Raw genomic sequence first — 57,671 nt, 5'->3', positions numbered from 1 at the left:
GGTAGATCATCTGGCCTTCGACACGGTGGAGGACGGGCAATCCGTCGGCTCCCGCGGCATCGCTCTCGCTGCGGATGGCCCCGACGCCTTCCACCTGAACGTAGCGGAACCCGTAATACGTGAATTTCGGCCGCCAGCGCTCCTCGCCGTCGCCCTTTAGCACGTAGTTCCATTCATAAGGGGAGCCCGACCATTTCTGATTGGCCAGTCCATCCCCAGTCAGCAGCTCGGCGGGCGTCAGCTTGATTGCGGCGCCTCGCGGTCCGGAAACGGCAATCTCCGTCCAGCCGGAGAAGTTCCGGCCCAGATCGACGACGAACACGCCGGGCTTTGGCTCCGTCACGGAAACCGGAGACAGCTGCTCCATCACCTTGAGCGCGGGAGCCGACTGCGCGGCCATTTTTCCCGAAGGCGCTTTCACCTCCGCGGCTGAGTTCCATTCGCTGCCTTCTTCGTAGCCGGGCCGATCCCAGTCGTTCAGCTCACGTTGCGCGTCGTAATCCTCCCCGCCGTAGATGCAGGAGAATACGAGCGGACTTGCAGCCGTTCGCCAGGATCGGTCCGTGCCGATCGTCTCGGTCGTTCCATCGGCATAGTCGATGATCAGCTCGGCCAGGCATTTAGGGGCGCCGTAGGAATCTTTGAATTTCGTATAACGGCCGCCCATGACATGATAGAAGCCATTGCCGAGCGTGATCCCGGCGACGTTCTCTCCTTGTGACAGCGCATCGGTAATGTCGTAGACGGTGTACAGCACCGTTTTGTCGTATTCCGTCCAGCCGGGGTCCAGCTCGTAGTCGCCGACCTTGGCTCCGTTCAGGCGGAGCTCGTAGTGCCCCAGGCCGCTAATGTACGCCCGCGCCCGACGGATGGGCTTTCCGATCCGGAAGCTGCGCCGGAATCGGGGAAGCGGCCCGTCGTCCGCCTTGCCTTGCGCCGCTCCGATCCACTGTCCGCTCCAGTTTTCGGCGCGAAGCAAGCCCGTCTCCCACCAGGAGACGGGACTCATCGTTTGCCGGCCCTGTTCGTCCCATACTGTCACTTGCCAATAGTAGCGTCGCCGTGCCTCCAGCCCTGCGCCTTCGCAGGGGATCGCGGCATGGTTTCCGCCGATTCGCCGGCCGCTATCCCAGACGTCGGGCTGATCGCTGGCCAGCAGTTCCTCGGTTGTGGCGACCGCGATCCGATAAGCGGTTTGCAGACGTGAGTGCGTCTTGGACTGCGAGAAAGACCAGCCCAGCATGGGAGCGGTTGCATCCAACCCCAACGGACAGTTCCGTCCTTCCGTCCACATCGACTCGATTTGCAGCGCGTTCATTGTTGTTTTCCTCCCGAGGGATCGTATTCGGTCATTCCGCCGGCGGCGGAGGCAGCGGCTCGGACGTCGCGACCGTAATCGTGCGGAACTCTGGGAAAATATTGCACGTCCGATCCCCGTCCTGCGGCCGTCTGCTGGCTGTATAGAAGTGATACAGGATGCCGTTATGGCAGATCACGGAAGGTTTATGCGCGAAGATGGCGTCCAGTTCGCCTTCCGTGCCCGTCTCGATGATCGGTTCAGGATGTTTGTCCCAGTGAAGCAGATCGTCCGACAGGGCGATGCCTTCCTGCGCTTTCTTGTAATCGTAACCGAAAAAGTACATGACCCACCGGTCGCCGTCGCGGAGCACGCACGGGTCGCTGACGAAGCCGCTGTCCCATGCTCCGGGCGTCACTTGGAGAACGGGATTATGCTCGTAACGCTTCCAGCTTCGCAAATCGGTCGACAGGGCAACTCCCGTCTGTTCGATCCAGCGGCCGTGATCCTGATTTTTGGCGTTGTAGAACAGATAGAACGTGCCTTCGTGCTCGACCAGACACTCCTTGTACAGCCCTCCGCGCTCCCATTCCGCGCCTTCTTCCGGCACGAGAATCGGCTCCTCGAGCCGATGCCATGTCAGCAGGTTCTCGTCCTCCGTCCAGGCCAGCCCGATCTTCGCCGGACCGGCTTCGTAACCGTCGCCCGGATAGGAATGATACGTGAGCCAGTATTTACCCTGCCACTTTTTCAGCGTCGGAGCCCCATGCAAGTTGTTTTCCCGCAACATCCACGTTCCGGCGATGTTCCGTGAATCCCAGCGCGAACCGTCTTCCCTGTCCAGAATCGTCGCCAGTGGCTCCCAATGAAGCAGGTCGCCACTCGTCGCCAGCGCGGTCTGATAGCCCAGGCCGTCGAAGCCGACGTACATCATATAGAAGCGGTCGAGATGCCGGAAGACGAATGGACAATCGACCGCGTGACGGTCGAAGCTGCCGGGCTCTCCCGAGCCGACCAGCACGGGACGGCCGTATTTGCAAGGCGTTAAATAAGAGCGAATATTCAAGCGGATGTTCCCTCCTTGTCCTTCAGGCGTATGAAGTTTGCACCATCATAACATGGAAGGTTATCCGGATATTTAAGGCTTTTGATTAAGAATGATCGCTATACACCGCTTCGGACGGACTTCTAAGATAAGGGGTATGGGATGTGAATTCGAGAGGCAAGCGAGGGTGAACGATGAGCATAGAACGATTGAAAAGCCGGTTCCGCGACGCCGATCCGCGTTACGGACCTTTGCCTTTCTGGTGGTGGAGCGCGGAGGAAATCACGGAGGAGCGCATTCGCTGGCAGCTGCGGAAGTTCCGCGCCGGCGGCTTACGCAACATCGGCATAATCAACATCGCGCCGACCGGCCCCCAATACGGCAGCGTCGGCGATAATCCCGTCTACTTCAGCGAGCGCTGGTGGGAGATGTTCGAGGCGGCGCTGCGGGAAGCGGAGCGGCTCGGCATGTTCTTGTACTTCTACGATCAGATCGGCTTCTCCGGTTCGAACTTTCCGGCGCGTCTGGTGGCGGAGAATTCGGAGTTCGGCGGTTATCTGCTGCGCAGATTTTCCCCGGACGAACGGATGCCCGAAGGCGCGACGCCGCTGCTGCAAACCGAGGATTATCATTACGTCTCGGTACGGCAAGGCTTTAACTGGCTGGACCCCGCGGCTTGTGCCGCTCTGCTCGACAAAGTTCACGGCGAATTCGAGCGTCGGTTTCCGCACGATCTGGGAAGGACGATTGCAGGCAGCTTCCAGGACGAACTGCCGCCTCTGCCCTTATGGACGCCGCAGATCGCGGAGCTGTACGAAGCCCGTCACGGCGAGAGCCTGCTGCCGAAGCTTCCGGCGTTGTTCGACGATCTCCCGGAATCGGGGCAGGTGCGAAGGCAAGTGTACGAACTGGCGGCGGAATTGGCGGAGCGGGCCTTCTTCGTTCCGATCGCACAATGGCATGAGAAGCACGGCATGCTGCTGTGCTGCGATCAGGCGGGTTCGGCGAGAAAGGTGGATGTGCACGGCGCGCAGCGCCTTTATTTGGACTACCTCCGGACGCACCGCTGGTACAACGCTGCGGGCTGCGACATGGACGGAGAGATCAAGCCGCATTCGTCGATGGTTCATCTGCACGGCGGTAAGCGCGTCTTCCTGGAAGCGTTCCATACGAGCGGCTGGGGAGGAACGCTGGAAGAGACGCTGCATTGGCTCATTCCGTGGTTCCAGGCCGGAGTCACCTTGTACAGTCCGCATTCGGTTTATTACAGCACGCGGGGCGGCTGGTGGGAATGGGCGCCGCCCGACACCGGCTGGCGTCAGCCTTACTTCGAGCATTATTCGGTATTCGCCGATACGATCAGCCGTGTCTGTGCTCTGCTGAGCGAAGGCGCACATGTCGCGCCGGTCGCGGTGCATTACCCGTCTTATGCCGCCACCGGCTATATGTCGCTGGATGACGGGGCAAGCTCCGACCATCCGATGCTGGTCGCCAATAGAGTGCCCAACTCCGAGATGGAGCATCTTCGCCGGGTGTATGCCGACGTCGTCGGTTACAACGCCCGCAGGGATCAGCATAAGCTTGGGGCGCTCAGGGAAGCCCGATTCGATTTCGACGTCGTCGACGATTCGGCACTGGAAAAAAGCACGGCGGCAGACGGCAAGCTGCGCATCGCGGACGAGACGTTCGAAGTGCTGCTGCTGTGCGGGACGACGAGAATGGACGAGGCGGCCCGCGGCAAGGTAGAACGCTGGATTCGCGAGGGCGGATGGGTGATCGGCATCGAAGTGCCGGAAGACGATCCGGCGTTCGAGGGAGTCGTGCGGGTCGGGTCCGCTGCCGAAGCCGTTCGGCTTCTGAAGGAGCGTATTCTCCGCGTCGCGGAAGGGCCGGGAATGTCGCTTCACCGCCGGACGGAGGAGGCCGATATTTTCCTGCTGCTGCCGGGAGAAGGCGGGCTGTTGGAGATGCATCGACCGGCCGACGAGCGGTCGGCGCTGCCCGAGAGCGCCGTTTATCGGTTGCGTACGCCCGGCCGTCCCCAGCTCTGGGACCCGGTCAGCGGAGATATCGTTCCCGCTGCATATACGCGCGACGGCGAATGGGCGGAACTGGCCGTGAGCTTCGTTTCCTGGCCGGCCGCGCTGGTCGTCTGCCCGCGGGAGGAGGACGGGAACGGCGAGCCGTTCGTCGGGGTTACCGCTCCGGCGGTTTTGCCCTCCAACGCTGCGGCGATTCCCTCGAGAGCCGAAAGTCGTGAATTGTCCTCGAATGATTGGCGTATTATGGCGGTCCCGACGATGGACAATCGTTACGGCGATTTCGACCTTCACGGGGAACGGACGCAGGAGGCGCCGATCGAGCGCCGTCAGGTTCGGGTGATGCGGGAGACGGACGAATCCGAAGGAGAACGGGCCGGCTGGCAGCTTCCGGATCATGACGACGCTTCCTGGAACGTTCGTCTATGGAGCGAGGCCGATTACTGGGAGGCCTCCCCGGATGAGCGCTTCGAACCCGGAAAATGCACGCCTGTCGTCTACAGCCGCACCTTCGGAGACCACAAATTCAGATCGTGGGCCGGCCGGATGGGCCGCGTGCCGAGACGGTTTCTGAACCTGGGTGAAATCGAGAGAGGCTGGGACGTATGGGCCCGCACCTTCGTGCTTGCGCCTGCGGCCGGCCGCTATTGGATACGCGTCGAGAGCAACGCCGAGATCGCGGGCTGGCTAGGGGGCGAACCGATCCGCTGGCGGGGCGGCCCGGAGGAGCAGACCGCCTGGATCGATCTGGCCGCCGGCCCCAACGAATTGAAGCTGCGGGCGAAGGCCATCGTTACGGGACTGATTCGGGCCGGCGTGGAAGTGAACGCCGAGGCGCGGCCATCGCTGCCTAAATGGATTAAGACGACGACTCCCAATGCCGGCTCGCGTCTGACCAAGACGATCGAGCAGGAAAAGGGCGCAGGCGTGGAACGCGTCAGACTCGTTTTTGCCGCTCGAGGCCGGGCTGCGCTGTACGTGAACGGGACCAAGGTGACGGAGCACGGCGACTTTAATCCGTATATTCGGCAAGGCCAGGAAGAGGTCGATATCACATCCCTATGGCGGGAAGGAGCCAATGAAATTCGGTTCCAACTGCCCGAAGGCGTCGGCGAGGTGCTGGCGGACGGCGTTGTCGAGCTTGCCGACGGGAGGAACATGGAGTTCTGGACCGAGGAAGACTGGACGGACGAGAACGGCCAAGCCGCGGCGATTCTGCATGAGGCGGTGCTTCAGTTCGCCGAGACCGAGACGCTGTGGCTGTCTCCCCGTCCGCATCCGCTGCCGGATGTCGGCTGGCTCATGCCGGACTCCGTTCCTGCCGCCAAGCCGCTGCCATTCCAGCGGAATCCAGCGATAATCGGCCGCCCCGTATGGGTGCGGTTCCCGCTGCCCGTCGGCGCGACCGTCATGACCGTGGCGGCAGCCGGCTCGCTGAGAGTCTGGATTGCCGGCCGGGAGCGCGTCGTCCGCGATGGACAGATCGTCTTCCCGCCTCAGGAGGCGGGAACGATGGCCGCGATTCGGATCGAGCCGGCCGGACCGTGCTCCGACGCGGACGTCTTGCTCGCGCCGATCCGATTCCGTCTCTCGCCCACGCCGGGCAAGCTGGGCGATTGGCGGACGTCGCTTGCCCTGCCGCATCATAGTGGTGCGGTGGAATACGAACGGATCGTGGAACTTCGGGGAGACGGACGCGCGACGTTGGATTTGGGACATGTCCGGGGAACCGCCGAGGCGTGGCTGGACGGACGCCCGCTTGGGGTTCGGGCATGGCGGCCTTACCGCTTCGAACTGGGCGAGGCTCTGGAGGAAGGTGTGCATCGGCTGCGTATCCGCGTTACGAATACGCTGGGCGCGCACTACGAGATTGGAAGGCCGTCGCATAACGTGGGAGGCAGCACCGATCCGAAAGTTTCGTACTGGAACGGCAGCATCGATCCGGGCTGGCAGCCGCAGTTTGCCGCAGGGGGACTGTACGGGCCTGTCCGGATTTACGAAGAAACATCTTAAAATCGATCATCAGAGTTGTAAAATGAACAATTGAGCCGTTCGGGCGCGTATTGTAACCTCGAATTAAGGTAGCAATACGCGCCGATAAGGAGTGAATCGATTGAAACTGCAAACGGTAAAGGAACATGCTGCGACGAACAAATCGGGTCATTCGGTCAGCCTCCTGTGGAAGCGCTTTAGACAGCAAAAATACATGCAGCTTTTTGTATGGATGGGCTTGATTTCCCTATTCGTTTTTCACTACCTTCCGATGTTCGGCATTCTGATCGCATTCAAGAACTACAAGATCGCTTCCGGTATCTCCGGAATATTCACCAGCGAATGGGTCGGACTGAAATATTTCAAAGAGTTCGTAAACAGCTACAACTTCGAAACGATCGTCGCCAACACGCTCGGTATCAGCTTTCTGAAACTCATTTTCGCATTCCCGGTTCCGATTCTGCTGGCGCTTATGCTGAACGAGGTCAAGGACGGATTGTTCAAACGGGCGGTGCAGACGGCCAGCTATTTGCCCCACTTCATTTCCTGGGTCGTCGTGGCCGGGCTCGCTTCGGTGTTCCTGTCCGAGAATCGCGGTATTTTCAACAACCTGCTCTTGGGGCTGGGGCTGATCAGCGAACCGATCGCTTTCCTGTCCGACCCCGGCAGCTTCTGGGGAATGGCGGTAGGAACCGCAGTGTGGAAGGAATCTGGATGGTGGACGATCATCTTCCTGGCCGCCGTCAGCGGCATCTCTCCCTCATTGTACGAGGCGGCGCATATCGACGGAGCCGGCCGCTTACGCCGCATCTGGCATATTACGCTTCCCGGCATCAGGGGAACAACCATCGTTGTGCTTATTTTAGCGATCGGAAGCTTGCTCGGCGGCGGACTGGTCGGCTCTAATTTCGAACAAGCCTTCCTGCTCGGGAACGCGGTGAACGCGGACAAATCGGAAATTTTGCAGACGTATGCGTTTAAGGTGGGGCTGTCCCAGGGCCGTTACTCCTTCGCCACCGCCATCGATCTGCTGCAGGCCGTCATCTCCGTTATTCTGATTTTCGGCAGTAACTGGATTTCCAAGAAAACGACCAAGTCGGGCTTGTTCTAGACAGCGCGAAGAAGAAAGGAGGGGCTCGCTTGAGAAAAAGAACGTTCGAAGATTACTCCATAGATACGATCGTTTATGCTCTGCTGATCGTCATCTTTATCGTAACCGCTTATCCTTTCTATTATCTGTTCGTCATCTCTTTCAATAACGGATTGGATACCGGGCTGGGGGGAATCTACTTCTGGCCGAGGGATTTTACGCTGGCGAACTACGAGAAGATCATGGGCGATGCGAAATGGACGCTGGCCTTCTTCGTCACAGTGGCAAGGACGGGAGTCGGGACGCTGCTCGGAGTCGTCTTCACTTGCCTCGTGTCTTACGGATTGGCGCATAAAGGACTTGTTTTCAAAAAAGTCTACTTCTCCTTGTTCGTCATTGGCATGTACGTATCCGGAGGATTGATTCCTTTCTATATTATTCTGCGGCATTTGCATTTGCTGAACACGTTCTGGGTTTACGTAATTCCTTCGATGCTCAATATTTTCTTCTTGTTCATCGCCGTTTCCTTCTTCCGGGAAATTCCTTCGGAGCTGAGAGAAGCCGCGACGATCGACGGAGCGAACGACTTGAAAATTTTCCGTTCCGTTATTCTGCCGATCTCCAAGCCCCTAATGGCGACGATGGCGTTGTTCCTCGGCGTCGGACAATGGAATGCTTGGCTGGACTCGGCGTATTACGTGCAAAATGAGAACTTGAGAACGTTGACCTATCGTATGATCGAGGTAATCAACCGGGGCAACATTCCGACAGATGCGGTCAGTATCGAATACGCGGCCAACGCAGTAAGAGTGACGACCTACTCCCTGCAGGTGACGTCAATGGTGGTGGCCGTCGTGCCGATCATGCTCGTCTATCCTTTCCTGCAGAAGTACTTCGTCAAAGGCGCGATGATCGGTGCGGTAAAAGGTTGATTGACTGTCGGGTATCGGCTTGCGCGATAGCGGGAAAAGATTCTCTTATCGCCGCATGTTCATATACATCAATTTTACCAACAGGAGGGTTTACGCAATGAAAAAGAAAACCGGCAAAAGCTTGAAAACGCTGGGGTTACTCATGCTTATCGCTTCTCTACTCGCGGCCTGTTCTTCGGGCGGAAACAACAATGCCCAATCCTCGCCGAGTGCAAGCCCGTCGGCTCCCGCCGCGACGCAGACAGAGACCGGAAGCGAGGGGACGGTCCAAGACCTCGGGGAAATCACCTTGTTCGTCGATCACCCCTGGTGGCCGATGACCGAATGGAAGGGCAAGATTCCGGAGGAAATCTCCAAGAGGACCGGCGTCAAAGTCAACGTGCAGATCGCGGCCGACGCGCAGCAACTGCCGCTTATGATCGCGTCCGGAGCCGAAATGCCCGACATCGTCTACACGTATAACAACCATCAACCGATGTCCACGCCAGACATTTCGTATACCTGGGATGAACTGATCGAGAAGTATCAGTTGAAGGACTTCGACATATCTCCGACCGCCAGAGCCGTTAACGCGACGAAGGACGGCAGCTTATATACGATTCGCAACGGATTCATGACGTCGGAAGAACTCGCGGCTTGCGACAAGTGTCTGAATCCGGGCCAGGGATTGTCGGTGCGCGCCGATATTATGGAAGCGCTCGGCAATCCGAAGCTGGAAACGCTGGACGATTACCTGGCGATTCTCGGACAGGTCAAGGAAAAGTACCCGGATCTCATACCGGCGGTCATTACTCCGGGGGAAGCGGGAAGCTATCTGCGCATTCAATACGGGGTGCCTCGCTTCGGCTTCTACAACGCCGGCGGCGACCAAGCAAAATATTATATTAATCATCCGGAACAGGAAGCGTTCTATCTGTACGTGAACAAGCTCTATCGCGAAGGCTATATCGTTGCGGAAAACTTCACCTGGCAGGAACGTACGGAAGCGGAAAGTCAGATCCTGAACGGAAAGGCGTTCTCTCTGATCAACGCGTCGGGAGATTCGGAGACGCTTAACCCCCGTCTGGAGACGGACGGCAAAAATTTCCGAATGGCGCAAGTAATCAAAAATCTCGGTGCGAATCCGAAAGTTTACGCGAACAGCATCGGCTGGTCGGGCATGTACGTGCCGAAAACGGCTAAAAATACGGAAGCGGCGATCAAATTCATTCAATATATGTACAGCACCGAAGGGCAGCGCTTGGCTTCTTGGGGCATCGAAGGCGAGGACTGGACGATGCATGCGGACGGCTATCCGGTATTCAACTTCGATTCCAAGGATCAGGATAAACAAGTCCAGATGGGCGTCGTATGGTGGGGCATTCTGGCGGACAAGGGCGAAACCTCCAGTCTGCAGCGGTACGTTCCTGATTCCGCTTCGACCGAGGTTATGATGGAGTTGAAGAAAGTGACGGAAGTCGACTCTCTGTTCGGTAAAGTCGTGCCTTCCGCTGACTCGGAAGAGCAGGTCATTCAGGTCAATATCGACAACATGATCAAGAACGAAGAGATGAAAATTTATTTGGCTAAATCGGAGGAAGATGCCAAAGCCGCGTTCAAAGCGATGCTGGACAAAACGAAGAACATCGGAATCGAACGTTTGGAAGAATGGGCGACCAAAGAGTATAATGAAGCCAAAGCACTCATGAAATAATAGGAATTGATGAGCTTAGGACACACAGGGTAAGATTCTTCGGAGTCTTACCCGAATTGTCATTTTACACCGGGGAGCGATGAGTTCGTTTTGATTCGACACTTGAAGAGCGTCAGAATTGTTCATAAGATGATATTCGGCTATGTGCTGCTTGTGCTGCTGCCTGTCGTCCTGTCGGGCGCGTATTTGTATCATCAGTTCAATTCGAACGTCGTTAACGATTTCTCCCAGGCCAAGCAGCAATTGATCGTTCAGGCTTCGAACAGCTTGAAGGTCAGCTTGACCCAGGTGGAATCCATCCATTCCCTGTTTCAGCACAATTCTCAGATGTTAGAATATTTGAAAGGGCTTTATCAGACGCCCGGAGACTATGTCTATTATTTTCTGAAGGACATCCGGCCGATCTTTACGTTCGCCAACAATTCCAATCCGTTGATCAAATCCGTTCGGCTGTACAAGACAAAACCCGCCGCAATGGCCGTCGATAAGGAGATCAGCGACATTCGGGAGGAGGAGTCCCAGGCGGCAAGAGACGTTTCCCAGGCGCTGAAGATCAATCAGAAGCGGTGGATGACGCAATCGTCGGATTCGTCGGGCCTTCCGGAATTGGTGTTTTATCAAAATCTCTACAACGAAAATTACGCGGATCGTCTGGGTGTTCTAGAAATACGGGCCAACGACCGCATTATCGGCGATTTTCTGGAGGCTGTCGTTAGCGGCGACGGCATGGGAGCGATCGTCTTAAGGGAAAATGAAAGCGTATACGAAAAGCGGGGCGAAAATCTTGATGACGAGGCCTACCGTTGGATTTCGGAAAAAATCCGGGATCGGGCGGGGACGGAGCAGACGATATGGAGCGAGCGGGGTATTCTGGTGAATGCGATCGCCATTCCGGATTTGCAGTTGATGTTTTATTTTATGTCCTCTACGGATGAATTGTTCTCGGATCTGTCGAAGCAGACGAAAAATCTGGCCTGGATTATGGGAGGCTTGCTCCTGCTGCTCTCGGCCGTCTATTATGCGATCGCTTCGCTGCTGACCAGGCGGATTTTGAACTTGACGAAACATATGCGAAGGGTGAACGAGAACAACCTGGCACCGTTCGAGGATAAGGGCAACAAGGACGAGATCGGCTTTCTGATTCTCTCCTACAACTCCTTGATCCATAGAATCGACGAACTGCTCAATACCGTTCACAAAGCGGAATTGATGAAAAAAGAGGCCGACTACCTGGTGCTTCAGGCGCAAGTGAAGCCCCATTTTCTCTATAACACATTGGAATCCATTCGTATGCTGGCGGAGATCAACGACGATAACGAGGTCGTGGACGCGATCTATTCCTTGGGCAAGCTGCTGCGTTACAGTCTGTCTTCGCAGGAGAATGAGTCGACGCTTAAGAAGGAACTGGCTAACGTGACGCACTATCTGGACGTTCATAAGCCGCGCATGATGGATCTGCTGCAATACGACATTCAAGTTCGCACGGAGATCGGCGACATGCGCTGCCCCAGATTTATTCTGCAGCCCCTGCTGGAAAACTGCATCAACCACGGTATAGCGAAGAGGAGGGGCAAAGGCGAGATCCGCATCACGGTAGACCGGGAAGACGAATGGATTCGCATCGAAATCTCGGACAACGGAGCGGGGATTCCCGAAGAGAGACTCAAGATCATTCGGGACGTGCTGGATAACAAAGTCGATCGCGGGGTATTGCAGACCGAAGACTCGGGACTTGGACTCTATAACGTAAGCGAGAGAATAAAGGCATTTTACGGAGAGCGTTCCGGCCTGGAAATCGACAGCGCCGTCGGGCTGGGTACGACCTACATTCTGAGATTGGGAGTGAAAGGATGCTGAACCTGATGATCGTGGATGACGAACCGATTATCCATAAAGGACTCATCAATATTATTGAAAAAGGCAGTACCCCTTGCTCGGAAATCGTCTGCGCGTACGACGGTGTCGAGGCGCTGGAGAAAATGCGGGACTATAAGCCGGATCTGGTCATTACCGACATTCAAATGCCGGAGATGAACGGGCTCGAGCTGATTGCCGAAGCTAAAAACCGTGAATTGTGCAACCGCTTCATTCTGCTGACGGGCTTTGACCATACGGAGTATTTGAGGAAAGCGATTCGCTGCCAGGTCATCGATTACTTGCTGAAGCCGATCAACAAGGTCGAGCTGTACGATGTCCTGGCCAACGTTTCGATAGAGATCATGGGCACGGCTTCGACGCGTCCGTCCGCAAGGGAGAAGGATGCGGCGTTCGTCCGGCTTGAGAACAGCAGCCCATTGTCGCGAAACGTGGAGAAAATTATTCAATATATTCACAAAAATTACGCGCTGGAGCTGTCCTTGGATCAGATTGCCGAGCATGTTTACCTGCACCCGAACTATATCAGCTCCCTGTTTCGGAAGGAGACGGGGATCACGTTCATCCACTACGTACACCTATATCGGATTCAGAAGGCCAAGCAACTGATGGCGACCAAACAAGAGATGTCCTTCCACCAAATCGCGGAGAAGGTCGGTTACGAGAACGTGCGGCATTTCTTCAGCATCTTCAAGAAATATTGCGGCTTGACACCGGGGGAATATCGGTCCCGGCAGCATTAATATTCGTTCCTCGTGCAATGTCGCAGTCCCTGACCGTAAAACTGCTTGAGCCTGCGATCGATGTTGCGCAGACCGACTCCCGAGCCGGGCTGCACCGGCCCCTCACTTGCCCCGTATGAATGTCGTCTAACTCAGTCCCCTGTCTAGATAGGCAAGGTTTGCGATCAAGCCCCGAATCGAGTAAGCTAAGTGGCGTAAGCTCTTAGAAGAGGAAGGTGCGAAGCGTGAGCGCGGAAGAGGAGCTCATCCTGCAACCCGGAGAACGTCTGGACGATCTCTTGACTCATCAACTTAAAATTATCCAAAGCTCAGAAGTGTTCAGCTTCTCACTCGATGCGGTGCTGCTTGCCCGATTTGCCGGAGTGCCTCCGAGGGGGCGCATACTTGATCTGTGCACGGGGAACGGCGTTATTCCGATGCTGCTGACGACGAGGACGGCTGCGACGATCGACGGCGTCGAGATCCAGCCCCGCCTTGCAGACATGGCGAGCAGGAGCGTGAGGTTTAATCGCTTGAACGATCGGATACATATTATAGAAGGCGATCTGCGCGAGTGGAAGCCGGAGGGCGAACTGTACGATGCGGTCACGGTGAATCCGCCGTATTTGCCGGTGGCCAGCGGAGACCGCAAAGAAAATATTCATCAGGCGATGGCCCGGCATGAGATCGGATGCAAGCTGGAGGACGTCGTCGCGGCGTGCGCCAGGAGCGTAAAGGCCGGAGGAAAAGTTGCGATGGTCCACCGTCCGAGCCGGATGGCCGATATTATCGACCTGATGCGCCGTTACCGGATCGAGCCGAAGAGAATTCGTTTCGTACACCCCCGCAAGGATGCGGAGGCGAATATGATATTAATAGAAGGAACGCGCGACGGAAGGCCCGAAGTCCGTCTGCTGCCGCCGCTGATCGTCTATGAAGAGGACGGGGAGTATACGCAGGAGCTGTTGGCCGTATTTTACGGTCAAGCGGCAGAGCTGCCCGACTTCAAGCGAACGAACGGACGCACGCCGGCGGTCAAAAGAAATCGGGAGGGGGAGGAGAAACGGTCGTGAACAAAACAAAGGACAAGCGCGGAGAAAGTCCGGCAACGAGCCCAGTCTCTTCGGAGACGGCAACGGTTCAAAAAAGCTTCGCCGCGCGCGAGAAGCCGGGAACGCTGTATCTGGTAGCGACGCCGATCGGCAATCTGGAGGACATGACATTTCGCGCGATTCGCACGCTCAAGGAAGTACAGTTGATCGCGGCCGAGGATACGAGGCAGACGCGCAAGCTGCTGACGCACTTCGACATTCAGAATCGGCTTGTCAGCTACCATGAGCATAACCGGGAGGCCAGCGGGCCTGAGTTGATTCGGCTGCTTCTGGATGGGCAGCATGTCGCGCTTGTCAGCGACGCCGGAATTCCCGCAATCTCCGACCCGGGTGCGGATCTGGCGAGAGACGCCGCCGCTGCCGGCATTCCCGTCGTGCCGATTCCAGGCGCGAACGCCGCGTTGTCGGCGCTGATCGTCTCCGGTCTGCCGACCGATCGCTTCCTGTTCGTCGGTTTTCCGCCGCGCGATCGCAAGGGCGTGCACAAGCTGCTTGAAGGTTTGGAAGGCGAGAGCGGAACGCTGATCTTATACGAATCCCCTCATCGGCTGAAGAAAACCGTAGCGGCGATCGGCGAGAGATGGAGCAACCGAAAGATGGCCATCGTTCGCGAGCTGACGAAGAAGCACGAAGAGGTCGTCAGAGGCACTGTCGAGGCTTGTCTGGCGCACATCGAGCAGAACGCTCCGCTCGGGGAGTGTTGTATATTAATAGAAGGAACGCGTTCGGAAAACGGAAATCGGGAGACCAGCGGCGCCGAGCAAGCGGACGCATGGTGGACTTCCGTATCGCTCACGCAGCATGTCGCGCATTATGAGACGGCCGGACAAGCCCGCAAGGATGCGATGAAATCAGCGGCGGCGGATCGGGGAATATCGAAGCGGGACGTCTATCGGGCGCTGCTCGAAGAGAACGGAGACGAGTAGTGCCGCAAAGCAAAAAAAATTCCCTCCCGAGATCGACATCGGGAGGGGGCAAGGAGTATAAAAAGGTTGGAATTAACAATTATTAGAATACAAATTTTATTATAAACTATTTTCTCTAATTTGTCACAGGGGAAGGTAAATCCTTCAAACATTCTCTGCAAACAATTTTTCCTTTGAAGTAGGTGACGTTCTCCGCGTTGCCGCAGAAGATGCACGCCGGCTCATACTTTTTAAGCATGATGCGCTCGCCGTCCACATAAATTTCCAGCGCGTCTTTCTCTCCGATGCCAAGCGTGCGGCGCAGCTCGATCGGAATAACCACCCGTCCCAATTCATCGACTTTACGTACGATACCGGTAGATTTCATCATTTGGTAATACCCCTCTCGTAAGATTAAATAAGTACAAAACGAACGTGTAAATCTAGTTATGTCCGTTATCGCCAGTTTTCGACAAAGTTCTCTGTTTTCCGTACTCTATCGTACCAACCATTCCCAAAAAAGTCAACCTGAAAGCACTGAGGAATTGCTTAAAATCCTGAAATAAAGTCTGAGAATCCTCTCAGTTATGGCGATCTCTCAAAAATAGCGGAATTAGGCGAAGAGAAAATTAAAGGGAAACGATATTCGACAAAATTCGACTTTAATCGATTTTTTGACAAACACTTTGTCGAAAGCTGACAAATATGAGGTGATGTCCATGTTGACGAAATTACATGAGGAGAAGGTTTTCAAGGACCCTGTGCATCATTCCATCTACGTGCAGGATCTGACCGTCTGGAAGCTCATCAATACGCCGGAGTTCCAGCGACTCCGAAGAATCCGCCAACTAGGCACCTCCTATCTTACGTTTCATGGGGCGGAGCACAGCCGGTTTTCCCATTCGTTGGGTGTATATGAAATTACAAGAAAAGTAATTTCTCAGTTTGAGCGTAATGGATACGGCGACTGGCCGCAAGAGGAAAAATTACTCAGTCTTTGTGCTTCTTTGTTGCATGATGTCGGACATGGTCCGTTCTCCCACTCTTTGGAGCAAATATTCGGTACAGATCATGAAGAATGGACCTGCAACGTCGTCTTGGGAGACACGGAGATCAACCGCGTGCTGCGCGAGGTCGATCCCGAATTTCCGAACAAAGTCGCCGCGGTCATCCGCAAGAAGTACGAAAAGCCGATCGTCGTCAGTCTCGTATCGAGTCAGCTGGATGCCGACCGGATGGACTATCTGCTGCGCGATGCTTATTTTACGGGAGTGAACTACGGCACGTTCGATCTGGACCGTATTCTGCGCATGCTGCGTCCGTTCCAGGGAAAAATCGTCGTGAAGGACAGCGGAATGCATGCCGTCGAAGACTACCTGATGTCCAGATACCAGATGTATTGGCAGGTTTACTTCCATCCCGTCACCCGCAGCTCCGAAATTCTGCTGAGACAGATTTTCCGCAGGGCGAGCGAGCTCCTGTCGTCGGGATACGAGTTCTCTTTTATGCTGGCTCCGATTCGGTCTTTGCTGTCGGGCTCCGTTACGCTGGAACAATATATGAAGCTCGACGAAGCGATGGTGCAGACGGCGTTCGGCCAGTGGTCGGAAGAGAGGGACGAATTGCTGTCGGATCTGTGCCGGCGTTTCCTGAACCGTCAGCTGTACAAGTACGCTCCGCTGAACGGAGAATACAGGGAATGGCTCGAAGACGTCCGCAGCCAGTGGCGGAGCATCGGTCTCGATCCTTCCTATCATATGGAAGTCGATACCCCCGAAGATTCCCCCTATGACGTCTACAAGCCGGGAGCGCTTCCGGACGGCAAAGAGAAGCCTCCGATCCTGCTGCTGGACAAGCGCGACCAGCTGACGGAAATCTCGGTCCAATCCGATATTATTCGCTCCATTGCGGGCTTGCACCGGGGCAACTATTACATCTATTACCCAGAGGAGCGGCTATTGCCACACGCTCATCTGCTCAGTTCCGAAACGCGCGCCAGATTGTCTATATAATAGAAGAAAAGAGGATACGAATCGACATGCTTATCGACACCCATGCCCACCTCGACTCACGCAAGTTCGACAACGATCGAGAAGAAATGATTCAACGCGCGCTGGAAGCCGGCGTGGATACAATCGTCAACATCGGATTTAATCGGGAAACGATCCCGACGACGCTCGAGCTGGCGGAGAAATATCCGTTTATTTACGCCGTTGTAGGCTGGCATCCGACCGATGCGATCGACATGAAGCTGGAAGAAGATCTGGCCTGGATCGAACGGCTGTGCACCACCCATCCGAAAGTCGTCGCGATCGGCGAGATCGGGCTTGATTATTACTGGGACACTTCGCCGAAGGACGTTCAGCACACGGTGTTCCGGGAACAGATTCGGTTGGCTCGACGGATCGGCAAGCCGATCGTCATTCACAATCGGGACGCGCACGAGGATATTGTAAAATTGCTGAAAGAAGAGAAGGCTGCGGAGGTCGGAGGGATTATGCACTGCTTCTCCGGAAGCTGGGAGACGGCCAAAATGTGCCTGGATATGAATTTCCATATTTCCTTCGGCGGACCGGTCACTTTCAAGAACGCTCGCGTTCCGAAAGAGGTGTTGGAGAGGGTTCCGATGGATCGTTTGCTGATCGAAACCGATGCTCCATATTTGACGCCTCACCCCCATCGAGGGAAGAGAAATGAGTCCGCTTACGTGCGTCTGGTCGCTGAGACGGCGGCAGAGATTAAAGGCATTTCTTTGGAGGAACTTGCAGAAATTACAAGCGAAAATGCCTGCCGCTGTTTTGGGATAACGAGATAAACGGAAGAAACGGAAGAAAAACGGACTACTTCGAAGAAAAAACTGACTTTTGTTGCGATTATCGCGCAGGTTCCGATCGTTTTTCCTTAAAAATGGGCAAATTCGTCCAATCGGTCGTCTTTACACCGTTATCGCGCAGAGGTTATGATCTTCATCAGAAAGTTTGAATATGACATTCCTTTTCCAGTGCGCTTAATCTCCCGAACGGGAGAGTGGGGGACCCAACGCGGCGACGATCATGATGTGAGCGTCCAATGCGGTCCGAGCAATCTTGGGGTGAATACGGCAAGTGCCGGGACGGCGGCTCTATCTGAGTGACGCGTCGGGCATGCAGCCGTTAGGGCGACTCTCTTTGCCCGAATCCGACAGCTAACCCCGCAAGCGTGATAGAGAGAGGTCACCCTCGTGCCGCTACTTTACTTAGCTTAATTCCAATCATGCGGAAGCCACGAACAGATCCTCTGTCTCGATGGCTTTTTGTGTTGCCAGCACAACTGCCTGGGGTAACATGCTCTCATGTGAGTATTCTGAACTGGGGAAGGCGGCGCTTGATCGATCCGGCTGAAATCCGCGAAAATTTCGAGTCCGATCGCCAAGAGTCGTTAACCATTTTGGATTAGTCGCGTCTGACAATATTCATGCATTACAGTCGACGGCGGGGCTATGAAGGAGGAACGAGATATGGGCGCAATTCCTGTACAGGAAACCCATGATCCACGACCGACCGGCAAGCTTTTCGCACTGCGTTGGAAGCATGAGCATTTGCGTGCAGCGCTATTGGCCGCAATTCTCGTTTTTGCCATCACCGTCATGTTCGTATCGTTGCTGCAGAAGGCGGCGACCAAGAGCATCACGATTATCGACAACGGCGTTTCGAAGGTGATTTCCACGAAAACGTCGAACGTGCTCGGATTGCTTGAAGAACAGGACATCTATATCGGACCTAACGACCATCTCTCCTTGGCGGCCACGGATCTCTTGAAAGAGGGAAGCCGGCTCGTCATTGACCGGGCGGTAGGCGTCATGATCAAAGCGGATGGCAAACAGCAAGTCGCTTATTCGAGCGAAGATACGGTTAGGGGAGTCATTGAGTCGTTAAACATCAAGCTGGCCGAGCACGACCGCGTCGTTCCGGAGCTTGGCAGTCCCTTGCGGGAAGGAATGACCGTGTCGGTCGTCCGCGTGCGCAAAGAGGTTACAGAGACCCAGCGCCCGATCGCCTTCAAGGTTGTGGAGCAGAAGAGCGCGGAGCTTGAAGAAGGCAAGACGAAGGTCGTTACCGAAGGTCAAAAAGGCGTAGTCGTCTACAAAACCGAGAAGGTGTACGAGGACGGCAAGCTGATCAGCCAGGAAATGATCGAGAAGACGATTGCCAAGCCGGCCGTGCAGCAGGTCGTCGCGATCGGAACGAAGAAGAAGGCCGAAGTGGCTCTGGCGTCGTACAACGGACCGCCGACAGCCGCGGAAGCGAAGGTCGTCAAGCTGAACGGCAAGAGCGTCAAAGTGAAACGGATGCTGAGCAACGTAACGTTGACCGCGTATTCTGCGGACTTCGCCTCCACGGGCAAGAGCAAGGGGGACGAAGGCTACGGAGTTACCCGTTCGGGAACGACCGTGAAGGAAGGCCGTACGATCGCCGTCGACCCGAGAGTCATTCCTCTGGGCTGGTGGGTCTATATCGAAGGCATCGGCTTCCGCCGGGCGGAAGATACGGGCAGCGCCGTCAAGGGCAAGAAGATCGATATCTATTACGACAGCGAATCGTATGCCAACAAGTTCGGATTGAAGCGCGGGTATACGGTATACGTGATCGGGCCGGTCAAACCGTCCTCGGATTAGTCGCGCCGGTCGGCTGCGATGCAATAGAGCTTTACGTCGGGAAGAGCCCCTTGGGGTTTCTTCCCGATTTTTGCGTTGCGCGGGATGGAGAGGGCCGGCCATCCGGACTTGCCCTCTACCGAGATCTCGTATACGCTTGAAGGAATGCGCGAAGTAAAGGCGGAATGAAAACGAATGATTCGAGAAATGATTGTCGTGGAGGGCAAGGACGATACGACGGCGGTTAAGCGGGCCGTAGGCGCCGACACGATCGAGACCGGAGGCTCGGCGATCGGGGAAGACGTGCTCGTGCGGATCGAGCTTGCGCAAGCCCGCAGAGGGGTGATCGTGCTGACCGATCCGGACTCTCCGGGGGAACGCATCCGCAAGATCGTCTCCGAGCGCGTGCCGGGGTGCAAGCATGCCTTCCTGACGAAGGACGAGGCGCGGGGGCGCAGGGGCATCGGCGTGGAGCATGCGTCCGATGAGGCGATCCGCCGCGCGTTGGACCGGGTTCGCGGGCCGGAGACGGATACGGACGAGCCTGCGGAGATCGAATGGAACGACTTGCTCGAAGCCGGACTCATCGTTCATGCCGCGTCCGCAAGCCGCAGGGAGCGGATGGGAGAGATTCTGGGCATCGGCTACGCGAACGGCAAACAATTTTACAAGAGATGTCTCATGTTCCGGATTACGAAAGCCGAGTTTCAGGCGGCGCTGGAACAGTTGGAGCGGGAAGGACGATAATCAGCATGCACGACATCGCCACATCGAACCGGACGCGCGAAATTATTCGCAAGCACGGGTTTACATTCAAAAAGAGTCTCGGACAGAACTTCCTGATCGACGGGAATGTGCTCGACCGGATCATCGCCGCGGCGGAATTGGACGGAACCCGCGGAGCGCTGGAGGTCGGCCCGGGAATCGGCTCGCTGACGGAGAGGCTGGCCAAGGCCGCGGGCAAGGTCGCCGCGGTGGAGATCGACCGGCGTCTCATTCCGATCCTGAAGGACGTCATGGCTCCTTACGAGCACGTGAGCATCGTCCAGAGCGATATTCTGAAGACCGACTTGCACGCGCTCTGGCAGGAGCAATTCGCGGGCCTGGCCGGCGTCAGCGTCGTCGCCAACCTTCCGTATTACGTGACGACGCCGATTATCATGAAGCTGCTGGAGGACAAGCTGCCGATCGAGAACATCGTCGTTATGGTGCAGAAGGAAGTTGCCTTAAGAATGTCCGCCAAGCCGGGAGGCAAGGATTACGGCAGCTTGAGCATCGCCGTCCAATACTATTGCGAGCCCGAGCTGGTCTGCGTTGTGCCAGGCAAGGCATTCATCCCCGAGCCGAACGTGGACTCGGCGGTCATCAAGCTGAAGCGCCGTCCGGAGCCTGCCGTTCGCGTTGCGGACGAAGAGAAGTTCTTCCGCGTCGTTCAGACTTCGTTCGCGCAGCGGCGCAAGACGTTGGCGAACAATCTGTCCGCCTTCTCGGGCAAGGACCGCAAAGCCGAGCTGGGAGATCTGCTTCGGGGGATCGGCATTCAGCCGGAGCGGCGTGCGGAGACGCTGTCTCTGGAGGAGTTCGCCTCCGTGTGCGAAGCGCTGACCCGCAGCGACATGCTCGGATAAAAACGTCCCGTCGGCGCGAATCCCGTTCCCCCGGACGCGCACCCATCGTCTCATGACTCCATAGGATAGACGGAGAGGTGAGTGGCCCATGAAGCAGGGGGATCTAGTCGTACGGAAATCCTATGGCGGAGACGTGTTGTTCCGGGTCGCGGCGTTCGCCGCTCAGCAAGCCGTGCTCAGAGGGACGGATTATCGCTTGCTGGCGGATGCGCCGATCGAGGATCTTCAAACGGTACGAAACCCGGACGAGCTCGGAGGGACGCGCCAAGCGCGTATTAAAGCGAACGAATCGCTGCGCAAGATCAGCGAGGAACGAAGCCGCCAGTTCGGCCGCATCGGATTTATGGGAGCGCTGGACGACCGGAGACAGCCGTTCTTCGAAATGCCGGGCAAAGTGCTTCATCTGGACGGCGACCCGAATTATCTTAAGAAGAGCATGCAGGTATACGCGCAGCTGAAGGTGCCCGCGGAAGGCGTTCATTGCCATGAGTCGCAGATGCCGCACATGCTGCTGCGCATGCTTCCCCAAGTCCATCCGGATATCGTCGTCATCACAGGCCATGACGGCGTCCTGAAGCAGCGACAGGACCTGCAGCAGCTCAGCAGCTACAAGAACTCCTTGAACTTCGTGCACGCCGTGAACGTCGCCAGGGATTACGAGCGCAGTCGGGACTCTCTGGTCGTCGTCGCGGGCGCATGCCAATCCCACTTCGAGGCGCTGCTTCAGGCGGGAGCGAATTTCGCCAGCTCTCCCGGCCGCATCATGATCCATGCGCTCGATCCCGTCTATGTGGCCGTACGCGCGGCGTTCACGCCGTTCCGCGACACGATCAATATTACGGACGTCATCGCGCATACGATCAGCGGCAGGCAGGGCGTAGGGGGCATCGAGACGATGGGGCGTTACCGGATAGGCGTCCCGAATTTGAAAGCAGCCAATTCTGAACATAATGTGAACATTTTGTGACGAAAATTAAGGATCTTTTAAAAAAACCGGATAATCTCAAGGAAAATGACCGTTGACAGTAAATCCGCATCGTTGATATAATATTTTGATTCATTTGACACCTCCCCTGTTTTTAGATATAATTTACAGGGAAAGAGGTGGTAGTGGATCATGGCTAAAAACACGCTTCTCGATATCAAGCGAAGCCTGGAGCCTCACGTCGGTTCCAAAATCATGCTCCGCGCCAACGGTGGACGACGCAAAACCATCGAACGCACGGGGGTTCTGGAAGAAATCTACCCATCGGTTTTCATTGTCAAGCTGGACCAGGAGCAGCACACGTTCAAGCGGGTGTCGTACAGCTACGCCGATATTTTGACCGAATCCGTTGAAGTGATGCTGTGCAATGACGACGGTCAGGTTCGCATCAATTATTTGTCGCATTAGACGGTTGAATAGTACGGGCAGCACCGCGCCGATCCGAAGGCGCCGTGCTGCCCGTTTTGCATGCCTGCGGAACATCCGAGGCATTCTAATCGTGAACGTCCCAAGACATCGAGAGCAGGAGGCGTACGATGAGCAGAAGAAGAAGCGTCATGTCGGAGCAGTTCAAAGCGGAGTTGGCGAAGGACCTGGGCATCTACGACAAGGTTCAGCGAGAAGGATGGGGCGGCATCAGCACGAAGGACGCCGGCAATATGGTGAAACGCGCCATTCAGATCGCCGAGCAGGCGGCGTCCAGAGCGCCGAGATCCTGACGGCGGACAGGAACCAAGAGGGCGGATTCCCGCGGGTCGCGAGAATTCGACCTCTTTTCGCATTTGCGGGCATCCTTTGTTATAATGATGTAAAAGTTTTCGTGGTTGGGAGCAAGCCTACATACAGGTATCGTCCGGAAGTTGGTGAAGAACGTTGTCTAAAATTTATGAGAAAGCGCCGGCCAAAATCAACCTCGTGCTGGACGTGCTGCGCAAGCGGGAAGACGGCTTCCACGAAGTGGAGATGATCATGACGATGGTCGATCTGGCCGATCGTCTGGAGATGGAGGAGCTTCACCGCGATCAGATCGTGCTGTCGAGCCAGGCGGGGTTTATTCCCCTCGACGAGAAGAACCTGGCCTTCCAGGCGGCGAGGCTGATCAAGGAGCGGTACGGGGTCAGGCGCGGCGTATACATTCATCTGGACAAGCAGATTCCGGTGGCGGCCGGGCTGGCGGGCGGCAGCAGCGACGCGGCGGCGACGCTGAAAGGGCTGAACCGGCTGTGGAATCTGGAGCTGCCGACGGAGGAGCTCGAGGAGCTGGGCGCCGAGCTCGGCTCGGACGTCCCCTTCTGCATTCGCGGAGGCACCGCGCTGGCCAGAGGAAGAGGAGAGAAGCTGGAGACGGTGTCTCCCCCTCCGCAATGCTGGGTCATTCTGGCGAAGCCTCCGATCAACGTGTCCACGGCCGACGTGTACGGCAAGTTCCGCGTGAACGAGGTGAAGGAGCATCCTTCGATTCCGCGCATGCTGGACGCTCTGTCGCGGCAGTCGTTCCAGGATATGTGCGCCTCGCTGGGCAACGTGCTGGAGAACGTCACGCTGAATCGTTATCCGGAGGTCAGGCAGATCAAGGACTGCATGGTCAAATCGGGAGCCGACGGGGTGCTCATGTCCGGAAGCGGGCCGACCGTCTTCGGTCTCGTGTCCAAGGAAGTGAAGGTCGCACGCGTCTATAATGCGCTGCGCGGGTTCTGCAAAGAGGTATATGTGGTAAGAATGTTGACATAGTGAGAGACCGTTAGGCTCCATCTTTCGTTTCTGTTGAACAAAACCGTATAAAGGTGTTATGATACTGGTAAAATATTCGGATCTGGACGGGAGAGGGGAACGTGAAGAAATTGAAACGCAGCGCCAGGCTCGTAGAGATGACGCAGTATTTATTGGCCCGTCCCCATACGTTAATTTCCCTGACAGCATTCGCCGAACGGTATCAGTCGGCTAAATCCTCGATCAGCGAGGATCTGGCCATCATCAAAGAAGTGTTCGAGGACGAAGGAATCGGGGAACTGAACACGTTGGCCGGCGCGGCCGGCGGCGTCCGGTTCGTGCCGAAGTGCCGCAAGGACCAAGCGCTCGAGAGAATCGGATCGATCTGCCGCGAGCTCGAACAGCCGGATCGGCTGCTGCCGGGCGGTTATTTGTATATGACCGATTTGCTGGGTCAACCGGCGATGATGCAAGAGGTAGGCCGAATGTTCGCGACGGCGTTCGCGGACCGGAATATCGACGTGATTATGACCGTCGAGACGAAGGGGATTCCGCTGGCTCATGCCACCGCGCAGTACCTGAATCTGCCCGTCGTTATCGTGCGGCGGGATCATAAGGTGACGGAAGGCTCCGCGGTCAGCATCAACTACGTCTCGGGCTCGACGAAGCGCATTCAGACGATGTCGCTGGCGCGCCGGGCGCTTAAGGAAGAATCCAGGGTTCTCATTATAGACGACTTCATGAAAGCGGGCGGAACGATCCAGGGCATGGTCGATCTGCTGTTCGAATTCCGCGCGGTCGTCGCCGGAGTCGGCGTATTCGTGGAATCCGGAGAGGTCGACAGCGAGGAACGGCTGCTGCATGACTACGTATCGTTGGCGAGTCTGTCCGAGGTAGATCTGAAGACTCGGCAAATCAAAGTCCAACCGGGCAACTTTTTTCTAGGAGGATGAGATCATGACTTTGAAAATCGTCTCCACATCCGAAGCTCCAGCGGCAATCGGCCCTTACGCGCAAGCGGTTCGGACGGGCAACTTGCTGTATACGTCGGGTCAAATTCCGCTCACTCCCGCGGGCGAGCTCGTCGTCGGAACCATTCAAGAGCAGACCCACCAGGTGCTGACCAACTTGAAAGCGGTTCTAGCCGCCGAGGGCGCCGATCTCCGGAATGTGATCAAAACGACCGTGTTTCTGAAGGACATGAATCAATTCGCGGAGTTCAACGAAGTGTACGCTTCGTACTTCGGAACGCACACTCCGGCCCGTTCGACCGTTGAAGTGGCGCGGCTGCCGAAGGATGTTCTTGTCGAAATAGAATTGATCGCGGCGATATCTGTCGAAACTGTCAGGAATTAAAAAATTATTTGATTTTTAGCAGGAGTTTTTCCATATTTAAGAAGGAATTTGCGTTGCTTTGTGGAATATTACACCAAGTCTTTCTGAGGGACAAAGGTGGTGAACACAAGTGCAAATTACAGACGTGAGACTCCGCCGTGTCAATTCGGAGGGGCGCATGAAAGCCATTGCTTCGATCACGATCGATAACGAATTCGTCGTCCACGACATTCGCGTTATTGACGGCAACAATGGCATGTTCGTCGCTATGCCGAGTAAACGGACACCGGATGGAGAGTTTCGGGATATTGCCCATCCCATTTCTTCCGGAACGCGCGAGAAGATCCAAGCCGCAGTACTGGCGGAATACGAACGGGCAGCGCAAGACGAAGAAGTCATGGTAGAAGGGGCATAATGATGAAATATTGAGGAGAGAGCCTGGACAGGCTCTCTTTTCATTTACACTTGAATAAGCTATGATTCTGATGAAAGATAAGGTTTACCGGAGCGACAGAAAGGGGTCTGTGCATTGATGAACAAAATGGCGATCATCCTTGCCGCGGGGCAAGGCAAGAGAATGAAATCCAAACTATATAAAGTACTGCATCCCGTATGCGGCAAGCCGATGGTCGGTCATGTGCTCGACGCGGTTCGGAACGCGGAGTGCGACAGAGCGGTCGTCGTCGTCGGGCATGGCGCGGAGGACGTGAAGTCGGCATTGGGGGAATCGGTCGAGTACGCTTTGCAGGCGCAACAGCTTGGCACGGGCCACGCGGTACAGCAGGCGGAAGCGCTGCTCGGACAGGAAGACGGCGTTACCGTCGTCACCTACGGCGATACGCCGCTCGTGACGGCGGATACGATCAAGGAATTGATTGCGCATCACGTTCGGGAAGGCGCGGCGGCGACGGTGCTGACGGCGGATGTCGCCGAACCCTTCGGGCTGGGCCGGATCATTCGCGGCGAAGACGGAAGCGTCCTTGGAATCGTCGAGCAGAAGGATTGTTCTCCGGAGCAGGCGGCGATCCGGGAGATCAACACCGGAACGTATTGCTTCGATAACCGCAAGCTGTTCTCGGCTCTCTCGGACGTGACGAACGATAATTCCCAGGGTGAATACTATGCGACGGACGTCATCGGCATTCTGCGGGGCCGCGGCGAAAGGATTTCGGCCAGCAAGTGCAAGGATCCGGCGGAGGCGACGGGAGTTAACGACCGGATCGCTCTCGGAGAAGCCGAACGTCTGATGAGACAAAGAATTAATGAGGCCCATCAGGCGAATGGCGTGACTATAATCGACGCGGCGAATACGTATATTGAAGCGGGCGTTACGATCGGGGCGGATACGGTTATTTATCCCGGAACGTTTCTTCGCGGCGCGACTTCGATCGGCTCCGATTGCGCAATCGGGCCGTCGGCAGACCTGACGGATACGACCGTCGGAGACGGCGCGACGATTCGCCAGACGGTGGCCGAAGACGCGGAAGTGGCCGAAGGCTGCAACGTCGGTCCGTTCGCTTATTTGCGGCCGGGAACGAAGCTGGGACGTCGCGTGAAGGTCGGGGATTTCGTCGAGATCAAGAACGCCACGATCGGGGACGAGAGCAAGGTGCCGCATCTGAGCTACGTCGGCGACGCGATCGTCGGCTCCGGCGTAAATATCGGCTGCGGGGCGATTACGGCGAATTACGACGGGTATAATAAATCAATGACCGAGATCGGAGACAACGCGTTCATCGGCAGCAATGCCAATCTGATCGCCCCGGTCAAGATCGGCAGCGGCGCTTACGTGGTTGCCGGTTCCACGATTACGAACAACGTGGCGGACAATGATCTGGCCATTGCCCGCGAGCGTCAAGTCAACAAGCCGGGCTACGCGGACAAGATTCGCGCCCGCGCACGTGCCAAGAAGAATCAAGAAACCGAATAACGAAGGCGGTAATACGATGGCCTATTCGGATCCAACGTTAAAGCTCTTCTCATGCAGCTCGAATCCCGAGCTGGCGCGCTCGATCGCCCGCTACATCGGCGTCGAGCTGGGGAATGTGACGATGAGCCGGTTCAGCGACGGGGAGATCCACATCCAGCTGGACGACAGCGTGAGAGGGAGCGACGTATACGTCGTGCAATCGACTTCGGCGCCGGTCAACGATCACTTGATCGAGCTGCTCGTCACGGTCGATGCGCTTAAGCGGGCGTCGGCCAAGACGATCAATGTCGTCATGCCGTATTACGGGTACGCCCGTCAAGACCGGAAGGCCCGTTCCCGCGATCCGATTACCGCCAAGCTGGTGGCCAATCTGATCGAGACGGCGGGGGCTCACCGGGTCATTGCCATGGACCTGCACGCGATGCAGATCCAAGGTTTCTTCGATATCCCCGTCGATCATCTGCTCGGAGTGCCGATTCTGGGGGATTATTTTCACGAGAAGAAGCTTGAATCGCCTGTCGTGGTCTCTCCGGACCACGGAGGGGTCGTTCGCGCTCGTCGTCTGGCGGATTCCCTCCAGGCGCCCCTGGCGATTATCGACAAGCGCAGGCCGGAACCCGGCGTCGTAGAGGTGATGAACATCATCGGAGACGTCGAGGGAAGGACGGCGATTCTGATCGACGACATTATCGACACGGCGGGTACGATCGCTCTGGCCGCCAACGCGCTGAAGAAAGCCGGCGCAGGGGACATCTACGCGTGCTGCACGCATCCCGTCCTGTCAGGACCGGCGATAGAGCGGCTGGACGCTTCTCCGCTCGTCGAGATCGTGGTGACGGATACGATACCGCTCAGACAGCCTTGCGGCACCGAGAAGGTCAAGGTGCTGTCCGTAGCTCCGCTGATCGCGGAAGCCATCGTCCGGGTGCACGAGCAGCAGTCGCTCAGCTCGTTGTTCGAGCCGCATGTTTAACGAGCGCCTCCCTGGGGTACAACAAGGATATACCTAGCAGGGGAGGAATCCGATATGAGTGCCGCGCTTCAAGTTCAACTGCGCGAAGCTTCGACCAAAGGCGAGTTAAGGCGCATACGCGCTTCAGGAGGAGTTCCCGGAGTGGTGTACGGCAAAGGGCTGACGACTCCCTCCAAGATCGCGGTTGACGCGAAAGCCTTGGCGGACATGCTGAAGGGCAATCCGTACGCGGTCATCGACATGGATATTCCGGGAGCGGGCAAGCAGCCGGTGATGCTGTCGGAGCTGCAGAGAGACCCGATCTCCAGACAAGTGATGCATATCGATTTCCGCCGCATCGACATGAACGAGAAGATTACGACGTCGGCGCGCCTGGACTTCACCGGAGTATCGCCCGGAGAGAAGGAAGGCGGCATGCTGCAGCTCGTCCTTCACGAGATCGACATCGAATGTTATCCGAAGGATATTCCCGATGCTATCGCGGCGGATGTCGGCGGGCTTGGAATGGGCGAGCATCTGACGATCGGAGACTTGTCGCTGCCGTCCGGCGTGACGGCGACGCAGGACCCGGAGACGATTATCGTCGCCGTTCTGGCGCCGCAGAAGGAGCGTTCCGAGGAGGAAGTCGAGGCGCTTAACGACGAGGCCGAGGAAGATCGCAAGCATGCGGAAGCCGCGTTGGCGGTGGAGAAGGATTAAGTTCGGAGCGCACGCAAAAAAAGGCCTCGCTCTCGCGTCGCGGGAGCGGGGCCTTTTTGACGATCAAGGAAAGAATAGCCGACGGAACCGCGGCCGATCAATATCCGGGACGAGATACGAAGGTAAATTGCTTGCGGTTGTAGAAAATATTGTTGACCTGAACGAATTCTTTGCCATAATATTCGATGAAACCGATGTCGCTGTGCCGCCGTCCGCAATAGATCTGAACCGGAACCTGAGAAGACATGTGATCCAGGAAATGCTGATCGTCATAGATCATCTGCCCGTTCATGTACACGTCAATTCACCCCTCTCTCTGGAATCTGTAATGAATAGGACACGCGAGAAATTGCAATCGTTGCATCGGCTGTCGATTTTTTTGACGAAATTGTTCGGACTTGGAGGATGAATATCGTTATGCGTTGGATTGTCGGATTAGGAAATCCCGGAGCCGCTTACGCGAATACGCGGCATAATGCCGGATTTATGGTCGTCGACGAGCTGGCCCGGAGACTGAACGCGGACGTCGGCACGCAGAAGTTCAGGGCTCTGGTGGGCGAGACGAGAGTCGGCGACGTGAAGGTCGCGCTCATCAAGCCGATGACCTATATGAATCTGTCGGGAGAGTCGTTAAGAGCCTTCATGGACTTCTACAAGGCGAAGCTGGAAGATCTGATCGTCGTCTACGACGACCTGGACACCGAAGTGGGCCGAATCCGGCTCAGGTATCAAGGCAGCCCCGGCGGACACAACGGGATCAAGTCGATCATTCAGCATGTGGGCACGCAGACGTTCAACCGGGTTCGAGTCGGCATTTCCAGACCGGAGCCGGGAATGGTCATCTCCGACTATGTGCTGTCGGGCTTCGCGAAGTCGGAGAAAGAAGCGCTGCAGCGTTCGGTTGAAGAGGCTTGCGACGCGATCGAATACGCTCTGGCGCATACGTTCGAACAGACGATGGCGAAATTCAACTCGAAAGGCTAAAGCGGATTTTATCTTGCCGAATCGTTAAAAATGGCTGCTTGCGGGAATACTGGATAGAGATGCGGAGGATGCCGCATATGCTCACTCCAGGAGGCATAGCTATGACTGTGAACTATATTTGCCGCCATTGCGGCATGTCGCTAGGAAGCTTCAATCATTCGGAGGTGGGCGAATACCGGCTGGGCCTGCAATTCTTGACCCCCGAAGAGCGAAAGCGTATAATAGCGTATAATTCCAACGGGGACGTGACCGTACGGGTAATCTGCGATTATTGCAGCCAGACGCTGGATGCGAATCCCGAGCTTGCGCTGCTGTCCAATCCGTTGCAATAAGCGCCGAAAGCATCACGTTCCGACATCCTCTAGGAGTCCTTGGCATGTGCCGGGGCTTTTTTCTTGATTTCCTAGGCGCGATTTGAGGCAGGCAGTATATTATTCATTTGGCTTCGACGATCGAGCGCAGTTAACCGGGGCGCGCAGCAGCGCTTCGGAGAGACGGGGGCGCGTCGGTCGTGGAAGGTTGGTTTCGGAGAGGGGAAATGCCATGAAGCCGTTAATCCAATCGCTCGTTAAGGATCCCGATCTCATCAGCGTCATTCAAGGACTGAAAAGCGGAATGCGGGAGCAGCTCGTCGCGGGCTTATCCGGTTCCGCCAGGCAGGCGGCGATCGCCGGCATGTATCGGGAGTTGGAGCGGCCGATTCTTATCGTTACGCACAATATGTTCTCGGCGCAGAAAATCGCGGACGACCTGCAGGAGTGTCTATCGTCGGACGAGGTGCTGCTGTATCCCGCCAACGAGCTGATCGCCGCGGAGACCGCAATCTCAAGCCCGGAGACGTCCGCGCGGCGGCTGGACGCCGTACTCAAGCTCGCGGATGGCTTCCGCGGCGTTATTGTCGTGCCGTTCGCGGGGGTTCGGAGATTCCTCCCGGACCGCCAGACGATGTCGGAGGCGCACATCGTGCTGCGCGTTGGAGAGAATCTGCCGATGGAGCAGTTTCTGCGCAGAATGGTCGAGCTCGGCTATGAGAGAGTCGACCGGGTCGAACAGAAAGGCCATATGAGCGTGCGCGGAGGCATCGTCGACTTCTTCCCGCTCGCTTCCGCGCTCGCTTATCGCGTCGAATGGTTCGACGACGAGATCGATTCCATCCGTACGTTCGATCCGGCCGATCAGCGTTCGATCGACAAGGTGGAGACGTATACCGTGCAGCCGAGCCGGGAATGGATCGCCGTAGAGAGGAGATTCCAGAACGCGGCCCAGCATGCCCGGGACCTTCTCGACAAGCAATTGGAGAGAATGACCGACCGGCAGGCCAAGGAGCGGCTGAGCTCCGAGATTTCCCGGGAAATTGAGCTTTTGCGACAAAATGTGTATTTTCCCGAGATTTACAAATATATTTCTCTGCTCTATCCGGAACGCCAGACGCTGCTAGACTATATGCCGAAAGATACGATCCTGCTGATGGACGAACCGAACAGGCTCGGAGAAACGGCGCGCCAACTGGAACGCGACGAGTCGGAGTGGACGACCCATCTTCTCCAGCAGGGCAAGTCGCTTCCGGGTTACGTGCTGGCCGTATCGGCGGAGCAGGCGCTCTATCCGAAAGGGTTCCAGACCGTCTACCTGTCGCTCTTCGTCCGGCAAATTCCGCATACGCAGCCGCAAAATATTATCAACTTCGTCTGCCGCTCGATGCAGAACTTCCACGGTCAGATGAACGTGTTGAAGGCCGAGACCGAGCGCTGGCGCAAGAGCGGCATCCGAATTTTGATGCTCGCGGGCAACGCGGAGCGGGCCGATCGGATGAGGCGGGTGCTTGAAGACTATCAGATCGAGCCTCCGGAGATTTTGCAGGGCAACTTGCAAAGCGGCTTCGAGCTGCCTTCAATCAAGCTGGTCGTCATTACCGAAGGCGAAATGTTCACGCAGAAGCAGCGCAAGGCCAGAAGAGTCGACCGTCATCTGGACAACGCCGAGCGTCTTAAGAGCTACACCGAGCTGAGGGTGGGCGACTATGTCGTGCACCAGAATCACGGCATCGGCAAGTATCTCGGCATCGGAACGCTTGAGGTCGCCGGCATTCACAAAGATTATCTTCACATCGTATACGCGGGAGGGGATCGTCTCTCCGTACCGGTAGAGCAATTCGATCTGATCCAGAAATACGTCGGCAACGAGGAGAAGGAGCCGAAGATCAGCAAGCTCGGCGGCGCGGAGTGGAACCGGGCCAAGTCGAAGGTCCGCTCTTCCGTGCAGGATATCGCGGACGATCTGATCAAGCTCTATGCGGAGCGGCAGGCGACGACCGGCTTCGGCTTCGGCGACGATACGCCGTATCAGCAGGAATTCGAAGAGATGTTCCCGTACGAAGAGACGACGGACCAGCTGAGGGCGATCCAGGAGATCAAGAAGGATATGCAGACCCCGCGCCCGATGGACCGCCTGCTGTGCGGAGACGTCGGCTACGGCAAGACCGAGGTGGCGATCCGGGCCGCGTTCAAGGCTGCGATCGAGGGCAAGCAGGTAGCCGTGCTCGTGCCGACGACGATTCTGGCGCAGCAGCACTTCGAGACTTTCCGGGAGAGGTTCTCCGGCTATCCGTTCAACATCAAGGTGCTGAGCCGGTTCCGGAGCCGCAAGGAGCAGACGGAGACGATCAAAGGGTTGAAGGCAGGCACCGTCGACGTCGTCATCGGAACGCACCGGATTTTGTCCCAGGACATCGTGTTCAAGGATCTCGGACTGCTCATCGTCGACGAAGAGCAGCGCTTCGGCGTGACGCATAAGGAGAAGCTCAAGAAGCTCAAGACGAACGTGGACGTGCTGACGCTGACGGCAACGCCGATTCCCCGCACGCTCCATATGTCGATGCTGGGCGTGCGAGACCTGTCGGTCATCGAGACGCCGCCGGAGAACCGGTTCCCCGTGCAGACTTACGTCGTCGAATACAGCGCGACGCTCGTTCGCGAGGCGATCGAACGCGAGTTGGCCCGCGACGGACAGGTTTATTATCTGTTCAACCGGGTGCAGGGAATTTACCAGACGGCGGAGCAGATCAGCGCGCTCGTGCCCGACGCCAGAATCGCCGTGGCGCACGGCCAGATGTCGGAGCAAGAGCTGGAGAGGACGATTCTGGACTTCCTGGACGGAGAATACGACGTGCTCGTCAGCACGAGCATTATCGAGACCGGAGTCGACATTCCGAACGTCAATACGCTGATCGTGCACGATGCGGACAAAATGGGCCTGTCGCAGCTCTACCAGCTGCGCGGACGCGTGGGACGCTCGAATCGGATCGCTTACGCCTACTTCACCTATCAACGGGACAAAGTGTTGACCGAAGTGGCGGAGAAGCGTCTGCAATCGATCAAGGAATTCACGGAATTGGGATCGGGCTTCAAGATCGCCATGCGGGATCTGTCCATCCGCGGAGCGGGCAATCTGCTCGGCGCGGAGCAGCACGGATTTATCGCGTCGGTCGGCTTCGACCTGTATTCCCAGATGCTGGCGGAAGAGATTCAGAGCCGCAAGCTGCAATTGGGCGGGGACGTCGCCCCTCCGCTGCCGGTGAACACGCAGCTCGACTTGGGCGTAGACGCTTATCTGCCTCCGGAATACATTTACGACAGCATTCAGAAAATCGAAATCTACAAGAAGGTGGCCGCTGCCGCCTCGTTGGACGACGTCGAAGATTTGTTCGAGGAACTCATCGACCGTTTCGGAGAGCCGCCTAAAGCGGTGCTTAATCTGATGGCGGTCGCCAGGCTGAAGGTATATGGGCGCAAATACGGCATCGAGTCGATCGTTCGCAGGGCCGACGACGTGACGTTGAAGCTGGAACAGCGCCGTCGCGCGGATATCGACGAGAAGAAGCTGAAGGCGCTGGAGGCGAAATTCCAAGGCCGGATGGCGTCCGCTCTGGGCGATCAACAGCCGCTGATCCGCTTCAAGGCACGAGGGTTGGATGAGAACGCTTTATTGGCGCTCTTGGAGGATTTTCTGGTACAATACAAAGAAGCGACAAAATCGAAGGGGGAACTACAGGATGTTGCACCATAGAAGCATGCCGTATCGTCGGCTCGCTTTGTTAACGCTGGCGGCGGTCATGCTGGTCGCACTGATGTCCGCGTGCGGCAAGAAGGAGAAAGATACCGTAATTGCTACCTACAATAACGGGGGACAGGTAACGGATAAAGAGTTCGAGAAGTATATCGCTTACCAGATCTTGAGCGGCAACAGCCAGATCGCCATGTACGCGTCCATCCCGCAAATCAAGGAGCAGCTGGTGAAGCAGTACATCGCGGCCAAGGTGCTCGGCGACCAAATCTCCGCTGAGGAGAAGGACAAGGTCAAGAAGGACTCCAAGACGTTCAAGGAGAACGTGGAGAAGGCGCGCAACACGCAGCCGGATTTCAAGCAGCAGCTGAAGGATAACGACCTTAGCGTGGCCGACATGGTCGCTTTCTACGAAGAGACGCTTAAATTCCAATCTTACTATTCCTCCAAGGGCGAGGAATTCAAAACTCAGGTAACGGACGAAGAGATCAAGGCGGAGTTCGACAAAGCTCCGTCCGACTATAACGTCGTCACGGTCCGCCATATTCTGATCGGAACGAACGATCCCAACACGGGAGCCGAGCTGAAGTCGGAAGAAGAGGCGCTCAAGATGGCTGAAGAAGTGAAGGCGAAGCTCGAAGCCGGAGGAGACTGGGAAGCTCTGGCCAAGGAGTATTCCACGGATGACGGATCGAAGAACAACGGAGGCTTGTACGAGAAGCAAGTCGCCGGAGGCTGGGTCGCGGAGTTCAAGGAAGCGGCCAACACGCAGCCGGTCGGCGAGATCGGCGAGCCGGTCCTGACACAATTCGGCTATCACGTCATCAAGGTCGAGAGCCGCGAGGAAGCGACTTCCGCGGACAAGCTGTCCGAGGAGTCGAAGGAATCGATCAGCATGCAATTGGCTTCGACCAAGCTGAACGAATATATCGTCAGCGAACAGGACAAGCTGGGCATCGTCGTTACGCTGCCTCAGGAGCCTTCCGAATCGCCCAGCGCGTCGGAATCCCCGGCAGAATCGCCGGCTGAGTCTCCAAGCGAATCCCCGAGCGCGTCGCCGTCGGCGTCCGCTCAATAATCGACCGAAACATAAGGCGTTCGAATCGCCTGCCTGAGCGGCAGGAAGTTCGAACGTCTTTTTTTTCCAATAATTACAGTTGACAACTCGCGGTTTTTCTAATAAATTAAATAAAAACCAATTGATTTACTTGGAATTAAAGGGTTGACCAGTCAACTGGAAACCAAGCGATGCGGCGGAATCTCGTGATTCCGCGTGCGTTGGCTTGGTTTTTTTGTCGAGGAGTGAGGAGCATGATCGCGATAAGCAATCTCAGCAAGTCCTACAAAACCGCAAGCGGCGTGTTCAAAGCGTTGAACAAACTGGATCTGACGATCGAGAAGGGGGATATCTACGGGATTATCGGCTTCAGCGGCGCCGGTAAATCCACGTTGGTGCGCTGCATGAACCGTTTGGAGGAACCCGACGAAGGGGCGGTTGCGATCGGCGATACGGTCATTACGGAGCTGGAGGGCAAGCGCCTTCGCGAAGCCAGGCAGAAGATCGGCATGATCTTCCAGCAGTTCAACCTGCTCGACGGCAAAACGGTATTTCAGAACGTCGCTTTCCCCTTGAAGGTGGCCGGTCGGGATAAGGCGTTCATCCGCAAACGGGTGACAGAAGTGCTGGAGATGGTGCAGCTCTCCGACAAAGCCGGACACTATCCGTCTCAGCTCAGCGGAGGTCAGAAGCAGCGGGTGGGAATCGCCCGCGCGCTGGTGAACGAGCCGGATGTGCTGCTCTGCGACGAAGCTACCTCGGCTTTGGACCCGCAGACGACCTATTCGATTCTGGAGCTGCTCCAGTCGATCAACCAGCAGCTGGGTCTAACGGTCGTGCTGATTACGCACGAGCTCGAAGTGCTCCAGCACATTTGCAATAACGTCGCCGTCATCGAGCAGGGGGAGATCGTCGAGACCGGAACGGTCGATCAATTCTTTCTCAATCCTCAGAGCGACACAGCCCGCCGATTCGTTAACATTGTCGAACGCTATCGGCAGAAGCGGCAGCTCGCGGTGGAAGGGGTCGGAGCCGGCATATGAGAGACGACTTGTTCGAATTGCTGTGGGAGGGCTTGCGAGAAACGCTGTACATGCTCGTCTGGTCGTCGTTTTTCGCCATTCTGCTCGGGATGCTGCTGGGGATTACGCTGGTGGCGACCGAGAAGGGCGGCGTTCTGGAAAATCGTCCGATCCACAAGGTCGTCAGCCTGGCGATCAATGGCGTCCGTTCTCTGCCGTTTATTATTCTGATCGTTCTGCTGATCCCGGTGGCGAGATGGGTTGTCGGAACGTCTCTGGGACCGACGGCCGCGGTCGTGTCGCTGTCGATCGGAGCCGCGCCGTTCCTGGGAAGGATCGTGGAGAGCGCGCTCAAGGAAGTGGCGCCTGGTAAAGTGGAAGCGGCCAAGTCGTTCGGCGCCTCGCCGCTGGACATCCTCTTCCGCGTGCTGATTCCCGAAGCGCTGCCGGCTCTGGTGCGGAGCTTGACGATCGCGGTCATTGCGATCACCGAGCTGACGGCCGTCGCCGGAGCGATCGGAGCGGGAGGGCTCGGCAGCTTGGCCATTCGGTTCGGTTACCAGAGGTTCCGGGAAGATATTTTATTCGCTACCGTCATCGTCATTATTTTGCTCGTTCAGGTCCTTCAGTGGACCGGAGATTCGATCGCCCGATCGATCAACAGAAGGCGATACAAGCCGGAGTAACAAGGTCAATACAAATATAAATCAGGAGTGAAGGGTTATGTCTAAGAAGAAAAATTGGGTCGTTCTTATTTCGATGTTAGTGCTGGCAAGCGCGGTTCTGGCGGGCTGCGGCTCGAAAAACAACAACGGGGGCAGCGCATCTCCATCCGCTTCGCAGTCTTCGTCCGGGGCGTCCGAATTGACGCTGAAGGTCGGAGCTGCAGCCGTTCCCCACGCCGTCATTTTGAACTTCGTCAAGCCCGCTCTGAAGGAGCAAGGCGTTAACCTGGACGTCGTCGTATTCGACGACGAAGGACAGCTGAATCCGGCGCTGCACGACAAGCAGATCGACGCCAACTACTTCCAGCACGTTCCTTACCTGGATTCCATAAAAGGCGAGAAGGGCTACGACTTTGCCGTGACGACGAAGGTTCACGTAGAACCGATCGGGTTCTACTCTAACAAGCTGAAGTCTAAGGACGAGATCGGCGAAGGGGCGACAATCGGAATTCCGAACAATCCGTCGAACGAATATCGTGCGCTCGTGCTGCTTGAGCGCCAGGGTCTCATCAAGCTGAAGGAAGGAATCACGACTTACGAAGCGACTCCGAAGGATATCGTCGACAACCCGAAAAACCTGAAGTTCATCGAAGCCGATTCCGCGACGCTTCCGCGCTCCTTGCCGGATCTGGACGGAGCGATCATCAATACGAATCTGGTGTTGGAGGCGAAGATCGATCCGAACTCCGCTCTGTTCCGCGAGGACGCCAACTCTCCGTACGCGAACATCATCGTCGTTCGCTCGGGCGACGAGAACAACGAAGCGGTGAAGAAGCTCGACGCTGCGCTGACCACGCCGGAAGTGAAAAAATTCATTGAAGATACTTACGGGGTTGCGGTCGTTCCGGCATTCTAAACCTATCAAATGATCCCTTCATTAACATGGGAATATATCTCCTTACGCTGCTGATACGATCATGAAATCACGATTTGATTAATCCGTAACAGGGTAATTTCATGACCGTATGAGGCAGGCGCTTCGCTCTACAGGAGATATGTTCCCATTCTTTTTATGGATCATCTTTGTTGACCAGACTTATGGGACAGCTCTTACACCACCCCTTCGCCGCCCCGCCATTTGCACGCTTGAGTCCGACCAGCTCGGGTTGCAGCCTCCCCAGCCTCCGTTCGCGCGCTCTAACCCGACGTACACGGGTTGCAGCTTCTCCAGCCTCCGTTCGAACGCTCTAACCCGACGCAAGCGGGTAGCAGCCTCCCCAGCCTCCGTTCACGCGCTCTAACCCGCCGCAAACGGGTTGCAGCCTCCCCAGCCTCCGTTCACGCGCTCTAACCCGACGTACACGGGTTGCAGCCTCCCCATCCTCCGTTCACACACTCTAACCCGACGCAAGCGGGTAGCAGCACCGCCATCCTCCGTTCACACGCTCTAACCCGACGTACACGGGTTGCAGCTTCTCCATCCTCCGTTCACACACTCTAACCTGACGCGCCCGGGTAGCAGCACCGCCGGCCTCCGTTCACACACTCTAACCTGACGCGCCCGGGTAGCAGCACCGCCGGCCTCTGTTCACACGCTCTAACCCGACGCATGGGGGGAGCAGCTTCGCCATCCTCCGTTCGCGCGCTCTAACCCGACGTACACGGGTTGCAGCTTCTCCAGCCTCCGTTTGAACGCTCTAACCCGACGCGCACGGGTTGCAGCTTCTCCAGCCTCCGTTCGAACGCTCTAACCCGACGCAAGCGGGTTGCAGCCTCCCCAGCCTCCGTTCGAACGCTCTAACCCGACGCATGGGGGTAGCAGCACCGCCAGCCTCCGTTCATGCGCTCTAACCCGACGTACACGGGTTGCAGCTTCTCCAGCCTCCGTTTGAACGCTCTAACCCGACGTACACGGGTAGCAGCACCGCCGGCCTCCGTTCGCGCGCTCTAACCCGACGTACACGGGTTACAGCTTCTCCAGCCTCCGTTTGAACGCTCTAACCCGACGTACACGGGTTGCAGCTTCTCCAGCCTCCGTTCGAACGCTCTAACCCGACGCAAGCGGGTTGCAGCCTCCCCAGCCTCCCGCTGCCCTTTGCGTGATATTTAGGTAATAATACATAACATTAATATAGCAAAAACACATCTAAAGATTCGAATTTCAGTAATTTATGTAAGTTATATTGACATAAAAACTAACATAACCATATAATGTCACTAACGAACGACCGGGTCGTAACAAGACCTGAACGTTCGTAAATAGAGAGAAACCAAAAACAAAGGATTGGGGAGTGGAAGGATGAGGAAAGTCGGCTGGTTAAAAGGTTTTGCAATGGTGTTGGCGGCAAGCTTGGTGTTGGCGGGCTGCGGGGGCGACAAGAACAACGAAGCGGGAGGCGCCTCTGCCACAGGTTCGCCGTCCGCATCGGCGTCCGGAGCGGCGGCGAGCGGAGACAAAATCAAGGTAGGCATCCTGCATTCCTTGAGCGGAACGATGTCCATCTCCGAAGTAACCGTGAAAAACTCGGAGCTGATGGCGATCAAGGAGATCAACGCCAAAGGCGGCGTGCTCGGCAAGCAGATCGAAGCGGTCGTGGAAGACGGCGCATCGGACTGGCCGACGTTCGCCGAGAAAGCCCGCAAGCTGCTGTCGGAAGACAAAGTCGCAACCGTGTTCGGCGGCTGGACGTCCGCGAGCCGGAAAGCGATGCTTCCCGTATTCGAAGAGCTGAACGGCCTGTTATGGTATCCCGTTCAGTACGAAGGCATGGAATCTTCCCCCAACATTTTCTACACGGGCGCAACCACGAACCAGCAGATCGTTCCTTCCATCGATTTCTTGCTTGAGCAAGGCAAGAAGAAAGTGTTTCTGCTCGGCTCCGACTACGTATTCCCGCGGACCGCCAACAAGATCATCAAGGCGCAGCTCGCCGCAAACGGCGGAGAGACCGTCGCCGAAGAATATACGCCGCTCGGACATACGGACTACACGACGATTATCGCCAAGATCAAGGAAGCGAATCCGGATGTCGTCTACAACACGCTGAACGGAGACAGCAACGTCGCGTTCTTCAAGCAGCTGAAGGATGCGGGCATTACTTCCGCCGACCTGATGACGGTCTCGGTATCCATCGCGGAAGAAGAAGTGAAAGGGATCGGAGCGGAATACTTAACCGGACATCTGGTCGCTTGGGACTACTTCCAGACGACGGATACGCCGGAGAACAAAGTGTTCGTCGAAAGCTTCAAGAAGGAATACGGCGAGGACAGCGTGACCAGCGATCCGATGGAAGCCGGTTACGTCGCAGTCTATCTGTGGGCGGCCGCGGTCGAGAAGGCGGGCTCGTTCGAAGTCGACAAGGTGAAGGAAGCGGCCAAGGGCATCGAGTTCAACGCTCCCGAGGGCAAGGTCACGATCGACGGCGACAACCAGCATATTTACAAAACCGTTCGCATCGGGGAGATCAAGGAAGACGGCCAGATCGTGGAGCTGTGGAATTCCGGCGGTCCCGTCAAGCCGGACCCGTATCTGACCACTTACGAATGGGCGAAGGGCTTGAGCGAATAACGACGCTGCAGTCGCGGTCTCAGCTGGGGAAGTGTCCGGTGCAAGCCGGAGCTTCCCCTCGCTTGTCCATGCGGCTAGTGGGAGACGGGGGTTACGAGGATGGAAATCTGGATTTCGCAGCTGTTTAACGGGCTTAGCGTCAGCTCGATTCTGCTGCTCATCGCTCTCGGTCTGGCCGTTACGTTCGGTTTGATGAGAGTCATCAACATGGCGCATGGGGAATTCATCATGATCGGCGCCTACGGGGCGTATATGACGCAGCAAATTTTCAAATCGGCATTGCCCAAAAGTCTGTTCGACGCTTATTTCCCGGTGGCTCTTCTCGCCAGCTTCGTCTTGGCTTTCGCGATCGGCTATCTGCTCGAAGTGACGCTGATCCGTTTCCTGTACGGTCGGCCGCTCGACAGTCTGCTCGCCACCTGGGGCGTCGGATTGATGCTGCAGCAGCTGGCGCGGACGATCTTCGGCGCGCCCAACGTGGCGGTGTCGAGTCCGACTTGGCTGGACGGAGGCTGGGCGCTTATGCCGGGCGTCGTACTGCCCTACAAGCGATTGTTCATCATCGCGCTGGTCGCGTTCTGCTTGTTCGCGATGTACTTGTATATTTACCGCAGCAACGCCGGGCGGCGGATGCGGGCAGTCATGCAGAACCGCGACATGGCAGCCTGCCTCGGCATCTCGACGAGGCGAGTAGACGCGTTCACGTTCGCGATCGGCTCCGGCATTGCCGGCATTGCCGGCTGCGCGCTGACGCTGATCGGGCCGATCGGCCCTTCGATCGGCACGTACTATATCGTCGACGCGTTCATGGTCGTCGTGCTCGGCGGAGTCGGCAAGCTGGTCGGCACGGTCGCGGGAGCGCTCGGCATCGGAGTGTTCAATACGCTGTTCGAATGGTGGACGGACGCTTCTCTGGGCAAGGTGCTCGTGTTCCTCTGCATCGTCGCATTCCTGCAATGGAAGCCGATGGGGATGTTCGCGGTCCGATCCCGCTCGTTGGACGGTTGAGCCGTTCCGCCGTCCCGCAACAACGAACTCGCGCAATGGAGGTGATCGCGGTGCAATGGATGTCCCGCCTGCCGCGCCGGGCTTGGCTGCTGATCGGCTATGCGGCCGCTGCCGCCGCCCTGTTCTCGGCGCCGCTTTATTTGAACGATTTTCGATTGAATCTGCTTGCGAAATGTCTGGCGTTCGCGATCGTCGCGCTCGGACTCGATCTGCTGTGGGGCTACACGGGTATTCTGAGCTTGGGCCACGGCGTGTTCTTCGGACTGGGAGCCTACGCGATGGCGATGCACTTGAAGCTGGCCGCTGGAGGATCGCGCATCCCCGACTTCATGGGCTGGATGGGGCTGACGAAGCTTCCCTGGTTCTGGGAGCCGTTCAAGAGCTTCGCCTTCGCCGCCGCCATGGGTCTGATTCTTCCTTCGGCGCTGGCGCTGCTGCTCGGTTTCTTCACGTTCCGGAATCGGATTCGCGGCGTTTATTTTACGATTCTGACTCAGGCGCTCGTTATCATTACGGTTACATTGTTCGTCGGACAGCAGGCTTATACGGGAGGAACGAACGGTCTGACCGGGTATACGAAGCTGTTCGGCTACAGTCTGACGTCGGGCACGGCGAAAACGATGGCGTATCTGGCGACGGCGGCGGCGCTTCTCGCGGCGTTCGCGGTCTGCAGGCACTTGGTCAACAGCCGGTTCGGCAAAGTGCTTAGGGCGATCCGGGACGGGGAGAACCGGACGCGGTTTCTCGGTTACGATCCGGCTTACTACCAGATGGCGGTGTTTGCCGTGTCAGCGGGTCTCGCGGGACTGGCGGGCATGCTGTTCGTGCTCCACGTCGGCATTATCTCCCCGACGATGATGGCGATCGTGCCGTCGATCGAGCTCGTGCTGCTGGTGGCGATCGGGGGCCGGGGAACGCTGATCGGCGCCGTCATCGGAGCCATTCTCCTGACCCAGGCGAAAAGCCAGCTCAGCGCTTCTTATCCGGATTTCTGGCTGTTTCTGCTCGGGGCGTTGTTTATCGTCGTGACCGTGTTTATGCCCGGGGGCATTGTCGGATTGATCCGGCAAGCGCGCCAGGCCATTCTGAGGAGGCGGAGCGAAAATGAAATCACCCTCGATTCTATCGTGTCAAAAAGTAACGGTGTCGTTTGACGGGTTCAAGGCGGTGCAGGAGATGAGTCTGGAGCTGGCTTCGGGCGAGCTGAGATTCCTGATCGGTCCCAACGGGGCGGGCAAGACGACGATGCTGGACGCGATCTGCGGCAAGGTAAAGCCGGCCGGAGGCGTCGTGGAGTTCCACGGCCGCAAAGGCACGGTCGACGTCACAAGGCGCAAGGAGCACGAGATCGCGCAGCTCGGCATCGGACGGAAGTTCCAGACCCCTTCGATCTTCTCCGGCCTGACGGTCGAGGAGAACCTGGAAATCGCGATGGCGCAAAATCGCGGCGTATGGGCGACGCTGAGAGCGGCGATGACGAAGGCGGACCGTGAACGGGTGGATGCGGAATTGGAGCTGATCGGCCTCGAAGACAAGAAACGGCTGCGCGCCGGATTGCTGTCCCACGGAGAGAAGCAGTGGCTGGAGATCGGCATGATGCTGCTGCAAGAGCCGGAAATTTTGCTGCTCGACGAGCCGGTGGCGGGGATGACGGACAAGGAGACGGACAAAACCGGAGAGCTGCTGCGGGAAATCGTGCGCAAGCGCACGGTCGTCGTCGTGGAGCACGACATGGAGTTCGTGCGGAACTTCGCGAGCAAGGTGACCGTCATGCACGAGGGCAAGCTGCTGAAGGAGGGCTCGATGGACGAGGTGCAAAGAGACGACCGGGTCGCGGAAGTGTACCTGGGCAGGAAAAGGCGGGATTACGATGCTGTCGGTTCAACGGCTTGAAGCGGGTTACGGGGAAAGCGTCATTTTGCGGGACGTGTCGCTGAGGGTGGAGCCGGGCCAGGTCGTCTGTCTCATGGGGCGCAACGGTGTGGGCAAGTCGACGCTGGTGAAGAGCATTATGGGGCTGCTTAAAGCGAGAAAAGGCGAAATTTCGTTCAAGGGAGAGGTCGTGACGAAGCGTGCTCCCGGAGAACGGGCGAAGCGGGGCATCGGTTACGTTCCGCAGGGGCGCGAAATTTTTTCTCAGCTGACGGTGTACGAGAACTTGCGAATTGGCCTTGAAGCCCACCGGAGCTCCGCCAAGCGGCGCAGCAAGGATATTCCGACGGAGGCCGTCGAGAAGTTCCCGATCCTGCCGACGTTCTACAAGCGCCGAGGAGGGGACTTGAGCGGCGGTCAGCAGCAGCAGCTCGCGTTCGCGCGGGCGCTCATCGCGGAGCCGGACCTGCTCGTGCTCGATGAGCCGACGGAAGGCATTCAGCCGTCGATTGTGGACGACATCCAGGACGTTATCCGCTCGATCCGGGACGAAGGCAAGACCGCGATCCTGCTCGTGGAACAAAGTCTCGACTTCGTTCGCAGCGTGGGAGATTACTTTTACATTATGGAGAAAGGGTCGATCGTGTGGCAGGGCGGTCGCGAGGACCTGGACGATCCTGCCGTGATGAAGCACTTGACGATCTAGGGCGTGTACGCATACACGACCTAGCAGGAAAAAGGCAGGTCCCTGACAAATAATAACAACATACGAAATCGCAGAGGGGATAGAGAAAATGCACATACCGGACGGATTTCTGGACGCGAAAGCTTGCATTGCGACCGGCGCGCTCGGCGCGGGGGCGATCGCTTACGGGCTGAAGAAGACGAAAATGACGCTGGCACGGCCGGAGGTGCCGAAGATCGCGTTGATCGGGGCTTTCATCTTCGCGGCGCAGATGCTGAACTTCCCGGTGTCCGGAGCGACTTCGGGACACTTTCTCGGCGGGGCGCTCGCGTCGATTCTATTCGGGCCGGCGGTAGGCGTCGTCATTATGTCGGCGGTGCTGATCGTGCAGGCTCTGGTGTTCCAGGACGGGGGGTTAACCGTGCTGGGCGCGAATATTTTCTGTACCGGGGTCATCGGCTCTTACGTCGGATACGGCGTCTATCGGCTGGGCTTGACGCTGCTTCGCGGCAAGGCGACTAAGGTGGTCACGTTCCTGGCAGCCTGGTGCTCGATCGTAGCGGCTTCCTGCGCCGTCGCGGTGCTGCTGGCGTGGTCGGGTACGTTCCCGCTCAACGTCGCGCTGACGGCGATGGCCGGCTGGCATAGTTTGATCGGCATCGGAGAAGGTCTGGTCACCGCTCTGGTCGTCGCTTATTTGGCGGAGCGGAACGTGACGTTCGACTCGGCTTCTGCAAGCAAGGAGGCGTCGGCGGTATGAGCATGAGAGATCCCGTGAACGAAACAAAGGAAAGGTCGGCGGAGCGGGCCGATACGGGCGACGTGCGAGTGGAGGTGACCGGCAAGAAGCGCAAATGGCTGGTGATGGCCATCGTGACGCTGCTGGCTGCCGGAATCGTGTCTTACTTCGCATCTCCTCATCCGGACGGACTGGAGCGGGTCGCGGAGGATCACGGTTTTCTGGAGAAGGCGAACGAGCCTTCCTGGACGGCCTGGATTCCGGATTACGAGATCCCGGGCATCTCGTCGCCTATGCTGAAGGTCGGCTTGGCAGGCGTTATAGGAGCGGCGATCCTGTTCGGCGTGCTCTACGCGATCAGCAGGCCGTTGTCGGCGAAGCCAAGAGAAGAAGGCCGCCGCGAATGAGCAAGGCGATCGTTACGCTGCATGAACAGGAAGGGATTCATCCGCTGATCGCCAAGCCGTCCCATCGGCTGTGGACGGTCGCCGCGCTGCTGTGCGCGACGGTGGCGACAGGGAATCCCTATGTACTGGCGGCGGCCGGAGGCGTTCTTCTGCTCCTGCTGCTCTGGTGCGGAGTATCCATAAGATTGATTGTCGGTCGCATGCTGCTTCTGCTGCCTTTTGGCGCGGGGGCGGCGCTTTTTATTCCCTTTCATACCGAAGGGACCGCGGTTTGGACAGGGCTTGGATTCGTCGCTACGGAAGAAGGCGCGCTTAAGGCGGCCGTCATCCTTCTGAAGCTGGCCGTCGCCAATCTGCTGCTCACGTATTTGCTGGCCGTAACGCCTTTGTTCACGCTTCTGCGCAGCTTGCGCTCCGTCGGGGTGCCGGCCGTGCTGCTGGAGTTGATTTTGCTGATGGTGAGATACTTCTTTCTGCTTAAGGAAGAGGCGGCAAGCATGCTTAAGGCGCAGCGGGCGCGGGGAATGAGCTTCCGGGGCTGGCGCTGGGGGCCGCGAACTTACAAGCGGTTCGGCGAGCTGGCGGGCGTGCTGTTCCTGCGGGCGTACGAGCGGAGCAAAAGAATCTACATCGCCATGTCGGCCAGAGGCGGGCTGGAGGGGGAGAAGACGACGAATAAGGTGCGTTCCGGGAAAAGGACCGGGGGAGAAAGCGGAGAAATGCGCATAGAGGAGCGGTCCCGGAAAGAAGGAGAAAGGGCGCGCGCAGGGGAGCGATCCGGGGGAGAAAACGGGGAAGCGCGTACAGAGGAACGCCCGCGGGAAGAAGGAGAAAAGGTGCGCGCAGCAGAGACGGGAGAGGCGGCTGTCAGTGGGAGTAGGCGAGACGAAGGGGAATTGGCCGTAGAAGTCCGAGGCGTCAGCTTCTCTTATGGCAAGGTGAAGGCGCTCGGCGGCGTTTCCTTCGAGATTCCCGTCGGCTCCAAGGTTGCTCTGATGGGGCCGAACGGAGCGGGCAAGTCAACGCTGATCTCTCTGCTGAACGGCTTGGAGCTGTCCCAGGCAGGAGAGGTTCGGTTGTTCGGGGAGACGGTGAAGCGGGACAACGGAGAGCGGCTGCGGCGCAGAGTCGGCGTCGTGTATCAGGACCCGGACGATCAGATTTTCTCCTCGACGGTGGAGGAGGACATCGCGTTCGGCCCCCGCAACATGGGAGTGTCCGAAGAGGAGGCGGAGGAACGGGTCGAGACGGCGCTGGCCAGCGTCGGCATGGACGGCATGCGCAAGCGGTCTCCCTTCGAACTCAGCTACGGCCAGAAGAGACGGGTTGCCATTGCCGGCGTGCTGGCCATGAAGCCGGACCTGATCATTCTCGACGAGCCGATGTCCTTCCTCGATCCGAAAGGCCGGGACGAGCTTCAGGCGCTGCTGGAGAAGATGGTCTCGGCCGGAATGACGGTGATCGTGGCGACGCACGACGTCGATTTCGCGGCGGAATGGGCGGATCGCGTGCTGCTGCTCAAGGACGGCAGGCTGCTCGCTTCGGGCACGGTCGAGCTGCTGTTCGACGACGGGCTGATCGAGCAGGCGTCGCTGCATCTGCCGCGGCTAGCCAGGCCATTCCGCCTGTTGGACGGGGCGACCGACGCCAAGCCGCGCACGGTGAAGCAGGCCGCGCAGTCGATCTGGAAGCTGATCGCGAGAAGCTCTTCCGGCGGTTCCGGCGGCGGGGCGGTTGACCTGGAGGACTCGGTCGCCAAGTCGAGGCCGGGCGGCGGCTGAGCGCGCATGCTGAGTCGCAGATAAGTGGTGTGCCGGATCAAGACAGGATCAGGCGTCGGGACAAGACAAGGGCAAGTCGAGTGCCGGACAAGAACATGTCAATTGTCGAAAACAGAAAAGGGAGCTATGCGGCGGAAAACGGGGTTACAACGGGAGAAACTAGAAAAAGTTGGCATTTCGGCTGGGTAGAACGCTCTACAAACGCCATTAACGTCCAAAACCGCGTTGGAGAAAAGAGGAAACCGGGCGGTCGTTCATGCTAAAATAGCCAATGGACGGATGAAGGGCCAAGCCCCGTCCCCCATGCACCCCCGACGGAACGAGACGAAAGCCGTCTCGACTGGAGGAATACGTCAGCCGAGGGCGAACGCATAAGAAAATGGGAGAGGTTGAATACTACCCTTACGATTCGAGATCTCTTTTTCCGACTGTACAAGGTTCGTCATAAAGGCTGGCAAGCCATCCGCGCCGGCGGCAGCAGCAGAGCGAATACATCAACGAAAGTGGGGCAACACGAGCATGAAAGCAACCGGAATTGTACGCCGTATCGATGACCTCGGAAGAGTCGTCATTCCCAAAGAAATTCGTCGCACCCTCCGCATTCGGGAAGGAGATCCGCTGGAAATTTTCGTGGATCGCGACGGTGAAGTTATCCTCAAAAAATACTCTCCGATCGGCGAGTTGGGCGATTTCGCCAAGGAGTACGCCGAATCGTTGTCCGAGAGCACGGGGCATATCGCCATGATCTCCGACCGGGATACGTTCATCGCGGTGGCAGGCGCCTCCAAGAAGGAATATCTCGACAAGGCGATCGGCAACCTGCTCGAAAGCTGTATGGAGAATCGCAAAATCATTCTCGAGTCCTCTCCAGGCAGCCATGAGGTGCTCAGGGACATATCCGAGACGATCAGCTCGTTCGCAGCGGCGCCGATCGTGGCGGGAGGAGATCCGATCGGCACGGTCGTGCTGCTCAGCAAGGACGACTCGGTGAAGATGGGCGCGATGGAGAGCAAGATGGTCGAGACGGCCGCGGGCTTCCTGGCGAAGCAGATGGAGCAGTAAGACAGGGCGCAATGGACGAAAAAGTTTCCCCGGACGGATGGCTTCACTCCCGTTCTTAGGGAAGCTTTTTTGCTTTGCGGCTTTCGATTATAATCAAGTCACGGGATCAGGACGGAGAAATACGGAAGCGGTTCGACCAAGGAATGGGGAATGGGCGGCATGCGAATCGAATACGAAACCGGGAGTCCGGGGAAAAAGGCGCTCTGGCAAGGGGCCGCCTTGCTCGGAGGAGCGGCTCTGCTGACGAAGCTGATCGGCACCTTGCAGAAAATTCCGCTGCAAAATCTGGCCGGAGACGAAGTGTTCGGACTGTATACGGCGGTGTACGCGCTGGCGATCATGTGGATGACGCTGGCCTCGGCGGGCATCCCGGTGGCGGTCAGCGCTCTGGTCGCGGAGAAGGCGGCGCAGGGCGACGAAGAGGGCGCGAAGCGCGTGCTGCGCTGGGCCGGCGGCCTTATCGGGCTGATCGGGCTGGCGATGTTCCTCGCGCTGTGGCTGGGAGCGGACGCGTTCGCCCGGTGGATGGGGCTGGAAGCGGCGGCTCCTGCCATTCGAATGTCCTCGCTCGCGCTGTTGTTCGCTCCCGCGACGGCCGTGCTCAGAGGCTATCACCAGGGCCGGATGCGGATGCTCGGGCCGGCGGTGTCCCAGCTCGTCGAGCAGATGGCGAGAGTGGCGTTTATGCTCGTGGCGCTGGCGATCGCTCTGGGCGGGGCATGGTCGGCTTCTGCTACGGCAGCGGCCGTGCACGGCGGTTTGGCGGCGGGAGCGATTGCCGGGCTGCTCGTTATGGCCTGGTTCTCCGCGCGTGATCGGCGGCGAAGGGCCGAGCCGGTCGTTCTTCGGGCTTCCGGAGCCAGGAAGCGCTTCGGAGCGGCGGGAGAGAATGTTGTAGAGACGGTGGCAGCCGGGAAGGCGGGCGACCCTGCTGAACGGTCGGCCGGTGTCAGGAAGCGTTCCGGAGAGGGCTGGACGGCGACAGAGGCGGTCTTGGCTGGCGGAGAGGGGAACGTCGCTGCGGCTCGACCTGCCGGGCGGGTCGTCATCTGGGGCGAGACTCGAACCGAGCTCGTAAAGCGGATTATTCGGGTTGCCGTGCCGGTAGCGATCGCCTCGGTCGTCGCGCCGATGTTCGCGCTGATCGACGCGTTCTCCATCCCTCGTCTGCTCGACGAGGGCGGCTCGTGGGCGCTCGCCCAGTTCGGCATCTACAGCCGCGGAATCGCGCTGCTGCAATTGGTCATTCTGGGCGCGTCCGGAGCCGCCGCCGCGCTTGTGCCCGCGTTGACGGCCGCTCGGGCGCGCGGAGACGAGGGAGAGCTCGTCGGGCGGGCGACGTTCGCGCTGCGGATGGCGTGGTGGTTCGGCTGCGCGGCAGCGCTGGGCCTGGCGCTGCTTGCGGCGCCGATCAATACGGCGCTGTTCGGCGACGACAGCGGCTCCGGCACGATGGCGCTCGTCGGGCTGGCCGCCGCCGGAGGCACGCTGCAGGCGGTCAGCGCCGCCCTGCTGCAGGGCATGGGCGAGCTGCGGGCGCCCGCCGTCAACCTTGCCGCAGCCGCGCTGCTCAAGCTGTCGCTGAACGTCGCCCTCGTGCCGCAGCACGGCATCGCGGGCGCCGCCGCAGCCATCGCGATCGCCTACGCGATCGCCGCAACCCTTAACGCGCTGTCCCTGCGCCAGCGCGTCCAACTGCCTGCCCCGCGCGCGCAGCTCGCGTGGCGCTCCATCGCTGCGCTGGCCGCCATGGCGGCCGCGGTCGCTCTGCTCGCGCACGGCGCCGGCGGGCTGATCGCCGCTGCCTTGCCCGCGCGCGCGGCGGCCTTGCTCGTCGCCCTGCCGGGCGTCGCGCTCGGGGCCGCCGTCTTCGCCGCGGCGCTCGTCGCCTTGGGCGCCGTCGCTCCGCGCGAATGGCGCGAGCTGCCGGGAATGTCCGGCACCCGCCTCGACCGCTGGCTGCTTCGCATCAGAATCCTGACTCATCGGGATAACCAGGAAGGATGATCATAGATGGATAACAAATCTTCGATTACCGTCGTCGGACTCGGCTCCGGAGGAGAGGACCAACTGACGCTTGGCACGCTGAAGGCGCTGGAGAAGGCGTCGAAACGTTACGTCCGCACCGCGGACCATCCGGCCGTCGCCGAACTGAAGCTTCGGGATATCGGCTTCGACTCGTTCGACCGGCTGTACGAGAAGCATGAAGAGTTTGGCCGGGTATATGAGGCGATCGCCGACGAATTGCTGGCCGCGGCGGCGGGCAATCCGGGAGAGACGATTGTCTACGCGGTTCCCGGACACCCGATGGTCGCGGAGCGGACGGTCCAGCTGCTTCGGCAGCGCGCCCCAGAGCAAGGAATCGAGCTGCGGCTGCTGGGCGGGGAGAGCTTCCTCGATCAGGCGTTCACGCGCCTCGGCTTCGATCCGATCGAGGGCTTTCAATTGCTGGATGCATCGGAGCTGACGCGCGAGCAGCTGCGGCCGCGCCTGCATACCGTAATCGGACAAGTGTACGACGCGTACACCGCCTCCGAAGCGAAGCTGGCGCTTATGAACGTCTACCCGGACGATCATCCGATCGTCGTCGGACAAGCGCTGGGCGTGGAGGGGCAAGAACGGATTATGCACATTCCTCTCTATGAGCTCGATCGCCTGGACAGCTACGGCAACTTGATGCTTGTCTACATTCCGGCCAGCTCCGACGACCGGCTTCGCCGTCGCTCCTTCGAGCGTCTGCACGAGATTGTCGCCATTTTGCGCAGCCCAGAAGGCTGTCCGTGGGACCGGGAGCAGACGCATCAGTCGATCCGGCGGAATTTCATCGAGGAAACGTACGAGGCGATTGAGGCGCTCGACCTGGACGATCCGGACGGCATGAGAGAGGAGTTCGGCGACGTTATCTTGCAGGTGCTGCTGCACAGCCAGATGGAAGAGGAGACGGGAGCGTTCGACGTGTACGACGTTCTGGCCGAGCTTAACGACAAGCTCATCTTCCGTCATCCCCACGTTTTCGGCGGGGAGAATGCGGAAGACGCCGAGGCCGCGCTGCGCAACTGGGAGCAGATGAAAGCCGAGGAGAAGAAGCGCAAGGGACAAGCCGAACGCCAGTCCATACTCGACGGCATCCCGAAGGATCTTCCGGCGCTGCCTCGCGCGCACAAAGTACAGAAGAAAGCCGCTTCCGTCGGTTTCGACTGGCCGAACCTGGACGGCGTCTTCGACAAGATCGAGGAGGAGCTTCGCGAGCTGCGGCAGGCCGTCCGCGAGGAGTCCGAGGAACGGCAGCGGGACGAGCTCGGCGATCTGCTGTTCGCGGTCGTCAATGCGTCGCGCTTCATCAAGGCCGATCCCGAGGAGGCGCTGGCGGGAACGAACCGGCGGTTCTCGGAGCGGTTCAAGTACATCGAAGAGCAGCTGCGTATAAGCGGACGCACTTTTGGGGACACTGATTTGATAGAGATGGAAGAATGGTGGCAAGAGGCGAAATCCCGATAGAAAGGAGGCTGCGAGGACTCTTTGAAACGGACTAGCAGTCTAGCAGACCGTTAACCAGCCGAATTGGCGCTGTCAGCACGAAGTAATGGTCTACCGGACCGTTAACCGGCCGAATCGACACCGCCAGCGAGAAGTAACGGTCTACCGGACCGTTAACCGACCCGACCGGAGCCGCAAGCGCATGCGTCGTTCAACATCGTCGCAACAGGACTTACTGCATACGAACTAAACCTAAAAATAACCTAAAATTCGCCGATTTCCCCGTACTTTCTACCTATTTCGAGAATTTTTTTTAGAGACTGGCAGGATTTTTTTAACAAGGGACAGAATAGTATCCATCGTGCATCAAAAAAATCAACGTTTCCAGCGCCCCAAGAGCGGCGCACGGAAACGAATAAAGGTTCAACCATAGGAGGAATTCCGTACCATGAACAAAACAGATCTGATCAACAACATCGCAGACAAAAGCGGCTTGACTAAGAAAGACGTAGAATCCGTACTGAACAGCTTCCTGGGCGAAGTAACCGACGCTCTGTCCAAAGGCGACAAAGTACAACTGATCGGCTTCGGCACATTCGAAACTCGCAGCCGTTCCGGCCGCGTAGGCCGCAACCCGCAAACGGGCAACTCCATCACGATTCCAGCTTCCAAGGTTCCTGCTTTCAAAGCGGGCAACAAACTGAAAGACGCTGTAAAATAATTCATGCGTCTTGATAAATTCCTGAAGGTGTCGCGCCTCATCAAGCGCCGCACCGTCGCGAAGGACGTGTCCGATCAAGGGCGCGTCCTTCTCAATGGCAGGGAAGCCAAGCCTAGCGCGACCGTCAAAGTCGGGGATGAGCTGGACATCCAATTCGGTCAGCGCACGCTAACCGTGCGGATCGAACGTTTGACGGAGTCTACCCGCAAGGAAGACGTCGCCGGGCTGTACACCGTTCTGAAAGAAGAGGTTCGCAAGCGCGAGGACGATCCTTTCGGACTTCCATAACACGTAATAGACGGCGCATGCCGCATCCATCACATGGAGAGCGGCATGCGCCGTCTTTATTTAGGCAATAAATCCATTGGAATTTTATTTTATTGATTTTAATAAATTTATTAAAAACTATATTTACTAAAATTAATAATGAGCTATAATAAAATCAGCCAGTTACTATTAGGAGGCTGAACGAGATGGCGAAGAAAGCCTACAACGCCGCGTACACGGGAGAGAGCAACTCCCGAGTGGCGTTCCCGCTTGGAGGAATCGGCGCCGGCATGTTTTGCCTGGAGGGAACCGGCGCGTTATCGCAGTTTTCGCTGCGCCATGCGCCGGATACGGGGAACGAACCCGCCGTATTCTCGACCGTCTGCATAAAAGGCGAGAATGGAAACGTCGCTCGCGTGCTTGAGGGTCAAGTTCCGTTATGGAAAGTGATGGGCATTCGCACGACGTCGACGCCGGGTTCGGGAGTCGGCTTAATGGGCAGAACGTACGGACTGCCGCGTTTTGCGAACAGTTCTTTTCAAAGCCGGTTCCCGTTCGGGACCGTCGAGCTTACGGATCCGAAGCTGCCGATCGAAGTCGCGATCACGGGCTGGAGCCCGTTCATTCCGCTGAACGCCGATGATTCCAGTCTCCCCGTCGCCGGGTTGGAGTTCGCTTTTACGAATACGTCGGATCGGCCTCTGGAGCTCGTGTATTCCTTCCATGCCGTCCATTTCATGCAGGTCGAGGGGGAGGGAGATCACTGCGTCCATCGAATGGACAAAGGTTTTGTTCTTCATCAGTCTCCGACAAAGGATAAACCGTGGGCGCAGGGTTCCTTCTCCGCCGTAACGGATCAGGCCGACGTCAAAGTCGATTGCGCCTGGTTCAGGGGAAGCTGGTTCGATCCGATCACCATGGTATGGAAATCGGTGGAAGAGGGGAGCGCGGTCGATAAGCCGGCATTCGAGGAAGGCCGGGCAAGCCCCGGCGGGAGCCTCTACGTGCCGATCGAGCTGCAGCCTGGCGAGAGCCGGACGATCAAGCTGATGCTGTCGTGGTACGTTCCGGAATCAAACCTGGCGCAGGGAGACGTAGACGATCCGCTATCGAACGAGGATACGCCAAACCGCCAATCGAAAGCGTTTCACAAGCCCTGGTACGCAGGGAAATTCGACGGTATCGCGTCCGTCTCGGAGTACTGGACAAGCCAATACGATAGATTAAGAGAAGAGAGCGAAAGCTTTTACCATGCCGTTAACGATACGACGCTTCCGGACGAGGTGAAGGAGGCGGTAACCGCCAACTTATCGATCCTGAGGTCGCCGACCGTACTCAGACAATCCGACGGCAAGCTGTGGGCGTTCGAAGGCTGCGACGATTCGTGGGGCAGCTGTCACGGCACTTGCACCCACGTCTGGAACTATGCCCAGGCGATCCCGCACCTTTTTCCCGAATTGGAGCGCGGTCTTCGCCTGACGGAATTCAACGAAGGCCAGAATGGCGAAGGGCATCAGAACTTCCGCATCCCGCTGCCTATACAGCCTGCGACTCACTTGTTCCACGCAGCCAGCGACGGCCAGCTCGGCGGAATCATGAAGGTTTACCGGGAGTGGAGGATCGTCGGGGATACGCAGTGGCTGGAGGCCCTGTGGCCCAAAGTCAAGGGGAGCCTGGACTACTGCATCAGAACCTGGGATCCCGATGAAGCGGGCGCGTTGACCGAGCCGCATCATAACACGTACGATATCGAGTTTTGGGGTCCCGACGGCATGTGTTCCTCCATCTATCTGGGAGCGCTGAAGGCGGCATCCCTCATGGCCGAAGCGCTTGGAGACGACAAGGGGCGGTATGAGGAAATCTATCGCAAGGGCAGAGATTACTTGGAGACGGAACTGTTCAATGGGGAATATTTCGAACAGAAAGTCGTTTGGGAGGGGCTCCGGGCTCCAGCCCCCGTTCATGCCGACACCGATTCCGACAGGAATCTGGATTACTCCCCCGAAGCGATGGAACTGCTCCGCAAGGAAGGCCCTAAATACCAGTATGGCAAAGGGTGTCTGTCCGACGGGATTATCGGAGCGTGGCTGGCGGAAATGTGCGGACTGGGAGACATTCTGGACCGGGAAAAAGTAAAGAGTCACCTGCTGAGCGTGCATAAGTACAATCTGAAGGGGGATCTCTCCGAGCATGCCAATCCTCAGCGTCCAGGATACGCGCTGGGCCGGGAAGGAGGACTGCTCCTGTGCACCTGGCCTAAGGGCGGGCGGCTCTCGCTGCCGTTCGTCTACAGCAACGAAGTGTGGACGGGAATCGAGTACCAGGTCGCCTCGCATCTGATCGCCTTGGGCTGCGTCGAAGAGGGGCTGGAGATCGTGCGGATCTGCCGCGACAGATACGACGGGATCGTTCGCAATCCGTTCGATGAATACGAATGCGGACACTGGTATGCCCGCGCGCTGGCTTCCTACGGACTGATTCAAGCCTGGAGCGGAATCCGCTACGATGCGGTCGACGAAACGCTGTACGTGGCCGCAAGAGGGGATGGGGACTATCGCAGCTTCTTGTGCACGAACGAAGGATATGGTATAGCTGGTATAAGGGGAGGACAGCCCTACGTCGAGGTTCGATCCGGGCGGATTCCCGTCAAACAGATCAAGTTGAACTAGTCGGTCCGAAAGGTGAAAACATGAACGAGAAGAACGAGAACAGAAAGAAGCCCAGCATCAAGGAGATCGCCGACCGGACGGGATTCTCGCCGGCGACGGTATCGCTTGTGCTCAATCGGAAAGGCTCCTTCTCCGACGAAACGAAGCATCTGATTCGCCAAGCTTACGCGGAGCTCAGCCATGACCGGGCGCTCGCGGAGGGGAGACTGTTCATTCGAGTGCTGATCGAACAGTATGCTTCCTTCGAGAACGATCCGTACTACAGCGAGATCATTCAAGGTATCGAGAAGGAATGCAGCCTGCTCGGTTACGAGATGGTGCTCACCTTCGTTCGGGAAGGCTATGACTCCCGGGCTTGGCTGAACCAGGTCGGCGGGCTGATCGCGCTGGGAGGGGGTCTGATTACCGACGCGCTTGTCGGAGAACTGCGGCAGTCGGAGATTCCTCTCGTTCTCGTCGATAACTATACGTACAAAGGGGATGTTCTGTCCGTTCATTCCGATCATTACGGAGCAGGGTTTCTGGCGACGGAATATTTAATCGGACGCGGGCATCGGCGGATCGGATTCATCAGCGGCCCCGTGAAGTACAAGTCGCTGGTCGATCGGTATGCCGGCTACTGCGCCGCGCTGATGGCGCACGGAATGCCGCTCGATCCGCGGTATGTCACTCCGAATTTCGACGATAGCTATATTAAAGGCTATAAAGAGATGAACTATCTGCTCGAGCTTCCGGAGAGGCCGACCGCGGTATTCGCGGTCAGCGACCGAGCGGCATTCGGCGCCCTGCAAGCGATGAACGAAGCGGGCTTAACGAACGAAGAGCCGATCGAACTGATCGGATGCGACAATATCGGGGGAAGCCAGGGAATGGCCGAGAAGATCGCCACCGTGAATATTCCCCGCTTCGAGGTCGGCCAGATGTCCGTCCGGTTTCTCGTCGAGGCGGTCAAGGGAAACACTCTGGTCGGCAAAGTGGTCATTCCCGGAACGTTGGCGCTGCCGGTCGAAGAATAAGCCGTTGAAGAGGACTGCAGAATCCCGCAAGGGATTTTGCGGCTCAACAATTAAAGCGCTTGCAACCCGAGGCGCAACGCATTATACTTGAGAACAAGAAGCAAAGACCGTTTCCATTCTTTTATGGAATCGGTACCAGAAAGTTATTGAGGTCTTTTGTTGGATAATGCCGAAATTAAAGGGTTTAACTGATGTCATTAGAGGGGATTACGCACGAATTTATGGTATCGGTACCATAAAGGTTGATTACGAAAAGGTGGTGATCGCCCTTAAATCGACAGCGCCAAGTAAGCGGAAGAGCATCTGAGCAATGCGATTAACAAAATCCAAGTAGGGGGAACGTGTCGGTGAAAACAAAATCTTATCTCGGGTTCATTCTGGTTCTCTGCGTCATTTTGGTGGTCAGCGCTTGCAGTTCGTCCAACAACAAAAATAACGCCAGCTCCGCTCCCAGTCCTTCCAGTCCGTCGAATGCGGCGGGATCCAACGAGAAAGTTTCCCTTAAACTGTGGTACTGGAACGGCGCGATCTCGGATTCCGTCATCGAGGCGGCGAGGCAGAAATTCCCCAATGTCGAGCTGAATGCGGAGAAGCTTCCTTCGGGCGGCGATTATCTGACTAAGCTGAAGACGACGATTTCCGGCGGAGGCAGCGGTCCGGACATTGTCGCAATGGACAGCTGGGTCGCATCGATGCTGGAGTACAAAGAAAAGTTCGTCAATCTGTACGATCACGGGGCCAGAGACATTCAAAGCCAGTATTTGGACTGGAAGTGGAAGATGGCCGCCGACGCCAAGGACGAATACTTGATCGGCCTGCCGATCGACGTCGCGCCGGTCGTGCTGTATTATCGCGGCGACGTTTACGAGCAAGCCGGCCTTTCCAGTGCGCCCGAGGACGTCAAAGGTCAAATCGCGACCTGGGAAGACTTCTTCGAGCTCCTGAAGAAGGTGAAGGATTCGACCGGCACCCAGACGATGACGCTGGTGGATGTGTTCCGCAGCATTATCGGCCAGAACAGCGAAGGCTTCTTTGATCTCGAAGGCAACTATATCGGCGATCAGGAGCACATCAAGAGAGCTTGGGATCTCTCCGTGAAGGCTTACCAGGAAGGCTTGACCTTCCCGGCGTCCAACGACAGCGAGATCAACGCGTCCCTGAACAACGGCGCTATCACATCTATGATCGGCGCGAGCTGGGTCGTGGGCGACCTGCTGGGTGCGGCTCCGGATACGAACGGGAAGTGGAAAATCGCGTACCCTCCAGGCGGAGTTGGCAACCAGGGCGGCTCCTTCTTCGGAGTGCTGAAATCGACCAAGTACCCGCAGGAAGCGTACGACGTACTTAAATTCCTGCTCGGACCGGACAATCAGATTGCGAGCTACAAGGAATTCGGCAACTATCCGTCCACGCCGGAAATTTACGATTCGCCGGATATGGTGAACGAGCATGAGTTTTTCGGAGGTCAGGACTTGAGCGCGGTATTCGCCGACGCGGCCAAGGACGTCCAAATTCCGCACACGAACGCCAACGACGATATGGTCGGCAATTCGCTCGTCGAATCGTTGAAGCTGGTCGACGTGCAGAAGCAGGACTCGGAGAAGGCTTGGACGAGCGCCCAGGACAAAATCAAGCGACAGCTTTCTCGGTAATTCGATTCTTATCCTAGGAACGAAATAGGAGACGGGGGCGGGGACCGGCAAGTCGGACCCTGCCTCGTCAAATTCACGGGGGAATGAGCATGGGAGCTCTATTCAAGGAGATTATCAAAAACCGAATACTGTATTTGTTTATTTCTCCATTCTATATTTTGTTTTTGATCTTTTCGGTATTTCCGATTTTCTTCTCCATGTATCTCTCCACGCAGAAGTGGGACGGCATAGGCGAGATGAAGAGCGTCGGTTTGAACAATTTCAAGTATATGCTGACCGATCCGTCCTTCTGGCAAGCGCTGGTCAATAACTTGGCGTTATGGGTGATGGGCAACGCTCCTCAGTTGTTCTGCGCCCTGGTC

At 57.5% G+C, this 57,671-nt stretch carries 51 protein-coding genes and 1 riboswitch (2 of these 52 cut by a window edge); of the genes, 47 read left to right on the top strand and 4 right to left on the bottom strand.

Features of this window, described 5'->3' with window-relative positions; all coding sequences use genetic code 11:
* Together B0G52_RS25780 and B0G52_RS25775 are read right to left on the bottom strand one after the other, a co-directional pair.
* A protein-coding gene (locus B0G52_RS25780; RefSeq protein WP_094048643.1) for a family 78 glycoside hydrolase catalytic domain crosses the window boundary here: on the bottom strand, positions 1 to 1,318 show its beginning. Its footprint begins 1,361 nt before the window's first position; 1,318 of the gene's 2,679 nt are visible here — the first part of the coding sequence; the start codon lies at positions 1,316 to 1,318; its stop codon lies off the left edge, out of view.
* A 31-nt stretch (positions 1,319 to 1,349) separates the two neighbouring features.
* Positions 1,350 to 2,363, bottom strand: coding sequence for a family 43 glycosylhydrolase (locus tag B0G52_RS25775; protein ID WP_094048640.1), 1,014 nt, complete (start codon positions 2,361 to 2,363; stop codon positions 1,350 to 1,352).
* 173 nt (positions 2,364 to 2,536) lie between these two features.
* Here B0G52_RS25775 and B0G52_RS25770 point away from each other — a divergent pair, with 173 nt between their 5' ends.
* From B0G52_RS25770 to rsmI, 8 genes are all read left to right on the top strand, one after another.
* Entirely contained in the window at positions 2,537 to 6,394 is a 3,858-nt protein-coding gene (locus tag B0G52_RS25770) for a glycosyl hydrolase family 2 protein (RefSeq protein WP_233163050.1), read from the top strand.
* 106 nt (positions 6,395 to 6,500) lie between these two features.
* Complete coding sequence (locus B0G52_RS25765; protein WP_233163057.1) at positions 6,501 to 7,484, top strand: ABC transporter permease; 984 nt, start codon at positions 6,501 to 6,503, stop codon at positions 7,482 to 7,484.
* A gap of 29 nt (positions 7,485 to 7,513) precedes the next feature.
* The gene (locus B0G52_RS25760; RefSeq protein WP_094048638.1) at positions 7,514 to 8,395 is read left to right on the top strand and encodes a carbohydrate ABC transporter permease; all 882 of its coding nucleotides are present in this window, start codon (positions 7,514 to 7,516) and stop codon (positions 8,393 to 8,395) included.
* A 97-nt stretch (positions 8,396 to 8,492) separates the two neighbouring features.
* A complete protein-coding gene (locus B0G52_RS25755; RefSeq protein WP_158223867.1) occupies positions 8,493 to 10,088 on the top strand; it encodes an extracellular solute-binding protein in 1,596 nt (531 codons plus the stop codon).
* 90 nt (positions 10,089 to 10,178) lie between these two features.
* The gene (locus B0G52_RS25750; RefSeq protein WP_094048634.1) at positions 10,179 to 11,945 is read left to right on the top strand and encodes a sensor histidine kinase; all 1,767 of its coding nucleotides are present in this window, start codon (positions 10,179 to 10,181) and stop codon (positions 11,943 to 11,945) included.
* On the top strand, positions 11,939 to 12,706 hold the full coding sequence (locus B0G52_RS25745; protein WP_094048632.1) for a response regulator transcription factor: 768 nt from the start codon (positions 11,939 to 11,941) through the stop codon (positions 12,704 to 12,706). Before B0G52_RS25750 ends, B0G52_RS25745 begins: the two co-directional genes overlap by 7 nt.
* Before the next feature lie 224 nt (positions 12,707 to 12,930).
* Entirely contained in the window at positions 12,931 to 13,758 is an 828-nt protein-coding gene (locus B0G52_RS25740; protein WP_094048630.1) for a tRNA1(Val) (adenine(37)-N6)-methyltransferase, read from the top strand.
* Positions 13,759 to 13,862: 104 nt separating this feature from the next.
* Complete coding sequence (gene rsmI / locus B0G52_RS25735) at positions 13,863 to 14,723, top strand: 16S rRNA (cytidine(1402)-2'-O)-methyltransferase (RefSeq protein ID WP_233163055.1); 861 nt, start codon at positions 13,863 to 13,865, stop codon at positions 14,721 to 14,723.
* A 115-nt stretch (positions 14,724 to 14,838) separates the two neighbouring features.
* Here the strand turns inward: rsmI and B0G52_RS25730 are convergent, their stop codons facing one another.
* Positions 14,839 to 15,093 (bottom strand): AbrB/MazE/SpoVT family DNA-binding domain-containing protein, encoded by a 255-nt coding sequence (locus B0G52_RS25730; RefSeq protein WP_027086730.1) that lies wholly within the window; start codon positions 15,091 to 15,093, stop codon positions 14,839 to 14,841.
* Positions 15,094 to 15,421: 328 nt separating this feature from the next.
* Here B0G52_RS25730 and B0G52_RS25725 point away from each other — a divergent pair, with 328 nt between their 5' ends.
* From B0G52_RS25725 to B0G52_RS25655, 15 genes are all read left to right on the top strand, one after another.
* Positions 15,422 to 16,714: an HD domain-containing protein gene (locus B0G52_RS25725; protein WP_094048626.1), complete on the top strand. Its 1,293-nt coding sequence runs from the start codon at positions 15,422 to 15,424 to the stop codon at positions 16,712 to 16,714.
* Positions 16,715 to 16,740: 26 nt separating this feature from the next.
* Positions 16,741 to 17,517 (top strand): TatD family hydrolase, encoded by a 777-nt coding sequence (locus B0G52_RS25720; RefSeq protein WP_094048624.1) that lies wholly within the window; start codon positions 16,741 to 16,743, stop codon positions 17,515 to 17,517.
* A 179-nt stretch (positions 17,518 to 17,696) separates the two neighbouring features.
* Positions 17,697 to 17,916, top strand: a riboswitch (cyclic di-AMP (ydaO/yuaA leader).
* A gap of 282 nt (positions 17,917 to 18,198) precedes the next feature.
* The gene (locus tag B0G52_RS25715) at positions 18,199 to 19,356 is read left to right on the top strand and encodes a resuscitation-promoting factor (protein WP_094048622.1); all 1,158 of its coding nucleotides are present in this window, start codon (positions 18,199 to 18,201) and stop codon (positions 19,354 to 19,356) included.
* A 174-nt stretch (positions 19,357 to 19,530) separates the two neighbouring features.
* Positions 19,531 to 20,082, top strand: coding sequence for a ribonuclease M5 (rnmV, locus tag B0G52_RS25710; RefSeq protein ID WP_094048620.1), 552 nt, complete (start codon positions 19,531 to 19,533; stop codon positions 20,080 to 20,082).
* A 5-nt stretch (positions 20,083 to 20,087) separates the two neighbouring features.
* Complete coding sequence (rsmA, locus tag B0G52_RS25705; RefSeq protein WP_094048618.1) at positions 20,088 to 20,963, top strand: 16S rRNA (adenine(1518)-N(6)/adenine(1519)-N(6))-dimethyltransferase RsmA; 876 nt, start codon at positions 20,088 to 20,090, stop codon at positions 20,961 to 20,963.
* A gap of 88 nt (positions 20,964 to 21,051) precedes the next feature.
* Entirely contained in the window at positions 21,052 to 21,930 is an 879-nt protein-coding gene (yabG, locus tag B0G52_RS25700) for a sporulation peptidase YabG (protein ID WP_094048615.1), read from the top strand.
* A 150-nt stretch (positions 21,931 to 22,080) separates the two neighbouring features.
* Positions 22,081 to 22,356: a biofilm formation stimulator Veg gene (veg, locus tag B0G52_RS25695; RefSeq protein WP_094048613.1), complete on the top strand. Its 276-nt coding sequence runs from the start codon at positions 22,081 to 22,083 to the stop codon at positions 22,354 to 22,356.
* 128 nt (positions 22,357 to 22,484) lie between these two features.
* Positions 22,485 to 22,667 (top strand): small, acid-soluble spore protein, alpha/beta type, encoded by a 183-nt coding sequence (locus B0G52_RS25690; RefSeq protein WP_094048611.1) that lies wholly within the window; start codon positions 22,485 to 22,487, stop codon positions 22,665 to 22,667.
* A gap of 154 nt (positions 22,668 to 22,821) precedes the next feature.
* Entirely contained in the window at positions 22,822 to 23,679 is an 858-nt protein-coding gene (gene ispE, locus B0G52_RS25685; RefSeq protein ID WP_094048609.1) for a 4-(cytidine 5'-diphospho)-2-C-methyl-D-erythritol kinase, read from the top strand.
* A gap of 101 nt (positions 23,680 to 23,780) precedes the next feature.
* Positions 23,781 to 24,611, top strand: coding sequence for a pur operon repressor (gene purR / locus B0G52_RS25680; RefSeq protein ID WP_094048607.1), 831 nt, complete (start codon positions 23,781 to 23,783; stop codon positions 24,609 to 24,611).
* A 4-nt stretch (positions 24,612 to 24,615) separates the two neighbouring features.
* The gene (locus tag B0G52_RS25675; RefSeq protein WP_198960726.1) at positions 24,616 to 25,014 is read left to right on the top strand and encodes a RidA family protein; all 399 of its coding nucleotides are present in this window, start codon (positions 24,616 to 24,618) and stop codon (positions 25,012 to 25,014) included.
* A gap of 109 nt (positions 25,015 to 25,123) precedes the next feature.
* Entirely contained in the window at positions 25,124 to 25,408 is a 285-nt protein-coding gene (gene spoVG / locus B0G52_RS25670; RefSeq protein ID WP_035119511.1) for a septation regulator SpoVG, read from the top strand.
* 117 nt (positions 25,409 to 25,525) lie between these two features.
* Positions 25,526 to 26,923, top strand: a complete 1,398-nt coding sequence (gene glmU, locus B0G52_RS25665; protein ID WP_094048603.1) for a bifunctional UDP-N-acetylglucosamine diphosphorylase/glucosamine-1-phosphate N-acetyltransferase GlmU — start codon at positions 25,526 to 25,528, stop codon at positions 26,921 to 26,923.
* Positions 26,924 to 26,939: 16 nt separating this feature from the next.
* Positions 26,940 to 27,896 carry a ribose-phosphate diphosphokinase gene (locus B0G52_RS25660; RefSeq protein ID WP_094048601.1) on the top strand — a complete coding sequence of 319 codons (957 nt, stop codon included), beginning with the start codon at positions 26,940 to 26,942 and terminating at the stop codon, positions 27,894 to 27,896.
* Positions 27,897 to 27,950: 54 nt separating this feature from the next.
* On the top strand, positions 27,951 to 28,595 hold the full coding sequence (locus tag B0G52_RS25655; protein WP_094048599.1) for a 50S ribosomal protein L25: 645 nt from the start codon (positions 27,951 to 27,953) through the stop codon (positions 28,593 to 28,595).
* 97 nt (positions 28,596 to 28,692) lie between these two features.
* Here B0G52_RS25655 and B0G52_RS25650 read toward each other — a convergent pair whose 3' ends face one another.
* On the bottom strand, positions 28,693 to 28,887 hold the full coding sequence (locus B0G52_RS25650) for a hypothetical protein (protein ID WP_198960732.1): 195 nt from the start codon (positions 28,885 to 28,887) through the stop codon (positions 28,693 to 28,695).
* A 125-nt stretch (positions 28,888 to 29,012) separates the two neighbouring features.
* Here B0G52_RS25650 and pth point away from each other — a divergent pair, with 125 nt between their 5' ends.
* From pth to B0G52_RS25530, 24 genes are all read left to right on the top strand, one after another.
* Positions 29,013 to 29,579: an aminoacyl-tRNA hydrolase gene (pth, locus tag B0G52_RS25645; RefSeq protein ID WP_094048595.1), complete on the top strand. Its 567-nt coding sequence runs from the start codon at positions 29,013 to 29,015 to the stop codon at positions 29,577 to 29,579.
* A 101-nt stretch (positions 29,580 to 29,680) separates the two neighbouring features.
* Positions 29,681 to 29,911, top strand: coding sequence for an anti-sigma-F factor Fin (gene fin, locus B0G52_RS25640; protein WP_094048593.1), 231 nt, complete (start codon positions 29,681 to 29,683; stop codon positions 29,909 to 29,911).
* A 211-nt stretch (positions 29,912 to 30,122) separates the two neighbouring features.
* Positions 30,123 to 33,644: a transcription-repair coupling factor gene (mfd, locus tag B0G52_RS25635; protein ID WP_094048591.1), complete on the top strand. Its 3,522-nt coding sequence runs from the start codon at positions 30,123 to 30,125 to the stop codon at positions 33,642 to 33,644.
* On the top strand, positions 33,631 to 34,719 hold the full coding sequence (locus B0G52_RS25630) for a peptidylprolyl isomerase (RefSeq protein WP_158223866.1): 1,089 nt from the start codon (positions 33,631 to 33,633) through the stop codon (positions 34,717 to 34,719). Before mfd ends, B0G52_RS25630 begins: the two co-directional genes overlap by 14 nt.
* 233 nt (positions 34,720 to 34,952) lie before the next feature.
* Complete coding sequence (locus B0G52_RS25625; protein ID WP_094048587.1) at positions 34,953 to 35,741, top strand: methionine ABC transporter ATP-binding protein; 789 nt, start codon at positions 34,953 to 34,955, stop codon at positions 35,739 to 35,741.
* A complete protein-coding gene (locus tag B0G52_RS25620) occupies positions 35,738 to 36,406 on the top strand; it encodes a methionine ABC transporter permease (protein ID WP_094048585.1) in 669 nt (222 codons plus the stop codon). Before B0G52_RS25625 ends, B0G52_RS25620 begins: the two co-directional genes overlap by 4 nt.
* Before the next feature lie 37 nt (positions 36,407 to 36,443).
* Complete coding sequence (locus B0G52_RS25615; RefSeq protein WP_094048583.1) at positions 36,444 to 37,301, top strand: MetQ/NlpA family ABC transporter substrate-binding protein; 858 nt, start codon at positions 36,444 to 36,446, stop codon at positions 37,299 to 37,301.
* 1,383 nt (positions 37,302 to 38,684) lie between these two features.
* Positions 38,685 to 39,953 carry an urea ABC transporter substrate-binding protein gene (urtA, locus tag B0G52_RS25610; RefSeq protein WP_094048581.1) on the top strand — a complete coding sequence of 423 codons (1,269 nt, stop codon included), beginning with the start codon at positions 38,685 to 38,687 and terminating at the stop codon, positions 39,951 to 39,953.
* Positions 39,954 to 40,052: 99 nt separating this feature from the next.
* Positions 40,053 to 40,961: an urea ABC transporter permease subunit UrtB gene (gene urtB / locus B0G52_RS25605; RefSeq protein ID WP_094048578.1), complete on the top strand. Its 909-nt coding sequence runs from the start codon at positions 40,053 to 40,055 to the stop codon at positions 40,959 to 40,961.
* 59 nt (positions 40,962 to 41,020) lie between these two features.
* Entirely contained in the window at positions 41,021 to 42,115 is a 1,095-nt protein-coding gene (gene urtC, locus B0G52_RS25600) for an urea ABC transporter permease subunit UrtC (RefSeq protein WP_094048759.1), read from the top strand.
* Positions 42,066 to 42,854, top strand: coding sequence for an urea ABC transporter ATP-binding protein UrtD (urtD, locus tag B0G52_RS25595; protein ID WP_094048576.1), 789 nt, complete (start codon positions 42,066 to 42,068; stop codon positions 42,852 to 42,854). Before urtC ends, urtD begins: the two co-directional genes overlap by 50 nt.
* Positions 42,832 to 43,539 carry an urea ABC transporter ATP-binding subunit UrtE gene (gene urtE, locus B0G52_RS25590; protein ID WP_094048574.1) on the top strand — a complete coding sequence of 236 codons (708 nt, stop codon included), beginning with the start codon at positions 42,832 to 42,834 and terminating at the stop codon, positions 43,537 to 43,539. Before urtD ends, urtE begins: the two co-directional genes overlap by 23 nt.
* 88 nt (positions 43,540 to 43,627) lie before the next feature.
* Positions 43,628 to 44,278, top strand: a complete 651-nt coding sequence (locus B0G52_RS25585) for an energy-coupling factor ABC transporter permease (protein WP_094048572.1) — start codon at positions 43,628 to 43,630, stop codon at positions 44,276 to 44,278.
* Complete coding sequence (locus tag B0G52_RS25580) at positions 44,275 to 44,664, top strand: PDGLE domain-containing protein (RefSeq protein WP_233163048.1); 390 nt, start codon at positions 44,275 to 44,277, stop codon at positions 44,662 to 44,664. Before B0G52_RS25585 ends, B0G52_RS25580 begins: the two co-directional genes overlap by 4 nt.
* Positions 44,661 to 46,445 (top strand): cobalt ECF transporter T component CbiQ, encoded by a 1,785-nt coding sequence (gene cbiQ / locus B0G52_RS25575; RefSeq protein ID WP_094048569.1) that lies wholly within the window; start codon positions 44,661 to 44,663, stop codon positions 46,443 to 46,445. Before B0G52_RS25580 ends, cbiQ begins: the two co-directional genes overlap by 4 nt.
* Before the next feature lie 519 nt (positions 46,446 to 46,964).
* Positions 46,965 to 47,507, top strand: coding sequence for a stage V sporulation protein T (gene spoVT / locus B0G52_RS25570; protein WP_094048567.1), 543 nt, complete (start codon positions 46,965 to 46,967; stop codon positions 47,505 to 47,507).
* Between the two features lie 159 nt (positions 47,508 to 47,666).
* Positions 47,667 to 49,514, top strand: coding sequence for an oligosaccharide flippase family protein (locus B0G52_RS25565; protein WP_158223865.1), 1,848 nt, complete (start codon positions 47,667 to 47,669; stop codon positions 49,512 to 49,514).
* A gap of 6 nt (positions 49,515 to 49,520) precedes the next feature.
* On the top strand, positions 49,521 to 51,005 hold the full coding sequence (yabN, locus tag B0G52_RS25560) for a bifunctional methyltransferase/pyrophosphohydrolase YabN (protein WP_094048563.1): 1,485 nt from the start codon (positions 49,521 to 49,523) through the stop codon (positions 51,003 to 51,005).
* 427 nt (positions 51,006 to 51,432) lie between these two features.
* Positions 51,433 to 51,705: an HU family DNA-binding protein gene (locus tag B0G52_RS25555; protein WP_094048561.1), complete on the top strand. Its 273-nt coding sequence runs from the start codon at positions 51,433 to 51,435 to the stop codon at positions 51,703 to 51,705.
* Between the two features lie 3 nt (positions 51,706 to 51,708).
* Positions 51,709 to 51,993: an RNA-binding S4 domain-containing protein gene (locus B0G52_RS25550; protein WP_094048559.1), complete on the top strand. Its 285-nt coding sequence runs from the start codon at positions 51,709 to 51,711 to the stop codon at positions 51,991 to 51,993.
* 185 nt (positions 51,994 to 52,178) lie between these two features.
* Entirely contained in the window at positions 52,179 to 54,641 is a 2,463-nt protein-coding gene (locus B0G52_RS25545; protein ID WP_094048557.1) for a GH116 family glycosyl hydrolase, read from the top strand.
* A gap of 20 nt (positions 54,642 to 54,661) precedes the next feature.
* Positions 54,662 to 55,657, top strand: coding sequence for a LacI family DNA-binding transcriptional regulator (locus B0G52_RS25540; protein ID WP_094048555.1), 996 nt, complete (start codon positions 54,662 to 54,664; stop codon positions 55,655 to 55,657).
* A 347-nt stretch (positions 55,658 to 56,004) separates the two neighbouring features.
* A complete protein-coding gene (locus tag B0G52_RS25535) occupies positions 56,005 to 57,309 on the top strand; it encodes an ABC transporter substrate-binding protein (RefSeq protein WP_158223864.1) in 1,305 nt (434 codons plus the stop codon).
* An 89-nt stretch (positions 57,310 to 57,398) separates the two neighbouring features.
* Positions 57,399 to 57,671 carry the beginning of a carbohydrate ABC transporter permease gene (locus tag B0G52_RS25530; RefSeq protein ID WP_094048551.1) on the top strand. The gene runs 615 nt beyond the window's last position, so the window shows 273 of its 888 coding nt (coding positions 1–273); its start codon is at positions 57,399 to 57,401; its stop codon lies beyond the right edge, outside the window.

This window comes from Cohnella sp. SGD-V74, assembly GCF_003001675.1.
GTDB lineage: Bacteria > Bacillota > Bacilli > Paenibacillales > Paenibacillaceae > Cohnella.
This window is presented reverse-complemented; position numbering and strand designations above follow the sequence as displayed.

Excerpts from the sequence above, each read along its gene's own strand:
- B0G52_RS25770 (WP_233163050.1), top strand. The coding sequence starts at position 2,537 with ATGAGCATAGAACGATTGAAAAGCCGGTTCCGCGACGCCGATCCGCGT.
- B0G52_RS25755 (WP_158223867.1), top strand. The coding sequence starts at position 8,493 with ATGAAAAAGAAAACCGGCAAAAGCTTGAAAACGCTGGGGTTACTCATG.
- B0G52_RS25745 (WP_094048632.1), top strand. The coding sequence starts at position 11,939 with ATGCTGAACCTGATGATCGTGGATGACGAACCGATTATCCATAAAGGA.
- B0G52_RS25730 (WP_027086730.1), bottom strand. The coding sequence starts at position 15,093 with ATGATGAAATCTACCGGTATCGTACGTAAAGTCGATGAATTGGGACGG.
- B0G52_RS25725 (WP_094048626.1), top strand. The coding sequence starts at position 15,422 with ATGTTGACGAAATTACATGAGGAGAAGGTTTTCAAGGACCCTGTGCAT.
- B0G52_RS25720 (WP_094048624.1), top strand. The coding sequence starts at position 16,741 with ATGCTTATCGACACCCATGCCCACCTCGACTCACGCAAGTTCGACAAC.
- B0G52_RS25715 (WP_094048622.1), top strand. The coding sequence starts at position 18,199 with ATGGGCGCAATTCCTGTACAGGAAACCCATGATCCACGACCGACCGGC.
- rnmV (WP_094048620.1), top strand. The coding sequence starts at position 19,531 with ATGATTCGAGAAATGATTGTCGTGGAGGGCAAGGACGATACGACGGCG.
- rsmA (WP_094048618.1), top strand. The coding sequence starts at position 20,088 with ATGCACGACATCGCCACATCGAACCGGACGCGCGAAATTATTCGCAAG.
- yabG (WP_094048615.1), top strand. The coding sequence starts at position 21,052 with ATGAAGCAGGGGGATCTAGTCGTACGGAAATCCTATGGCGGAGACGTG.
- veg (WP_094048613.1), top strand. The coding sequence starts at position 22,081 with ATGGCTAAAAACACGCTTCTCGATATCAAGCGAAGCCTGGAGCCTCAC.
- B0G52_RS25690 (WP_094048611.1), top strand. The coding sequence starts at position 22,485 with ATGAGCAGAAGAAGAAGCGTCATGTCGGAGCAGTTCAAAGCGGAGTTG.
- B0G52_RS25675 (WP_198960726.1), top strand. The coding sequence starts at position 24,616 with ATGACTTTGAAAATCGTCTCCACATCCGAAGCTCCAGCGGCAATCGGC.
- glmU (WP_094048603.1), top strand. The coding sequence starts at position 25,526 with ATGAACAAAATGGCGATCATCCTTGCCGCGGGGCAAGGCAAGAGAATG.
- B0G52_RS25660 (WP_094048601.1), top strand. The coding sequence starts at position 26,940 with ATGGCCTATTCGGATCCAACGTTAAAGCTCTTCTCATGCAGCTCGAAT.
- B0G52_RS25655 (WP_094048599.1), top strand. The coding sequence starts at position 27,951 with ATGAGTGCCGCGCTTCAAGTTCAACTGCGCGAAGCTTCGACCAAAGGC.
- B0G52_RS25650 (WP_198960732.1), bottom strand. The coding sequence starts at position 28,887 with ATGAACGGGCAGATGATCTATGACGATCAGCATTTCCTGGATCACATG.
- pth (WP_094048595.1), top strand. The coding sequence starts at position 29,013 with ATGCGTTGGATTGTCGGATTAGGAAATCCCGGAGCCGCTTACGCGAAT.
- fin (WP_094048593.1), top strand. The coding sequence starts at position 29,681 with ATGACTGTGAACTATATTTGCCGCCATTGCGGCATGTCGCTAGGAAGC.
- mfd (WP_094048591.1), top strand. The coding sequence starts at position 30,123 with ATGAAGCCGTTAATCCAATCGCTCGTTAAGGATCCCGATCTCATCAGC.
- B0G52_RS25630 (WP_158223866.1), top strand. The coding sequence starts at position 33,631 with ATGTTGCACCATAGAAGCATGCCGTATCGTCGGCTCGCTTTGTTAACG.
- B0G52_RS25625 (WP_094048587.1), top strand. The coding sequence starts at position 34,953 with ATGATCGCGATAAGCAATCTCAGCAAGTCCTACAAAACCGCAAGCGGC.
- B0G52_RS25620 (WP_094048585.1), top strand. The coding sequence starts at position 35,738 with ATGAGAGACGACTTGTTCGAATTGCTGTGGGAGGGCTTGCGAGAAACG.
- B0G52_RS25615 (WP_094048583.1), top strand. The coding sequence starts at position 36,444 with ATGTCTAAGAAGAAAAATTGGGTCGTTCTTATTTCGATGTTAGTGCTG.
- urtA (WP_094048581.1), top strand. The coding sequence starts at position 38,685 with ATGAGGAAAGTCGGCTGGTTAAAAGGTTTTGCAATGGTGTTGGCGGCA.
- urtB (WP_094048578.1), top strand. The coding sequence starts at position 40,053 with ATGGAAATCTGGATTTCGCAGCTGTTTAACGGGCTTAGCGTCAGCTCG.
- urtC (WP_094048759.1), top strand. The coding sequence starts at position 41,021 with ATGTCCCGCCTGCCGCGCCGGGCTTGGCTGCTGATCGGCTATGCGGCC.
- urtD (WP_094048576.1), top strand. The coding sequence starts at position 42,066 with ATGAAATCACCCTCGATTCTATCGTGTCAAAAAGTAACGGTGTCGTTT.
- urtE (WP_094048574.1), top strand. The coding sequence starts at position 42,832 with ATGCTGTCGGTTCAACGGCTTGAAGCGGGTTACGGGGAAAGCGTCATT.
- B0G52_RS25585 (WP_094048572.1), top strand. The coding sequence starts at position 43,628 with ATGCACATACCGGACGGATTTCTGGACGCGAAAGCTTGCATTGCGACC.
- B0G52_RS25580 (WP_233163048.1), top strand. The coding sequence starts at position 44,275 with ATGAGCATGAGAGATCCCGTGAACGAAACAAAGGAAAGGTCGGCGGAG.
- cbiQ (WP_094048569.1), top strand. The coding sequence starts at position 44,661 with ATGAGCAAGGCGATCGTTACGCTGCATGAACAGGAAGGGATTCATCCG.
- spoVT (WP_094048567.1), top strand. The coding sequence starts at position 46,965 with ATGAAAGCAACCGGAATTGTACGCCGTATCGATGACCTCGGAAGAGTC.
- B0G52_RS25565 (WP_158223865.1), top strand. The coding sequence starts at position 47,667 with ATGCGAATCGAATACGAAACCGGGAGTCCGGGGAAAAAGGCGCTCTGG.
- yabN (WP_094048563.1), top strand. The coding sequence starts at position 49,521 with ATGGATAACAAATCTTCGATTACCGTCGTCGGACTCGGCTCCGGAGGA.
- B0G52_RS25555 (WP_094048561.1), top strand. The coding sequence starts at position 51,433 with ATGAACAAAACAGATCTGATCAACAACATCGCAGACAAAAGCGGCTTG.
- B0G52_RS25550 (WP_094048559.1), top strand. The coding sequence starts at position 51,709 with ATGCGTCTTGATAAATTCCTGAAGGTGTCGCGCCTCATCAAGCGCCGC.
- B0G52_RS25545 (WP_094048557.1), top strand. The coding sequence starts at position 52,179 with ATGGCGAAGAAAGCCTACAACGCCGCGTACACGGGAGAGAGCAACTCC.
- B0G52_RS25540 (WP_094048555.1), top strand. The coding sequence starts at position 54,662 with ATGAACGAGAAGAACGAGAACAGAAAGAAGCCCAGCATCAAGGAGATC.